At 64.2% G+C, this 56,496-nt stretch carries 53 protein-coding genes and 1 pseudogene (1 of these 54 only partly in view); 35 read left to right on the top strand and 19 right to left on the bottom strand.

Annotation, left to right across the window (positions count from 1 at the left end; all coding sequences use genetic code 11):
- Positions 1–1,551 carry the start of an efflux RND transporter permease subunit gene (locus B5V03_RS04930; protein WP_129268156.1) on the bottom strand. 1,599 nt of this gene lie to the left of the window's left edge, so only the first 1,551 of its 3,150 coding nucleotides appear in the window; it begins with the start codon at positions 1,549–1,551; its stop codon lies off the left edge, out of view.
- 11 nt (positions 1,552–1,562) lie between these two features.
- Entirely contained in the window at positions 1,563–2,756 is a 1,194-nt protein-coding gene (locus B5V03_RS04925; protein WP_164987786.1) for an efflux RND transporter periplasmic adaptor subunit, read from the bottom strand.
- A gap of 245 nt (positions 2,757–3,001) precedes the next feature.
- On the opposite strand from B5V03_RS04925, the gene B5V03_RS04920 reads away from it, so the two are divergent.
- Positions 3,002–3,793 carry an ABC transporter substrate-binding protein gene (locus B5V03_RS04920; RefSeq protein ID WP_129268155.1) on the top strand — a complete coding sequence of 264 codons (792 nt, stop codon included), beginning with the start codon at positions 3,002–3,004 and terminating at the stop codon, positions 3,791–3,793.
- 37 nt (positions 3,794–3,830) lie between these two features.
- On the opposite strand, the gene B5V03_RS04915 is transcribed toward B5V03_RS04920, so the two are convergent.
- Positions 3,831–5,006, bottom strand: coding sequence for a YncE family protein (locus tag B5V03_RS04915; RefSeq protein WP_129268154.1), 1,176 nt, complete (start codon positions 5,004–5,006; stop codon positions 3,831–3,833).
- A 258-nt stretch (positions 5,007–5,264) separates the two neighbouring features.
- Between B5V03_RS04915 and B5V03_RS04910 the strand changes: the two genes are divergently transcribed.
- Together B5V03_RS04910 and B5V03_RS04905 are read left to right on the top strand one after the other, a co-directional pair.
- A complete protein-coding gene (locus B5V03_RS04910) occupies positions 5,265–6,983 on the top strand; it encodes a phospholipase C (RefSeq protein WP_129268153.1) in 1,719 nt (572 codons plus the stop codon).
- 13 nt (positions 6,984–6,996) lie between these two features.
- Entirely contained in the window at positions 6,997–8,340 is a 1,344-nt protein-coding gene (locus tag B5V03_RS04905; protein ID WP_129268152.1) for a cytochrome-c peroxidase, read from the top strand.
- A gap of 155 nt (positions 8,341–8,495) precedes the next feature.
- Here B5V03_RS04905 and B5V03_RS04900 read toward each other — a convergent pair whose 3' ends face one another.
- From B5V03_RS04900 to B5V03_RS04885, 4 genes are all read right to left on the bottom strand, one after another.
- Entirely contained in the window at positions 8,496–9,566 is a 1,071-nt protein-coding gene (locus tag B5V03_RS04900; RefSeq protein ID WP_129268151.1) for a hypothetical protein, read from the bottom strand.
- A 40-nt stretch (positions 9,567–9,606) separates the two neighbouring features.
- Complete coding sequence (locus B5V03_RS04895) at positions 9,607–10,071, bottom strand: cupin domain-containing protein (RefSeq protein WP_129268150.1); 465 nt, start codon at positions 10,069–10,071, stop codon at positions 9,607–9,609.
- A gap of 77 nt (positions 10,072–10,148) precedes the next feature.
- Positions 10,149–11,984 carry an ATP-binding protein gene (locus tag B5V03_RS04890; protein ID WP_129268149.1) on the bottom strand — a complete coding sequence of 612 codons (1,836 nt, stop codon included), beginning with the start codon at positions 11,982–11,984 and terminating at the stop codon, positions 10,149–10,151.
- Between the two features lie 131 nt (positions 11,985–12,115).
- Positions 12,116–12,748: a cupin domain-containing protein gene (locus B5V03_RS04885; protein ID WP_129268148.1), complete on the bottom strand. Its 633-nt coding sequence runs from the start codon at positions 12,746–12,748 to the stop codon at positions 12,116–12,118.
- 215 nt (positions 12,749–12,963) lie between these two features.
- On the opposite strand from B5V03_RS04885, the gene B5V03_RS04880 reads away from it, so the two are divergent.
- Genes B5V03_RS04880 through B5V03_RS04855 form a run of 6 tightly spaced genes read left to right on the top strand, consistent with a single transcriptional unit; the run spans position 12,964 to position 20,723 of the window.
- The gene (locus B5V03_RS04880) at positions 12,964–14,658 is read left to right on the top strand and encodes a peptide ABC transporter substrate-binding protein (RefSeq protein ID WP_129268147.1); all 1,695 of its coding nucleotides are present in this window, start codon (positions 12,964–12,966) and stop codon (positions 14,656–14,658) included.
- 27 nt (positions 14,659–14,685) lie between these two features.
- Complete coding sequence (locus B5V03_RS04875; RefSeq protein ID WP_129268146.1) at positions 14,686–15,636, top strand: ABC transporter permease; 951 nt, start codon at positions 14,686–14,688, stop codon at positions 15,634–15,636.
- A gap of 2 nt (positions 15,637–15,638) precedes the next feature.
- A complete protein-coding gene (locus B5V03_RS04870) occupies positions 15,639–16,514 on the top strand; it encodes an ABC transporter permease (RefSeq protein ID WP_129268145.1) in 876 nt (291 codons plus the stop codon).
- A 40-nt stretch (positions 16,515–16,554) separates the two neighbouring features.
- Complete coding sequence (locus B5V03_RS04865) at positions 16,555–17,883, top strand: NAD(P)/FAD-dependent oxidoreductase (RefSeq protein ID WP_129268144.1); 1,329 nt, start codon at positions 16,555–16,557, stop codon at positions 17,881–17,883.
- 14 nt (positions 17,884–17,897) lie between these two features.
- Positions 17,898–18,824, top strand: a complete 927-nt coding sequence (locus B5V03_RS04860) for a 2-hydroxyacid dehydrogenase (RefSeq protein WP_129268143.1) — start codon at positions 17,898–17,900, stop codon at positions 18,822–18,824.
- A 9-nt stretch (positions 18,825–18,833) separates the two neighbouring features.
- Positions 18,834–20,723: an ABC transporter ATP-binding protein gene (locus B5V03_RS04855; protein ID WP_129268142.1), complete on the top strand. Its 1,890-nt coding sequence runs from the start codon at positions 18,834–18,836 to the stop codon at positions 20,721–20,723.
- A 267-nt stretch (positions 20,724–20,990) separates the two neighbouring features.
- On the opposite strand, the gene B5V03_RS04850 is transcribed toward B5V03_RS04855, so the two are convergent.
- Positions 20,991–21,905, bottom strand: a complete 915-nt coding sequence (locus tag B5V03_RS04850; protein WP_129268141.1) for a LysR family transcriptional regulator — start codon at positions 21,903–21,905, stop codon at positions 20,991–20,993.
- A 159-nt stretch (positions 21,906–22,064) separates the two neighbouring features.
- Here B5V03_RS04850 and B5V03_RS04845 point away from each other — a divergent pair, with 159 nt between their 5' ends.
- From B5V03_RS04845 to B5V03_RS04795, 11 genes are all read left to right on the top strand, one after another.
- A complete protein-coding gene (locus tag B5V03_RS04845) occupies positions 22,065–23,030 on the top strand; it encodes an agmatinase (RefSeq protein WP_129268140.1) in 966 nt (321 codons plus the stop codon).
- Positions 23,031–23,073: 43 nt separating this feature from the next.
- Positions 23,074–23,931, top strand: a complete 858-nt coding sequence (locus B5V03_RS04840) for a transporter substrate-binding domain-containing protein (protein WP_129268139.1) — start codon at positions 23,074–23,076, stop codon at positions 23,929–23,931.
- A 66-nt stretch (positions 23,932–23,997) separates the two neighbouring features.
- Complete coding sequence (locus B5V03_RS04835) at positions 23,998–24,657, top strand: amino acid ABC transporter permease (protein WP_129268138.1); 660 nt, start codon at positions 23,998–24,000, stop codon at positions 24,655–24,657.
- Between the two features lie 4 nt (positions 24,658–24,661).
- The gene (locus B5V03_RS04830) at positions 24,662–25,381 is read left to right on the top strand and encodes an amino acid ABC transporter permease (protein ID WP_129268137.1); all 720 of its coding nucleotides are present in this window, start codon (positions 24,662–24,664) and stop codon (positions 25,379–25,381) included.
- Positions 25,381–26,193, top strand: coding sequence for an amino acid ABC transporter ATP-binding protein (locus B5V03_RS04825; protein WP_129268136.1), 813 nt, complete (start codon positions 25,381–25,383; stop codon positions 26,191–26,193). Before B5V03_RS04830 ends, B5V03_RS04825 begins: the two co-directional genes overlap by 1 nt.
- 4 nt (positions 26,194–26,197) lie before the next feature.
- On the top strand, positions 26,198–27,166 hold the full coding sequence (locus B5V03_RS04820; protein WP_129268135.1) for an arginase family protein: 969 nt from the start codon (positions 26,198–26,200) through the stop codon (positions 27,164–27,166).
- 15 nt (positions 27,167–27,181) lie between these two features.
- Positions 27,182–27,412, top strand: a complete 231-nt coding sequence (locus tag B5V03_RS04815; protein ID WP_129268134.1) for a hypothetical protein — start codon at positions 27,182–27,184, stop codon at positions 27,410–27,412.
- A 451-nt stretch (positions 27,413–27,863) separates the two neighbouring features.
- Positions 27,864–28,364, top strand: a complete 501-nt coding sequence (locus B5V03_RS04810; RefSeq protein WP_129268133.1) for a hypothetical protein — start codon at positions 27,864–27,866, stop codon at positions 28,362–28,364.
- Positions 28,365–28,687: 323 nt separating this feature from the next.
- On the top strand, positions 28,688–30,622 hold the full coding sequence (locus tag B5V03_RS04805; protein ID WP_129268132.1) for an autotransporter domain-containing protein: 1,935 nt from the start codon (positions 28,688–28,690) through the stop codon (positions 30,620–30,622).
- A 44-nt stretch (positions 30,623–30,666) separates the two neighbouring features.
- Complete coding sequence (locus B5V03_RS04800) at positions 30,667–31,869, top strand: ABC transporter substrate-binding protein (protein ID WP_129268131.1); 1,203 nt, start codon at positions 30,667–30,669, stop codon at positions 31,867–31,869.
- A gap of 69 nt (positions 31,870–31,938) precedes the next feature.
- Positions 31,939–33,441 (top strand): aldehyde dehydrogenase, encoded by a 1,503-nt coding sequence (locus B5V03_RS04795; protein WP_129268250.1) that lies wholly within the window; start codon positions 31,939–31,941, stop codon positions 33,439–33,441.
- A 6-nt stretch (positions 33,442–33,447) separates the two neighbouring features.
- Here B5V03_RS04795 and B5V03_RS04790 read toward each other — a convergent pair whose 3' ends face one another.
- Together B5V03_RS04790 and B5V03_RS04785 are read right to left on the bottom strand one after the other, a co-directional pair.
- Positions 33,448–34,134, bottom strand: coding sequence for a helix-turn-helix domain-containing protein (locus B5V03_RS04790; RefSeq protein WP_129268130.1), 687 nt, complete (start codon positions 34,132–34,134; stop codon positions 33,448–33,450).
- 131 nt (positions 34,135–34,265) lie between these two features.
- Positions 34,266–35,489 carry a polyhydroxyalkanoate depolymerase gene (locus tag B5V03_RS04785; protein ID WP_129268129.1) on the bottom strand — a complete coding sequence of 408 codons (1,224 nt, stop codon included), beginning with the start codon at positions 35,487–35,489 and terminating at the stop codon, positions 34,266–34,268.
- A 169-nt stretch (positions 35,490–35,658) separates the two neighbouring features.
- On the opposite strand from B5V03_RS04785, the gene B5V03_RS04780 reads away from it, so the two are divergent.
- The gene (locus tag B5V03_RS04780; protein WP_129268128.1) at positions 35,659–36,315 is read left to right on the top strand and encodes a glutathione S-transferase family protein; all 657 of its coding nucleotides are present in this window, start codon (positions 35,659–35,661) and stop codon (positions 36,313–36,315) included.
- Between the two features lie 315 nt (positions 36,316–36,630).
- Here B5V03_RS04780 and B5V03_RS04775 read toward each other — a convergent pair whose 3' ends face one another.
- Complete coding sequence (locus tag B5V03_RS04775; RefSeq protein ID WP_129268127.1) at positions 36,631–36,855, bottom strand: hypothetical protein; 225 nt, start codon at positions 36,853–36,855, stop codon at positions 36,631–36,633.
- A gap of 183 nt (positions 36,856–37,038) precedes the next feature.
- On the opposite strand from B5V03_RS04775, the gene B5V03_RS04770 reads away from it, so the two are divergent.
- The 5 genes from B5V03_RS04770 (at position 37,039) to B5V03_RS04750 (ending at position 41,904) form a co-directional block, all read left to right on the top strand.
- Positions 37,039–37,386, top strand: a complete 348-nt coding sequence (locus B5V03_RS04770; RefSeq protein WP_129268126.1) for a hypothetical protein — start codon at positions 37,039–37,041, stop codon at positions 37,384–37,386.
- 160 nt (positions 37,387–37,546) lie between these two features.
- Positions 37,547–38,380, top strand: a complete 834-nt coding sequence (locus B5V03_RS04765; RefSeq protein ID WP_129268125.1) for an AraC family transcriptional regulator — start codon at positions 37,547–37,549, stop codon at positions 38,378–38,380.
- Positions 38,381–38,603: 223 nt separating this feature from the next.
- Positions 38,604–39,530, top strand: coding sequence for an SMP-30/gluconolactonase/LRE family protein (locus tag B5V03_RS04760; protein WP_129268124.1), 927 nt, complete (start codon positions 38,604–38,606; stop codon positions 39,528–39,530).
- Positions 39,531–39,647: 117 nt separating this feature from the next.
- Complete coding sequence (locus B5V03_RS04755) at positions 39,648–40,241, top strand: GNAT family N-acetyltransferase (protein ID WP_129268123.1); 594 nt, start codon at positions 39,648–39,650, stop codon at positions 40,239–40,241.
- 16 nt (positions 40,242–40,257) lie between these two features.
- Entirely contained in the window at positions 40,258–41,904 is a 1,647-nt protein-coding gene (locus B5V03_RS04750) for a GMC family oxidoreductase (RefSeq protein ID WP_129268122.1), read from the top strand.
- Between the two features lie 1,048 nt (positions 41,905–42,952).
- On the opposite strand, the gene B5V03_RS04735 is transcribed toward B5V03_RS04750, so the two are convergent.
- Positions 42,953–43,795 (bottom strand): AAA family ATPase, encoded by an 843-nt coding sequence (locus B5V03_RS04735; RefSeq protein ID WP_129268121.1) that lies wholly within the window; start codon positions 43,793–43,795, stop codon positions 42,953–42,955.
- Between the two features lie 92 nt (positions 43,796–43,887).
- Positions 43,888–44,133: a GlsB/YeaQ/YmgE family stress response membrane protein gene (locus tag B5V03_RS04730; RefSeq protein ID WP_129268120.1), complete on the bottom strand. Its 246-nt coding sequence runs from the start codon at positions 44,131–44,133 to the stop codon at positions 43,888–43,890.
- 121 nt (positions 44,134–44,254) lie between these two features.
- Between B5V03_RS04730 and B5V03_RS04725 the strand changes: the two genes are divergently transcribed.
- The 3 genes from B5V03_RS04725 (at position 44,255) to sseA (ending at position 47,127) form a co-directional block, all read left to right on the top strand.
- Complete coding sequence (locus B5V03_RS04725; protein WP_129268119.1) at positions 44,255–45,430, top strand: vWA domain-containing protein; 1,176 nt, start codon at positions 44,255–44,257, stop codon at positions 45,428–45,430.
- A gap of 226 nt (positions 45,431–45,656) precedes the next feature.
- Entirely contained in the window at positions 45,657–46,070 is a 414-nt protein-coding gene (locus tag B5V03_RS04720; protein WP_129268118.1) for a rhodanese-like domain-containing protein, read from the top strand.
- A 205-nt stretch (positions 46,071–46,275) separates the two neighbouring features.
- Entirely contained in the window at positions 46,276–47,127 is an 852-nt protein-coding gene (sseA, locus tag B5V03_RS04710; RefSeq protein WP_129268117.1) for a 3-mercaptopyruvate sulfurtransferase, read from the top strand.
- A 2-nt stretch (positions 47,128–47,129) separates the two neighbouring features.
- Here the strand turns inward: sseA and B5V03_RS04705 are convergent, their stop codons facing one another.
- A complete protein-coding gene (locus B5V03_RS04705; protein WP_129268116.1) occupies positions 47,130–47,861 on the bottom strand; it encodes a hypothetical protein in 732 nt (243 codons plus the stop codon).
- A gap of 368 nt (positions 47,862–48,229) precedes the next feature.
- Between B5V03_RS04705 and B5V03_RS04700 the strand changes: the two genes are divergently transcribed.
- On the top strand, positions 48,230–49,411 hold the full coding sequence (locus B5V03_RS04700) for a L,D-transpeptidase (RefSeq protein WP_164987784.1): 1,182 nt from the start codon (positions 48,230–48,232) through the stop codon (positions 49,409–49,411).
- Positions 49,412–49,467: 56 nt separating this feature from the next.
- Here the strand turns inward: B5V03_RS04700 and B5V03_RS04695 are convergent, their stop codons facing one another.
- On the bottom strand, positions 49,468–50,430 hold the full coding sequence (locus B5V03_RS04695) for a D-2-hydroxyacid dehydrogenase family protein (protein ID WP_129268114.1): 963 nt from the start codon (positions 50,428–50,430) through the stop codon (positions 49,468–49,470).
- Between the two features lie 145 nt (positions 50,431–50,575).
- Entirely contained in the window at positions 50,576–50,791 is a 216-nt protein-coding gene (locus tag B5V03_RS04690; RefSeq protein WP_129268113.1) for a hypothetical protein, read from the bottom strand.
- Positions 50,792–51,023: 232 nt separating this feature from the next.
- Here B5V03_RS04690 and ettA point away from each other — a divergent pair, with 232 nt between their 5' ends.
- Together ettA and B5V03_RS04680 are read left to right on the top strand one after the other, a co-directional pair.
- Positions 51,024–52,673, top strand: a complete 1,650-nt coding sequence (ettA, locus tag B5V03_RS04685; RefSeq protein ID WP_129268112.1) for an energy-dependent translational throttle protein EttA — start codon at positions 51,024–51,026, stop codon at positions 52,671–52,673.
- 7 nt (positions 52,674–52,680) lie between these two features.
- Positions 52,681–53,907 (top strand): lytic murein transglycosylase, encoded by a 1,227-nt coding sequence (locus tag B5V03_RS04680; RefSeq protein WP_129268111.1) that lies wholly within the window; start codon positions 52,681–52,683, stop codon positions 53,905–53,907.
- Positions 53,908–53,982: 75 nt separating this feature from the next.
- Here the strand turns inward: B5V03_RS04680 and B5V03_RS04675 are convergent, their stop codons facing one another.
- Positions 53,983–54,267 carry a hypothetical protein gene (locus B5V03_RS04675; RefSeq protein WP_129268110.1) on the bottom strand — a complete coding sequence of 95 codons (285 nt, stop codon included), beginning with the start codon at positions 54,265–54,267 and terminating at the stop codon, positions 53,983–53,985.
- A 238-nt stretch (positions 54,268–54,505) separates the two neighbouring features.
- On the bottom strand, positions 54,506–54,826 hold the full coding sequence (locus B5V03_RS04670; protein ID WP_164987783.1) for a hypothetical protein: 321 nt from the start codon (positions 54,824–54,826) through the stop codon (positions 54,506–54,508).
- A 134-nt stretch (positions 54,827–54,960) separates the two neighbouring features.
- Here B5V03_RS04670 and B5V03_RS04665 point away from each other — a divergent pair, with 134 nt between their 5' ends.
- From B5V03_RS04665 to bfr, 3 genes are all read left to right on the top strand, one after another.
- Positions 54,961–55,254, top strand: coding sequence for a hypothetical protein (locus tag B5V03_RS04665; RefSeq protein ID WP_129268249.1), 294 nt, complete (start codon positions 54,961–54,963; stop codon positions 55,252–55,254).
- A gap of 161 nt (positions 55,255–55,415) precedes the next feature.
- The gene (locus B5V03_RS04660; protein ID WP_129268108.1) at positions 55,416–55,688 is read left to right on the top strand and encodes a (2Fe-2S)-binding protein; all 273 of its coding nucleotides are present in this window, start codon (positions 55,416–55,418) and stop codon (positions 55,686–55,688) included.
- A 131-nt stretch (positions 55,689–55,819) separates the two neighbouring features.
- Positions 55,820–56,308 (top strand): bacterioferritin, encoded by a 489-nt coding sequence (gene bfr / locus B5V03_RS04655; RefSeq protein WP_092021671.1) that lies wholly within the window; start codon positions 55,820–55,822, stop codon positions 56,306–56,308.
- Positions 56,309–56,352: 44 nt separating this feature from the next.
- On the opposite strand, the pseudogene B5V03_RS42195 reads toward bfr, so the two are convergent.
- Positions 56,353–56,496 (bottom strand): annotated as a pseudogene (locus tag B5V03_RS42195) (IS481 family transposase); the annotation flags it as partial.

Below are 56,496 nucleotides of genomic sequence, written 5' to 3'. Positions count from 1 at the left end.
GACGTTGTTGAAGCCGCGATAGAAGAAGTTGCGCTGCTCCGGCGGCACCGTCGGCCGCAGCCACAATGCGCACTGCGTCGGCTTCAAGGTCGCCGCGTTGATGGCCGACAACAGCGCGGTCGCCGCGATCACCAGCGCGAATTGCGAATAGATGCGCCCGGTGAGGCCGGCGAGGAACGACGCCGGCAGGAACACCGAGATCAGCACCAAGGTGATGCCGACGATCGGCGCGAACAACTGGTCCATCGCCTTGATCGCGGCGTCGTGGCCGTTCATGCCCTGCTCGATATTGTGCGCCGCGCCTTCGACCACGACGATCGCGTCGTCGACGACGATGCCGATCGCGAGCACGATCGCAAACAGCGTCGACATGTTGATGGTGAAGCCGAGCGCCGCCATCGCCGCGAAGGCGCCGATGATGGTGACGGGCACGGTCGTCGCCGGCACCAGCATCGCGCGCCAGTCCTGCAGGAACACCAGGATCACGACCAGCACCAACAGGCCGGCCTCGATCAGCGTCATGTAGACCTCGTGCACCGAGGCCTCGACGAATTTGGTGGTGTCGAACGGCGTGTCGTATTTGATGCCCTCGGGGAAGCGCTTGGCGAGCTCCACCATCTTCTTCTCGACGGCCCGCTCGACCTCGAGCGCATTGGCGCCTGGCGACTGGAACACGCCGATGCCGGTGGCGGGCTGCTTGTTCAGCGAGAAGATCTGGCTGTAGGTCTGCGCGCCCAGTTCGACCGAGCCGACGTCGCGCACGCGCGTGACGTCGCCGCTGGTGCCTGATTTGACGATGATGTTGTCGAACTGGCTGGTGTCGTCGAGCCGGCCATTGACGTTGAGCGTGTACTGGAACGCCTGGCCCGGCGGCGTCGGCGGCGCGCCGACCTGGCCGGCGGAGACCTGCTGGCTCTGCTGCTGGATCGCCTGGATGACGTCCTGCGGCACCAACCCGCGGGCCTGGAGCTTGTTCGGATCGAGCCAGATGCGCATCGAATACTGGCCGGCGCCGAACACGGTGACGTTGCCGACGCCGGGCAAACGTGAAAGCTCGTCGCGGATGTTGATGGTGGCGTAGTTGCTCAAATAGAGGCTGTCGAACCGGGAGTCCGGCGAGGTCAGCGTCACGAACAAGAGGATCGAGGTCGATTTCTTCTGAACGGTGACGCCCTGGTTCTGCACCGACTGCGGCAATTGCGACAGCGCGCTGGAGACGCGGTTCTGCACCAGCACCTGCGCGAAATTGAGGTCGGTGCCGATCTTGAAGGTCACGGTCAGCGTATAAGTGCCGTCGGAGGCGCTGTAGGACTGCATGTAGAGCATGTCCTCGACGCCGTTGACCTGTTGCTCGATCGGCAAGGCGACCGTGTCGATCACGGTCTTGGCGCTGGCGCCGGGATAGCGCGTGGTGACCTGCACCGTCGGCGGCACCACGTCGGGATATTGCGCAACCGCGAGGTTGAACAGCGCGACGCCGCCGATCAGGATCATCAGCAGCGCGATGACGTTCGAGAGGACCGGCCGCTCGATAAAGAATTTCGAGATCATGGCGCCGCTCCCTACTTCGCAGACGCCTGGGGCTGCTCGATCTTCGTCACCTGCGGGTCGATCTTCTGGCCCGGGATCACGCGCAGCAGCCCCGCGGTCACGACGCGGTCATCAGGCTTCAGGCCGCTTTCAATCACACGCAGGCCGTTGTCGACGGGACCGATCTGCACCTTGCGCTGCTCGACGATGTCGTCTTTACCAACGACCAGGAGATAACGGCCGCCCTGGTCGCTGCCGAGCGCGGTGTCGGGGACGAGGAGGGCGTTCTTGTCCTGATCGAAGGGCACCCTTACCCGGACGAAATAGCCGGGCAGCAGCACCCGCTTGTCATTGGGCACAAGGCCGCGCACCGCGAGCGTGCCGGTCGACTGGTTGATGGTGGGCGCGACATAGTCGAGATGGCCTTCATGCGGATAGCCGGTCTCGGTCTGGAGGCCGACCTGAATCGGGAATTGCTTGAGGTCGGCGGCGGTGAGTCCACGGCGCGCAGCTTCGGCGCGGATGCGCAGCACGTCCTGCTCGTTGACGGTGAAGTTCACCCAGATCGGATCCATCGCGACGATGGTTGCGAGCTGGGTTGGCGAGGCGACGCCGACGAGCTCGCCGATCGAGACCATATGCGCGCTGACGATGCCGTCGAACGGCGCGCTCACTTTGGTATAGCTGTAATTGAGTTCGGCGAGCCTTGTGTTGGCCTGCGCCTGCTGAAGATTGGCCTGGGCGTTGTCGCGTGTCGATGTCGAGGTATCGAGGGTGGCCTGCGACACCGCCTGGCGCTGCACCAGCTCGACCTGTCGCTTGAAGTCGGCTTCCGCCTGCTTGAGCGAGGCCTGCGCGCCGACCTCGGCTGCCTGCGCCTGCTCGAGCTTCAGCTTGTAGGTCTCGGGCTCGATCGTGAACAGCTGGGTGCCCTGCTTGACGAAGGTGCCATCCTGATAGTCGATCGATTGCAGAAAACCCTGCACGCGCGCGACCAGGTCGACATTCTTGATCGGCGCGGTGTTGCCGGTGGCCTCGACATAGCGCGTCACCGGCCGCTGCACCGGCGTCGCGACGTCCACCTTGGGCGGCGGCGGGGCCACGAAGGTGTTCTTGTCCTCGCAGCCCGCGAGGACGGCCACGGCCGCCAAGGCGGTCAGCGCTCGCCCGATCTGTCTCCACTCTCCATTGCGATGTGCGAGAGATGCGGGATTCGCGCAGGTCATTCGATGGCCCCCGATTGCGGTCTGTCGGTGCGGCAGGCTAGCAACAAATGCCCGGCCGTGGAACACCATAGCCATGGCAGTCGCGTGGCAGTCACCGGTCCTTGCACTGCAAACAGCGGCGTGGCCTCTGGGAGGTTGGTCATGACAAACCGCTTTTCATCGGTCGCACGATCGACCAGAATTGTGTCAAAGACGCGTGACGGAAGCGAAGCGGTCTGAAGAAGAAAAGGTGAGGAGAACATGACATGCCAACGTCCCTCCACTCGGCTCTTGCCGGCCTCGTTCTCGCAGCGGCCCTCGCCATGCCCGCGCTAGCCGATGGCTTGAAGGACGAGATCGCACCGACCGGCAAGCTGCGGGTCGCGATTGCAATCAGCCCGGCGGGCGGGGCGTTCTGGTCGACGAAGACGGAGGCCGGCTATGCCGGCGTGCCGGTCGATCTCGGCAGCGAGATGGCCGCGCAGCTCCGCGTGCCCGTCGAGTATATCGTGCACCAGAATTCCGGGCAGATCACCGACGCAGCCGGCAAAGGCACCTGGGATGTCACCTGGCTCCCGAAGGATCCCGAGCGCGAGGCCAAAATGATGTTCGGCCCGATCTACGAGGTCGCCGACGCCACCTACATCGTCAAGGCTGGTTCGAACGTCACCAATTTCGCCACGCTCGACCAGCCCGGTATCAAGGTCGCGGCCGTCAACGCCACCACCACCATGCGCGGCGCCGTTGCGCATCTGAAGAATGCTGACGTCACGGGCTATCAGACCTATGACGAGATCTTCGGCCTCCTGAAGAGCGGCGAGGTCGATGCCTTCGCACTGTCGCGCGATCAGCTCAACAAGATGACGCAGAAGATTCCGGGCACCAAGGTGCTGGACGAGACGTTCAAGAAGACGGTGACTGCGGTTGCCGTGCCGCTCGGCCATCAGCAGTCGCTTGCCTTTGTCACAAAATTCATGACCGAGGCGGTGACGAACGGCACCTTGCGCAAGGCCTATGACAACAACGGCCTGAAGGACACGCCGATCCGCACCGAGTAGGGCAGGCGGCGCAGGTTCGCTGCGCCGCGCTCCGATCTCATGGCTCCGCGGTGCGAATGCCGGCGGGGCTCACCTGCATCTTGAGCGTGGACGTCTTGGTCAGCGCTTTGCCATCGAACGAGAACGCGGTCAGCTCGTTCTCGACCATGCACTGCGCCACGACATGTTTGGAGTCCTTCGACCACACCATGCCCTGGCACCAATGGCCGATCTTCGCTTCCGCCACCGGCGTGAGGTCGGTGCCGGAAATCCTGTAGACCTTCAGCAGGCCGAAATCGTTGAAGAAGGGTGAGGCCTGTGGCTTGTTCGAGCCGTTCATGACGGTGACCGCCACATGGTTGCCGTCCGGCGACATCTTCACAGCCTCCGGCGTCTGTCCGACGGTAACAGTCGTGACGACGCGGATCGGCTTTGCGGTCATGTCGATCAGGCTGATCGTGTCGCTGTCGCCGCTGCTGGCGCCGACATTGCCGACGACCGCCGCGGCGCTGCCGGTGAGGTCGATGTCGTAGGGGCGGATGCCCGCAGAGAGATCGCGCTTGGCGTATTCGACCTTGCTCCCGTCCACGGTGAGAAGCGAGATCTTGCTGTCGCCGTCGCGGGTGACCAGCGCGGTCGCGCCGTCGCGCGAGAACACGGCGTGGCTCGGGCCCGACTTGGCGTCACCGAGCGGGATCTTGCCGGCCGGCGTCAGCGTGCTCCCGTTGATCGTGAAGACCGAAACCGTGCCTTCGCTGCGATTCGCAACCAGTGCCAGCGTGCCCGCGCGGTTGATCGAGACGCCGGCCGCGCCTGCGCCGGCCTGAAGCGTCGCGAGCACCTTTGGCGGGTTGGCTTTGATGTCGATGACCGAGAGCTTGTCGTCGGGCACAGCCTTGGTCGGATCCGCCGGATCGATCTTCATGGCGCCCGTGACCAGCGCAAACGCGCCATCCGGCGCGACCGCCACGCTCGGCGGCGGCCCGACGACGCTGGCAGGCGCCGGCACCTCGCCGAGAAGTTTTAGCGCACCGTCGGTGAGATCGATGACGCTGACCGTGTCCGGCAGCGGCTGCTTGCGCACCACCGCGTTGCCGTTCTCCAGCACCATCTTGCCGTCATTGGCGGTGACGACGATCTCAGCCTGCGCGGCGAAATTTGCAAGGCCAGCCAAGGAGGTTGCGACCAGGACTGAGGCTGCGCGCCATGAGCGCGTGCGACGAAAGGCTGTCATGTTTCCCCCGCAGGTTGTCTTTTGTTCCGGCTAGCTAAATGCAACCCTGCGGATTTCGCAACAATGCAGCGGGGATCATATTTGCGCCGGCCGGGGGAATAAAGCCGGGAACGCGAATCTCGGCGGCGCGCTGCCATGAAGAAATTCGTCCGGGCAACTGCGCAAAGTGTCTCTTGCGTCAAACTGACACAGCTCTGTCACCGGCGGTGTTTAGAATATTTCTGATCGTAACATCCTTACTTTCCGGGGCGTCAAAAAATGAAATCCAGGCTATTGACGACGGTGGCGATTTTCGCCGCCGCGAGCGCACTCGCGTGCACGCTTCCCGTCCTCGCGGACGATTTCGGCCGCGACCGCGATCACGGGCATGATCAGGACGATCATCACCGTCATCCGCACAACATCCACACCGAGACGCCGATCAAGCATCTCGTGATCATCTTCAATGAGAACCGTTCGTTCGACCATTACTTCGCGACCTATCCGAACGCGGCCAATCCGTCCGGCTCGATCCCGTTCGTGCCGAAGCCGCATACGCCGAGGGTCAACAACCTCGCCAATGCCAATCTGCTGGTGAATAATCCGAACACCAATCCGGCCAACGGCACCGGCGCGACCGACCCGTTCCGCCTCGACCGCACCCAGGCCAACACGCGTTCGCAGAATCACGCCTACACGCCCGAGCAGCAGGCCGTGGACAACGGCAAGGAAGACCTGTTCCCGAAATTCACCGGCCGCGGCACTGCCGGCGGCGCCGGCGCGTTCGGCACCAACGGGCAGGTGATGGGTTATTTCGACGGCAACACCACCACCGCCTTCTGGAATTACGCCCAGCACTTCGCCATGAGCGACAATGCCTGGACCGACACCTTTGGTCCGTCGACGCCGGGCATGCTTGAAGTGATCTCCGGCCAGACCAACGGCGCGCAGAACATCGTCGGCACCTCGACCCAGACTGTTCCCGATGGTCAGGGCGGCCTGACGCTGATCGGCGACACCGATCCGGGTGTCGACGCCTGCTCGAGCACCACCAGCACGATCCTGATGGACGGCAAGAACATCGGCGACCTGCTCAGTGCCGAGCACATCAGCTGGGGCGGCTTCATGGGTGGCTTCGACCTGACGCTCAAGAACGCCAACGGCACGACCGGTTGCGCGCGCAGCACCTTCTCCAGTGTCGTGGGCGCCTCCACCGCGGACTACATTCCGCATCACGCCTGGTTCCAGTACTACAAGTCGACCGCCAACCCGACCCATGCGCGGCCGAGCTCGGTCCGCGCGATCGGCCATACCCATGACTTCAACGGCAAGGTCGATCCGGCCAACCACAATTACGATATCGAGGACTTCTACGCCGCGGTGAAGGCCGGCAATTTCCCGGCTGTCTCCTATATCAAGATGCCCGCTTATCAGGACGGTCACGCCGGCTACTCCGATCCGCTCGACGAGCAGGCCGGCAATGTCGAGCTGATCAATTTCCTCCAGAAGCAGCCGGAATGGCGCGAGACCGCGGTCATCATCACCTATGACGACTCCGACGGCTGGTACGACCATCAGTACGTCGCGCCGAAGAGCGCCTCGTATGATCCGGCGGCCGACCAGGTCAACGGTCCGGGCCTGTGCGGCCTCGGCGCCAACAAGCAGCCTGCGCCGAAGGGTCTGGTCGGCAAGCCGGTGAACGGCCGCTGCGGTCCGGGCACCCGCGTGCCCTTCATCGTGGTCTCACCCTACGCCAGGACCAACCACGTGAGCAGCACCTACATCTCGCAGGCTTCCGTGGTGCGGTTCATCGAGGACAATTGGCTGCGCGGCCAGCGCCTCGGCGGCGGCTCGTTCGATGCGAGCTCCGGCTCGATCATGGATCTGTTCGACTTCGACCAGGATCATCGCCACGATCTCCGGACCGATGCGCTGTTCCTCGACCCGACCACCGGCACTGTCATGACCAGCCCGCCGGACGAGCACCATCACCACTAGGACGTCCAGTCATATGAACAGCCGCACCACGTGGCTCTTCGGCGCCGGCCTGCTTTGTCTGGCCGGCGCCGTCTTTGCTGCCGGGACGCAAGGATTTGCGGAGACGAACCAGACGGGTTTGAACCCCAACCCGGTTCGTCTCATGCGACCGCCGGTCGCGCAATTGTCCGCGATGGCGCAGCTCGGCAAGGAGATTTTCTACGACGCCTCGTTGTCGTCGTCAGGCACGCTCTCATGTGGGTCCTGCCACAGCCCGGATCATGCTTACGGTCCGCCCAATGACGGGCCGGTCATGCTTGGCGGCGCCAACCTGTCGCGCCAAGGCGCGCGCGCGGTGCCGTCGCTGACCTATCTCGACCGCCACCCTAATTTCAGCATCGGCCCTGACAAGGGCGACGACGACAACGTCATCGATCTCGCGCAGATGGCCGCGCTCGGCCAGCAGGCGGCGCGCACGACCAAGACCGCGGGCGGCACCGGCGCATCGGCGAACATCGTGCCGCAGGGCGGCCTGTTCTGGGACGGCCGCGCCGACACGTTGCAGGATCAGGCGCTGTTTCCGCTACTCGATCCCAACGAGATGGACGGCGGCAGCGCCGAGATCGTCGCGGACAAGCTGCGCCGCGCGCCTTATGTCAACCGCTTCGTCGAACTGTTCGGCGCCGGTGTGCTGAGGAATCAGCGGCTGCTGATCGCGGAGGCGATGTTCGCGGTGGCGCGCTATCAGGTCGAGGAAGTCAGCTTCCATCCCTATACCAGCAAGTACGATTACTGGCTTGAGGGCAAGGCGCGGCTCACCGGGAGCGAGCTGCGCGGCTTGCAAGCGTTCAACGATTCTGACAAGGCCAATTGCGCGGGATGCCACACCTCGGCACCGACCCGCGACGGCCTGCCGCCGCTGTTCACCGATCATCAATACGAGGCGCTCGGCGCGCCGCGCAATGCTGCGCTAGCGGGTAATCGCGACGCCGGTTATTTCGACCTCGGCGTCTGCGGTCCGCATCGCACCGACATCTCCGAGCAGACGCAATATTGCGGCATGTTCCTGACGCCGACGCTGCGCAACACCGCCACGCGCCACGCCTTCTTCCACAACGGCGTCTTCAGTACGCTCGAACAGGTGATGGATTTCTACAATTTCCGCGACACCAATCCGGAAAGGGTGTTTCCGCGCGCCGCCGACGGCACCGTGCGGAAGTACGACGACCTGCCGCAAAAATATCACGCCAATGTCGACGTCATCGATCCGCCGTTCGATCGTCACCCCGGTGACAAGCCGGCGATGACGGAGCAGGACGAAGCCGACATCATCGCCTTCCTGAAGACGCTGACGGACGGCTACAAGCCGGAGAACTAAGGCGAGACGGCGCCCCCTCCTCCGTCATTGCGAGCGAAGCGAAGCAATCCAGAATCGTTCCGCGGTCCTGGAATGCTTCGTCGCAAGGGCTCCTCGCAATGACGGCGGAGCAAGTTGGGCGAGCCGGTGCCACGTGCTCCGCGCCGACAGGTCCCTCAGCGCGGCTTGATCTCGGCGTATTTGGTCATTGCCTTATCGAACTTGCGCTTGAACAGCCACATCGCGCCCAAAATTTCGCGAAAGCTGGCCGAGCTTCGCGCCCGGTCGACCTTGCCGAAGGCGAAGATGCTGTTGTTGCGCAGGTGCTTCATGATGGTGGGATTGGACACCCTGTAGTTCAGGAGATCGCCCGACTTGAGTGCTGAGCGCGTCGGTGTTGGGATGATCTGGATCAGTTCGAACAGCTTCATCTGCTCGATCGGATCGGGCAGCGTCTTCGCGATCGCCGGGATCTCGGCAAACAGCTCCGCATGCGCGTTCATGAGGCCATCGCGCACATTGGTCCAGTGATTGAAGCGGCGATCGGTGCCGCGGGACCGCGCCTCTTCCTTGTCGTCGCGGGCGTTCAATGCGGGATCGGTGGCCGCGATCGTGCCCTTGATCGCCTCCCATTTGCGCTGGCCGTTGCGGTCCTCGGACGGGCCGGTCTGGAAGCTGCCCATATAGGTGTTCGAGCGCGCATTGCGGACGTTCTGCTTGCCGTTCGTCTCGGCATAGAACAGCCCCAGGCTGATGCGGCCCGCGGCGTCGGCGTCAGCAGGCGCAAGCCCCTTGGCGCGCGCAATCGCAGTGCCGAGATCGACCACGTCCTTGAACGGCGTCGCCGAATTCTGCGCGTTCGCGGGCGGTGCCTCCATGATCTCGAAGATGTCTGCATATTCGTCGACCAGCGGCTCGATCGCGGCATCGAAATAGGTCGGCGGAATCCCGAACTTGTTCGGCTTGCCGATACGCGACGGCACGGCGTCGGTGAGATCCTTGTAGGCGCTGATCATGGCGACGCGCGCGAGATAGAGCGCCTGGCCCGGCAGGTTCGGCAACGGCTGCTTCGTCTCGATCTGGCGGCGCCGTTCGGCCAGGATTGATTTGAAATCGCCGAGCGCGCGATCGTAGGCGGCTTGCGCATCCGATTGCTTCGCCGTGAGCGGTTGCGCCTGGCTCACGGCGAATGTCGTAAGGATCAGCCCAAGTCCCGCAATGGTCGCGATGATATGATGTCCACGCATGGCCGGTTCCCCAACGATTCGTCGATCGGGGGATCGTAGCCTAGTCGTTGGCTTCCGGCGGCAGGAAGTCGACCTCGTGCAGGGCCGAGATGCGCACGACCTCGGCGGGGTCGGTCAGATTGTGGAGCTGGTTGAACAACGCCTCCAGCTTCTGCATCGGCGAGACCCAGAACAGCGCGCGGGCCGGCTTGTCGGATTTGTTGAAATAGCCGTGCGGGATGCCGCGCGGCAGGCGCACGAGGTCGCCGGCATGGGCCTTGACCCATTGGCCGTCGAGCTTGAGGTCGAGTGTGCCCTCCTGCACCAGGATGAACTCGTCCTGGGTCGGATGGATGTGCACCGGCACGAACTGGCCGGGATCGCTGTTGGTCTCGAATGCGAAGGTGGAATCAGTGACAGCCTTGGGGAAATAGACTTGGCCGAGGATATTCCAGCTCTTGCCGCCATAGCCGGTGCCAGCAGCGGTAATGCCCTTTTCCAGTGCAGTCTTTTCGAGTGACGTCATGGCTCGCCTCCAATGAATTCCGGTTGCGCCGGAGTTTTGCCCAACCCCGCACGTGCTGTCCATCGGTCAGACTTGCACTAACGGCCGTCGCGCTCGGATTTGCGCAAAAAGCCTTCGACGTCGGCCTGCACCGAGTAGGGCGTCGGGATCGGATCGCCCGCGGCATCGACGGCGGTGTCGAGAGAGCGGCGCAGCATGCGCGCGAGCTCGGCTTTGCGGTAGGGCTTAGTCAGAAGCGGCGCGCCCATGGTGGCGTGTCCCGGCCCATGCGGGGCGTCGTGGGCATAGCCCGACGTGAACAGCACCCGCAGCGAGGGACGCGCGGCCACCATCTCGTCGGCGAGCTCCCGCCCATTCAAGGCTCCGGCCATCACGATATCGGTGAAGAGCAGATCGAACGGCGTGCCCGCGGCCGCGATGGCGAGCGCCTCGGTCGCGTTGGCGGCGGGGATGACCTTGTAGCCGAGGCTTTCGAGCTGCACCGTGACGTATTGGCGGACGTCGCGGTCGTCCTCGACGCAGAGGATGGTTTCCGTTCCGCCGACGACCTTACGCTGGTCATAACCGGTCGGGCGAAGCGTGCTGGTCTCGGCCTTCGGCAAATAGATCGTGAATGTCGTGCCGCGGCCTTCGACGGAAGAGACCTTGATGCCGCCGCCGGACTGCTTGACGAAACCGAACACCATGCTGAGCCCGAGCCCGGTGCCCTTGCCGACGTCCTTGGTCGAGAAGAAGGGATCGAAGATGCGCTCGAGGATGGTCTGCGGAATGCCGGTGCCACTGTCGGCGATCTCGATCTCGACATAGTCGCCGGCATAGCCGGCGCCGACCGCGACCGCCTCGCGCACGCCGAATACGACGTTGCGCGTCGACAGTGTCAGCCTGCCGCCGTCCAGCATCGCATCGCGGGCGTTGATCGCGAGGTTGAGCAGCGCCGAGCTCAATTGGCCACGGTCGGCGAAGGCGAGCCAGGCGTTGCCGTCGAGCCTGGTCACGATCTCGATCTTCTTGTCGAAGGTCGCCAGCAGCAGCTTTGCTAGCTCTTCGAGCAATTCGTTGACGTCGATCTCGGCCGGCTGCAGCGCCTGCTTGCGGGCAAAGGACAACAGGCTCGACGTCAGCGCGGCGCCGCGATCGGCCGCCTCGCTGATCAGCTTGGTGATGGTCGCGAGCGGCGGGTTGTCCTTCACCGCGTCGGCGAGGATCTCGATCGTGCCCGTGATCACGGTGAGCATGTTGTTGAATTCGTGCGCGATGCCGCCGGTGAGCTGCCCGATCGCCTCCATCTTCTGGGCCTGGATCAGCTGCTCCTCGGCGGCACGCTTCTGGGTGACGTCCTTGACGAAATTGTTGATGATGGTGCGGCCTCCGAGGTGGAGCGCCGTGCTCGACGCCTCGATCAGGATCGCCTCGCCGTTCCGGTGCAACAGGGACGCTTCGAAGCGGATGCCGATCGGCGTATCGGTCAGTTCCGGCAGCAGTCGCATCATGCGTTGCCTGAAGCCGTCGCGGAGCGGCTGGGCGATCAGAAGGTCGACGACGTCGACGCCCAGCGCTTCCTTACGCGTCCATCCGGTCAGCGCCTCCGCCTGAACGCTCCACTCGAGGACGATACCCCTTTCGTCGGTCTGAACGAAGGCATCGAGCGCGGTCTTGATGACGGCTTGCGTGATCTGTGCGCTGGCCTGCGCCTGCTCGGCGAGTTGCGCGGCGGCGCGCTTGTCTTGTGCCGTCTCAATCTCGCGCGTGCAGAACCGTGCGAGCAGCACCGCGACAGCGCCGCTCGCAAGCAGCGCGACGATCTGGGCCATGCCGAACCCGGCTCGGGTGACGGCATAGGAGGCGAGGAGGGCCGCCGCGGTCACGACGACCTGCGCGGCCATCGCGAGTGTCAGAAGCCCCCTGGGTTTCATGCGCTCATACCAAACAATTCGGCCGCGGATTGGCCCCGGCCGCTCTGTCGAGGAGTCAGGCAATCATGTGAGCTACCGATTCCGCGCCCCTCCGTCGAGGGGCAATTTCCGGAGCGGACGGGCGGGCGGCCTCAACCTGCCGGCGAATCGGTCTGGCGCAGCGTCGTCACCCAGATCGCACGCGCCACCTGCTGGGTCGGGTTGTCGAACATGTGCGGCACGATGCTCGGGAAGCGGAAGCTATCGCCGGCTTCCAGCACATGGGCCTGGTTGTCGAGCCATAGCCGCAAGCTGCCGGACAGGATGTAGCCGGCCTTCTCGCCGGTGTGCTGCAGGAAATCGGTGCCCGAGGAGGCGCCTGGATTGAGCGTGAGCTCGTAGAGCTCGAGCTGACCTTTGCCGTCCGGCGTCAGCGCCTCCTTGACGACGCCGCTGGCGGTCAGGCGCAGCAGGCGCCTGGAGTTCTTGCGCACGATGTAGCGCTGCAGGTCGGCGGAATCGGTGGTCTCGAAGAAATAGGAAATGGGAACGTCGAGCGCGATGCTGAGCAGGCGCAGGGTGCGGATCGACGGCATCGCGCGGGCGCGCTCGAGCTGGCTGATCATGCCGTTGGAGAGACCGGTCTTCGTGGCGACGTCCTGGATCGAGAGGCCGGCGCGCTGCCGCAGCAGCCGCACGGTCTCGCCGAGGCGCTGGTCGACTGCATCGTCGGTCCCGATCTGCGGGGCGTCCTTGGTGCCGTTGGTATCGCCGCGACCATCCATGTCGCTCTCCCATGCATCGTCTCAGCCCGGACCACATCGGTTCGAGGCCCACTCAGAGTGAAAACGTCGCGCATCCTAGCAATGTGATTGACAGCTGTATTTAGTCATGATGAACTTTTGATCGAAAAATATAGAAGCACTAAAGCCCACTCCTGTCCCTTTGCCGGGGTCTCGGGGCGCGGGAGAGGTGCCGCGTGCGGGAACGGAGACTGGTCATGGCAGACAGCACCGGCAAGTTCGGCACTGGCGGACTGCATCACCTCGGCATTCCTACTCGCCGACAATTCTTCCAGCTCGGCGCGGGCGCCGCGGCGGGATGGAGCCTTGCAGGCGACGCGTTCGCGCAGACGGAACGACCCTCCAATCCGCCGGACAAGCCGCGCGGGCAGGTGATCGCAGCGCTGTCGCAGGAGCCGACGGTGTTTCATCCGCTGATGCCCGGCATCGAGGTCGATCAGGGCATCTGGTGGCAGGTGTTCTCGCTGCTCTGGTACATCGATCCCGAGGGCAATTTCGTTCCCGACCTCGCGCGCGAAGTCCCGACCATCGAGAATGGCGGCCTGTCGGCCGACGGCCTGACCTGGAAGATCAAGCTGCGCAGCGACGTGAAGTGGCACGACGGCACGCCGTTCACGGCGGACGACGTCAAGTTCTCGCTCGATCTGATCAACGATTCCAATTTCCGCGCGCGCAGCCGCGTCGGCCACAGCCTCGTCAAGGACATCAAGGTCGTCGCGGCGGACGAGATCCACTGGCGCATGGAAGCGCCCTATTCGCCCTACATGTCGATCCTGGGCTCGCTGACCTTCATCGTGCCAAAACATATCCTGGAGAAGGTGTCCGATCCGAACGCCTCGCCGTTCCACAACGCGCCTGTTGGCACCGGACCGTTCCGCTGGGGCGAGCGCGTGCCCGGCGACCACATCCTGCTCAATGCCCACACCGGCTATCACGGCAAGGGGCCGTACGTCGAACGCGTGGTCTTCAAATACATCCCCGACCTCACGGTGCTCTACACCCAGTTCCGCACCGGCCAGGTCGACTACACCGGCCTGCAGGGCATTTTGCCGAACTTCGTGCAGGAGGCGAAGACGCTGAAGGGCCGCAGGATATTCGTGTCGTCGACGTCATCGGTCGAGCACATCGCGCCCAATCTGGACTTCGGCCCCTTCGCCGACCGGGCGGTGCGCCAGGCGCTCTACCTCGCCATCAACAAGCAGGCGATCATCGACGCGCTCTATTACGGCCTGCCGACGCAGACCGAAAGCTTCGTGCCGCAGCAGGCGTGGTCGTTCCAGAAGAGCCTGCCGCAGCACAAATACGATCCTTCCAAGGCCAACGCGCTGCTCGATGGGGCCGGCTGGGTGCGCGGCTCCGGCGGCGTGCGCGAGAAGGGCGGCGTCAAGCTCGAATTCACCAACTCGACGACCTCGGGCAGTGCGGTGCGCGAGCAGACCCAGCAATTGCTGATCCAGGACTGGCGCGCGATCGGCGCGGCGATGCGCGTCAATAACATGCCGGCCGCGGTGATCTGGGGCGACTTCTGGCAGCAGTCGAAGTTCAACTCGGTGATCGTGGGGGTGAACTTCATGCTGGGCAGCGACCCCGATGTGACGCCGCGCTTCGGCTCCGGCGCCATTCCCGCCAAGGGCGGCCGCGGCTACAACACCTATCAATACCAGAGCGCGGAAGCCGACCGGCTGCTTGCCGAAGGCGCCAGGCAGTTCGATCTCGCGCAACGCAAGACGACCTATGGCGATCTGCAAAAGCTGATCCGCAACGATCTCGCGATCCTGCCGCTGTTCCAGGGCTTCATCGCCGAAGGCGTGAAGGAAGGACTGCAAGGTTTCCGGCCCAACATCAATGCCTCCATCAATTGCTGGAACATCCGCGAATGGTACTGGGCCTGATGCCTCAGGCGCGCTGGATCGGCTGAGATGGCCCGTTACGTCGCCAATCGCCTTGCACAGGCGGTCATGCTGCTTGTGATCGTCTCGGCGATCGGCTTCGCCATCCTGCACATGGCGCCGGGCGGGCCGCTCTCGCAGTTTGCCGTCTCCGGGCAAATGACGCAGGAGGATCTCGAGCGCGTCACCAAACAGCTCGGGCTCGATCGCCCGCTGCCGATCCAGTATCTCGACTGGTTCGGCCGCATGCTGAAAGGCGACTGGGGCAAATCCTATCGCGACGGCGATGCGGTGCTGTCGGTGATCTCCTCGCATCTCGGCGCCACCCTGGAACTGATGGCGACGGCGACCATCATCGCGGTGCTGCTCGGCGGCTGGATCGGCGTGCTCGGTGCGCTGCGCCGCTATTCGCTGTTCGATTCGCTGGCGACCGTCGGCGCCATGATCGCGCTGTCGATCCCGACCTTCTGGTTCGGCCTCGTCACCATCTACGTGTTCTCCGTGAAGCTCGGCTGGCTGCCTGCCGGCAACCGGCAGACGATCGGCGACGGTTCCTTCCTCGACCTCCTGCATCATTTGATTGCGCCGTCGCTGGTGTTGGCGCTGGTCGAGACCGCGATGTGGGGCCGCTTCATGCGCTCCTCCATGCTCGAAGTCATCAATCAGGACTACATCCGCACCGCGCGCGCCAAGGGCATGCCGGAATGGCGCATTCTCACCGTGCACGCGCTGCGCAACGCGCTGCTGCCGATGATCACGGTCGCCGGCCTCCAGTTGCCGACGCTGCTCGGCGGCGCGCTGGTCGCCGAGACCGTGTTCACCTGGCCCGGCATGGGCCGGCTGTTCCTCGATTCCATCGGCTACCGCGACTATCCCGTGGTGATGGGCATTTTGATGTTCTCGGCGACCATGGTGCTGATCGGCTCGCTGCTTGCCGACATCTTCTATGCCGTCGTCGATCCGCGTATCCGGGTGGGCTAGGGATGGCGACTGCGGCTCTCTCCAATGCTCAGCTCGCGCCCGGCCAGGCTGCGTGGCGGCGTTTCCGCCGGCATCGCCTCGCGCTCGCAGGCGCCGTGATCATCCTCGTTCTCGTCCTCGGTTCGGTGTTCGGTCCCTTTCTGCTGCCGTTCGATGACACCTATATCGACATCATGAAGCGGTTCGCGCCGCCGCTGTCGGGCGCGCATATCCTCGGCACCGACGAACTCGGCCGCGACGTGCTGGCGCGCCTGATGATGGGCGGGCGTGTCTCGCTCTCGATCGGCATCGTCGCGATGGTGATCGCGACGGTGGTCGGCATCGTCGTCGGCGCCTTTGCCGGCTTCTATGGCGGCGTGGTCGGGGCTGTCCTGATGCGACTTGTCGACGCCGTGCTGTGCTTTCCGACGATCTTTCTGCTGCTCACGCTGGCGGCGCTCACCGAGCCCGGTCTGGTCACCACCACCGTGCTGATCGCGGCGACCGCCTGGATGTGGGTGGCCCGCGTCGTCGAGGCCCAGGTGCGTTCGCTGCGTGAACGCGAGTTTGCGGTCGCGGCACTCGCCTTCGGCTCGTCGAACCTGCGGATCATGTTCCGCGAGCTCGTGCCCAATGCGGTTGCGCCGATCGTGGTGGCGGCGACGCTGAACGTCGCCAAGGCGATCCTGCTGGAATCCTATCTCAGCTATCTCGGCTACGGCATCCAGCCGCCGGCGGCGAGCCTGGGTAACATGCTCAACAACGCGCAGATCTATCTGACCAGCGCGCCGTGGCTCGCGATCGCGCCGGGCGTTGCGATTACGCTGGCGGTGACGAGCTTCAACTTTCTCGGCGACGGCCTGCGCGACGCGCTCGATCCGCGAATGAACATCCCATGACGAGCAAGATCTCGATCGGACTGATTACCAGGAGTGTCCCATGTCCCCGCCGCTCACCCGTATAAACAGCGACGAACGCCTGCCGGCGCAGGTGGACGTCGTCGTCATCGGCGGCGGCGTGATCGGCGTCTCCGCGGCCTATCACCTCGCCAAGAAGGGTCTTTCCGTCGCCTTGGTCGAGAAGGGCCATGTCGGCGGCGAGCAGTCGAGCCGCAATTGGGGCTGGTGCCGCCAGCAGGGCCGCGCGCGTGAAGAGATTCCGCTCGCCCGTGAAGCGCTGCGGCTGTGGGAAGACATGCAGAACGATGCCGGCGTCGATGCCGGCTTCCGCCGCACCGGCGTCTTGTTTCTGACCAAGAGCAAGGACGAGCTCGCGAGCTGGGAGCGCTGGGCAGCGGTCGCGCGCGAAATGCAGGTCCACTCGACCGTGCTGACGCCGGCAGAAGTCGCCGAGCGCCTGCCCGGCAATGCCGACAAATGGGTCGGCGGCCTGCACACGCCGAGCGACGGACGCGCCGAGCCCTCGATGGCCGTGCCCGCGCTCGCCACCGCCGCGCGAAAACACGGCGTCACCATCCATCAGGGCTGCGCCGCGCGCGGGCTGGAGACGCAGGGCGGAAAGGTCAGCGCCGTCGTCACCGAGAAGGGCACCATTCGCACGCAAGCCGTGCTGCTGTCGGGCGGCGCGTGGTCGTCGCTGTTCTGCCGCCGCCACGGCATCGAGCTGCCGATCGGTCTCGTCAACGCCACGGCGTGCCGGACCACGCCGGGGCCGGAGATCACCTCGGGCGCGCTCGGTACTGATTTCTACTGCATCCGTCGCCGGCTCGACGGCGGCTTCACGCTGGCGCTGCGCAACCGCGGCACGGTCGAGCTGTCACCCGACCTGTTCCGCTACGCGCGGACCTTCTGGCCGACCTATCTGCATCGCCGCAACGGTCTGAAGATGTCGTTCGGCAAGTCGTTCTTCGATCAGCTCACGCGCGGCACCAGCTGGAGTTTCGACAAGCCGTCGCCGTTCGAGGCCGAGCGCGTGCGCGATCCCGCGCCCGACATGTCGCTGGTCAGTGCGGCGCTGGCCGCGCTGATCAAGTCGAACCCTGAATTGAAGGACATCGAGGTCGCGGAGGCCTGGGGCGGCACGATCGACTGCACGCCGGACACGATCCCGGTGATCTCGCCGGTCGACGCCTTGCCGGGCTTCTTCCTCGCCACCGGTTTCTCCGGCCACGGTTTCGGCATCGGCCCCGCCGCCGGAAAGCTTGCGGCCGACCTCGTGACTGGGGCGACGCCGCTGGTCGATCCCGCCGCCTACAGCCACAAGCGCATGATCGACGGCCGCAGGCTCGCGCCGGTCAGCCCGTTCTAACCGCGGTGGCCGAGATGACATTCCTCTACAAGGCCAATCTGGTCCGCGGCGCCGAATGGGCGCGCCTGTTCGCCGAGCGTGCGCCGGATCTTCCGTTCCGGCTCTGGCCCGATATCGGAGATCCCCACGCGGTGCGCTATCTGGTGGCCTGGCAGCCGCCGGACGACATCGCAACGACCTTTCCCAATCTCGAGCTGGTGTTCTCGGTCGGCGCCGGCGTCGATCAGTTCGACATCACCAAGCTGCCGCCGCATGTGCCGCTGATCCGCATGCTGGAGCCGGGCATCACCGACCGCATGGTCGAATATGCCTGCATGTCCGTGCTCGCGCTGCATCGCGATCTCGTGCAGTTCATCGGCCAGCAGCGCGCGCAGGTCTGGCGCGAGCTCCCCGCCACGTACACCGCGGAGCGGCGTGTCGGGGTGATGGGGCTCGGTCTGCTCGGGCAGGCCCTGCTCGAGCGACTCAAATCATTCGGCTTTCCGCTGCTCGGCTGGAATCGTTCGCCGCGCAGCATCGCGGGCGTCACCTGCCATGCGGGTGCGGACGCCTTGCCGGATTTCCTCGGGCAGACCGACATTCTTGTCTGCCTGTTGCCCCTGACATCGGAGACGCGCGGCATCCTCGATGCGAAGCTGTTCGCGCGTCTGCCGCGCGGTGCGCGGCTGCTCAATGTCGGGCGGGGCGGGCATCTGGTCGAGGCCGACCTGATTGCGGCGCTCGACAGCGGTGTGCTCTCGTCGGCCGTGCTTGACGTCGCCGAGCCCGAGCCGGTGCCTGCGGGCCATCCGTTCTGGAGCCATCCGCGCATTCTCCTGACGCCGCACATCGCCAGCACGACGAAGCCGGAGACCGCGGTTGACTACGTGCTCGACACCATCGCGCGCCACCGCCGCGGCGAGCCCTTGCCGGGGCGTGTCGACCGTGATCGCGGTTATTAAGGTCCTCGCATGAGCATCGGCGCAAACGCATCCGACCAGGTCTTCGCCGAGACGCAGGCGCCGGTGCTGTCGGTCGCGGGACTCACCACGTCCTTCTTGCGCGAGCGGCAATGGCTTCCCGTCGTTCGCAACGTCTCGTTCGATATCGCGTCACGCGAAACCGTGGCGATCGTCGGCGAGTCCGGATCCGGCAAAAGTGTCACCGCGCTCTCGATCATGCGGCTCGTTCCGAAGGAGAGTGGCCGCATCGAGGGGCGCGTCACGCTCGCCGGCCGCGATCTGCTGGCGCTGCCCGAAGCCAGCATGACGGATATCCGTGGCAACGATGTCGCGATGATCTTCCAGGAGCCGATGACGAGCCTCAATCCGGTGCTCACCATCGGCTTCCAGATTGCGGAAGCGCTGATCCAGCACCGCGGTCTGTCGCGCGCGGCAGCCGAAGCCGAAACGATCCGCCTGCTCGATCGTGTCCGCATTCCCGCGGCGAAGTCGCGTTTCCACGAGCATCCGCATCGCTTCTCCGGCGGCATGCGCCAGCGCGTCATGATCGCGATGGCGCTGGCCTGCAAGCCGAAGCTGCTGATCGCGGATGAGCCGACCACCGCGCTCGACGTCACCATCCAGGCCCAGATCCTGGAGCTGCTGAAGGAGCTTCAGCAGGAAGAGGGGATGTCGATCCTCTTCATCACTCACGACATGGGCGTGGTCGCCGAGATCGCGGACCGTACCGTGGTGATGTATGGCGGGCAGGCAGTGGAGACGGATGCGACGTCGCGCATCTTTGCTTCACCCTCGCATCCCTATACCCGCTCGCTGCTCGCAGCCGTGCCACGTCTCGGCTCGATGGACGGTCGCCCAAGGCCGATGCGGTTTCCCATTGTCGACAAGGTGACTGGCACCTCGGACGAGCCGACCGAGACGCCGGATACGGTCTCGCCCGCCGAGCGTCCGCTGCTCGAAGTTGCCAATCTCACCACGCGCTTTCCGATCCGCTCCGGCCTGTTCGGCAAAGTCTCGGGCCGCGTCCACGCCGTCGAGAACATCTCCTTCACCTTGCGCGCCGGCGAGACGCTGGCGCTGGTCGGCGAATCCGGCTGCGGCAAGTCGACCACGGGCCGGTCCATCCTCAAGCTGACGGAGCCGGACAGCGGCACCGTCCTGATCGATGGCCAGGATGTGCTGGCCATGAACGCCCGCACCTTGCGCGATTTCCGCAAGCACATGCAGATCGTGTTTCAGGATCCGTTTGCGAGCCTCAATCCGCGCATGTCGGTGGGAACGGCGATCGCAGCCCCCTTGCTCGCCAACGGCCTCGCCACGGCGTCGCAGGCGCGCGATGAGGTCGCCGACCTGCTCGTCCGCGTTGGTCTCACCGCCGACATGGCCGCGCGCTTCCCGCACGAATTCTCCGGCGGCCAGCGCCAGCGCATCTGCATCGCTCGCGCGCTCGCGCTCGGACCGAAACTGATCGTCGCGGATGAGGCGGTCTCGGCGCTCGACGTCTCGGTCAAGGCGCAGGTCGTCAATCTCATGCTCGACCTTCAGGCCAGTATGGGCCTCGCCTATCTCTTCATTTCCCACGACATCGCGGTGGTCGAGCGCATGAGCCACCGCGTCGCGGTGATGTATCTCGGCGAGATCGTCGAGACCGGCCCGCGCGCTTCCGTGTTCGGCAATCCGCAGCATCCCTATACGAAGAAGCTGATGGCCGCCGTGCCGGTGCCGGATCCATCACGCCGCGGCGTGAAACGCGAGACCTCGAACGACGAGATCAGAAGCCCGGTCCGCGCGCCGGACTACCAGCCGCCGGTGCGGCAATATCGTGAAGTGTCGCCGGGCCACGTCGTCCAGGTCTGGGGCGAGGAGTGGTCGGCGGAAAGCGGAGTGGCTTTAGGTTGAATCGATCACCGCGAGGTCGGTGCACCTCTCCCGCTTGCGGGAGAGCATAGGCCGCCTTCGGCGGCCGTTCCTTTTAAGAGACGCCGAGGCATAGCCTCGGCTATCGCGTCCAGGGCGATGCGAAGCATCGTCCCGCGCGCCGGGTGAGGGTTCTCTCCTCTGGGGGAGTCTCCCTGGAGGAGACACCCTCTCCCCAACCCTCTCCCGCAAGCGGGAGAGGGAGCACACCTCCGTCGTCGCCTCGATCAAACCTCATTTCGTCAGGCTCTAGCTCGCGCTCTGCGGATCGGTCAGCAATCTCGTCAGCAGCCGGCCGCTCGGCGGCAGCGGTCGATTGATCGCCGAGATCAGAGAGAACTGGGTCGTGTAGCGAAATGCCTCGGCGCCCGAGACTTCCTCCAATTGATGGATCGGTCGCAGCATCTCGACATAATGCATCGGCAGGAAGCCGACAAACCCGCCGCCGACCAGCATCGTCGCGACCGCCTCCAGCCCGAAAGCGACAGCGTGTTGCTTCATGTGAAGCCGCCGGGCGAGGTTTTGCGTGCGTCGATCGTTTGTCCGCGTCACCAGAACCACACCGCCATCGCGCAGGGCATCGAGCGCAAGCGGCGTTGCGGCCGCCGTGTAAAGTCGGAACTCCTCGGTGAAGAGTGAGACGTATTCGAGCTTGCTGTTGACGGCGGGCTGCCCGCTGATCGCGAGATGCAGTCGTCGCTCCAGCACGTCCTCGACGAGTGTGTTTGGCAGGCCGATCGCCACGTTCAGGGTGACATTGGGAGCAGCGGCGCGAAACCGGGCCAGCGTGTCCGCCAGCCGGCAATGCGGGTTGGACAGGCAGTTGTCGGCGATACCAACCTTCAGTTCGCCCGACAGGATGTTCCTGGCCAGATTGAGCTCGTGATGCACCATTTCGAGCGCGTCGCAGGCCGCGATGCTGGCGAGCAGGGCCTTGTGGCCGAAATCAGTCAACTCGAAGCCGGAAGGGCCGCGAAAGCAGAGCCTGCTGCCGAGGCGCGTTTCCAGCGCGAGCAGATGCCGGCTGATGGTCGATCGCTCCATCCCGAGCTGGGCTTCCGCCGCAGTTAGTCCGCCGGCCTCGGCGACCGCGCGAAAGATGCGCATCAGCCTGAGATCACTCTCGGTGAGCTGCGGAACGGGTGCCGGCGGGACGTGCTTCATGTTGCGGTTCCTACAAGCATGGTTTCGGGAAAAATCATTCCGGACGCTGTCGGCTGCGCGTTACCGTCGCTGAACGTCCGAGCGATGCGCAGACCGGCCGCTTGGCGGCCAGATGCCGATTTGTTCGGCAAGACCAACCTGCTGTGACCTGGAGGACCTATGGTTCTGCCCCTGACGGTGCCGCCTTCGCTCAAGCACCAGAGCCTGCTCTGGTCGCCAATTTGCACCGATCTCGACGCTCTCGACGCGCACATTGCCATCCTCGGCATTCCCTACGGCAGCGCATACGATGCCGCCGCGATCACAAACGATCAATCGAAGGCACCCGATGCCGTCCGTTCGGTCACCGATCGCATCTGTCGCGGCCTGGAGCGCTACGATTTCGACGTCGGTGGTCCGATCTACGGCGGACGTGCCTTGAAAGTGGTCGATGTCGGCAACGTGCCTGCCGACATGACCGATCTCCGCAGCCACTCCGTCCGCGCCGAGCAAGCGGTAAGCAAGATCCTTGCCGCCGGTGCCATGCCCATCACCATCGGTGGCGACCATGGCATCCCGATCCCGATCCTGCGCGCCTTCAAGGGCCATGGTCCGATCACGCTGATCCAGGTCGATGCCCATATCGACTGGCGCGACGAGGTGAACGGCGTTCGCGATGGCCTCTCGAGTCCGATCCGGCGGGCCTCCGAGATGCCCCACATCGGCGAGATATTTCAGATCGGCATCCGCTCGTCGGGGAGCGCGCGGCCCGAAGAAGTCGAGGCGGCGGCGGCCTACGGCTCCAACATCATTCCGGCCTTCGAGGTGCACGACAAGGGCATGGATTCCGTGCTCGATCGAATTCCGGAGGGCGGTCAGTATTACATCACGATCGACGCCGACGGCCTCGATCCGACCGTCATGCCTGCTGTCGAGGGCCCGGCGCCGGGGGGCCTCACCTTCCATCAGGTCCGCAAGCTCATCCACGGTCTCGTGCGCAAGGGACGGGTGGTCGGCATGGACATCGTGGAGATCACGCCGGCCATCGACGTCAACATGATCACCTGCATCACGGCCGGACGCCTGATCGTGAATCTGATCGGCGCTGCGGTGAGGGCGAATTATTTCGACGCGCCGCCCGCCTGAGGCGACGGCAATCTTTGCGAACATGAAAATAGAGGGATCAGCCATGCGGAAGACCAATCGCAAATTGTTCGGCATCCTGGCCGGCAGCGCCTGCCTCGCGCTGGTCGCGAGCCAGCCTGCCTTCGCGGAGACGACGCTGGACAAGATCAAGCGGACCGGCGAACTGACGGTCGGCACCGAGGCGGCCTTTCCTCCCTTCGAATTCGTCAAGGACGGCAAGATCATCGGCTACGGCTCCGACATCCTGGCCGAAGTGGTCAAGGAGTTCGGCGTCAAGAAGCTGAACCAGCTCGATCTGCCCTGGCAGGGCATCCTGCCGGGCGTGCTGGCCGGCAAGTTCGATTTTGTCGCCACCACGGTCGGCATCAACGCGGAGCGCGCCAAGCGCTACGCCTATACGATGCCGATTGCCGACGGTTTGCCCTATGCCATGAAGCGCAAGGGCGACAAGCTCACCAAGCTGGAAGACCTCAACGGCAAGGTGGTCGCAACCCAGCTGGCCTCGTCGACCGAACCGGTCGCCCGTGCGCTCGATGCCAAGCTGAAGGCCGCCGGTGGAACGGGCTTCAAGGAGCTGAAGCTCTTCACCGCTTACCCCGAGAGCTACGTCGCGCTCGCGAATGGTGAGGCCGACGCCGTGCTCCAGCCACTGCCGAGCCTTGCTGCGCTGGTCAAGGACAAGTCCGATGTCTTCGAACTGATGGCGCCGATACCCCAGGACAGCGGACACCCCTATCTCGCCTGGGTAACGCGGCCTGACGACAAGGATTTGCGTGATGCCATCTCCGCGGTGATCCGCAAGATGCGCGACGATGGACGCCTCGCGACACTCCAGAAGAAATGGTTCGGCTTCGAGATGACGATCCCGGATCAAGACTATCTGCCGCCCGGAGCCATGTAGCCGTTCGACGTGGCGACCAGGGGTAATGGCAAGACCAGGCACCTTCCGACATGAAAGGCCCGTGTCATGGGCTTCAAGCTCGACTATCTGCTGTCGATCCTGCCTCGTCTGATCGGTGCGGCGGCCGTGAACATCCGTTTGGCGATCATCATCATGCTGCTCGCCCTCTTGCTCGGCACCGCGTTGACCATCGTCCGCGCGCAGAAGATCGCGTCGGTCAATGCGCTCATCGCTGTCATCATCAGCTTCGTGCGCGGCACGCCGCTCCTGATCCAGATCTTCATCGCCTATTACGTGCTTCCGGCGGTTGGCCTCGACCTCTCGCCGGAAGTGGCTGGTATCTCGGCCATCGCCTTCAACAGCATGGTCTTCGTCAGCGAGAGCATGCGCGGTGGTCTCGCCACCATCGAGGCCGGCCAGATCGAGGCTTCGACAGTGCTCGGGCTCCCGCCGCATGCCATCTGGCTCAAGGTGGTGCTGCCCCAACTGTTCCGGCGCATCGTGCCGGTGCTGATCAACGAGGCGACGATCGTGGTGAAAGGCACGGCGCTTCTGTCGGTCATCACCGTCGTCGACGTGCTGCGTACCGCGCAGCAGATGGCCAGCGCCAGCTATCGGCCGTTCGAGACCATGATCGGCTCGGCGCTCGTCTTTCTCGTCATCAATCTCGTCATTAGCCTGTCCGGCAGGGTGGCTGAGGCCCGCTTCGCTGCGGCGCGGGTCTGAAGCGATGCATTTCGATCCCGCCGTCCTGGTCGACTACTGGCCGCTGCTGTTGCAAGGCGCGTGGTTGACCCTGCAGGTTTCGGCTGCGGCGTTCGTGATGGGCTATGTCGCGGGGATTGCGGTTGCCTTGATCGCGCTCGTGCCGGGCTGGCTGCCGCGACTCGTGACCGGTCTCTATGTCGAAACCCTGCGCAACATTCCCTTCATCATCATTCTCTTCGTCGTCTACTACGGATTGCCGTTTTCGGGCATCCGGCTGCCGGCGGTCCTGGTCGGGACCGTAGCCCTGGCGCTGTTCGCCAGCGCCTATTACGCCGAGATCGTGCGCGCTGCGATTCTCGCATTGCCGCGCGGCCAGTTCGAAAGTGCGCGCGCCATCGGCATGTCGCCGATGAGCGCGATGCGGCACGTGGTGGCGCCGCAGATCCTGCGCACGCTGGTACCGCCGTCCACCAACATGACGCTGACCATGATGAAGGAGTCGGCCGTCCTGTCCTCCATCACGGTGCCGGAGCTCACCTATCAGAGCCTCGTGGTGCAGGGAAACACCTTCGCCACCTTTGAGGTGTTCGCGGCCGTCGCTTCGATCTACTGGCTGATCGCGGTCGTCATCGCGGAAGCGTCCAGGCGGCTTGAACGCAGTGTCGGCGCGGTTCAGGCCGAGGCGACCAGCCGCAACCGGATCGCGGACCGCTATCTCTCGCTCGTCGCGAGGAAGGCGTGATGAGCGCGACGCCCGTCCTCCGCGTCTCCAACTTGACCAAGCGCTTTCACGGCGTCACCGCGCTCGACCAGGTCTATCTCGACGTGCACGCGGGTCAGATCGTCGCGCTGATCGGTCCGAGCGGGTGCGGCAAGAGCACCCTGCTGCGCTGCCTGACCTGGCTCGATCAGCCCGACGACGGCTTCATCGAAGTGGCGGGCAAGCCATTGGGCCGCGAATTGATGCCGGGCGGCGTCGTGCGCCGCCACAGCCGCCGGCAGATCGACGCCCTGCGTCCGCGGATCGGCATCGTCTTTCAGCAATTCCATCTCTGGCCGCACATGACCGCGCTCGAAAACGTGGTGCGGGCGCAGACCGTGGTGCTCGGCCGGTCGCGGGCCGAGGCGACGCGGCGCGGCGTAGAGTTGCTGACGCGGCTTGGGCTTGTCGACCGGATGGACCGCCATCCGCACGCGCTCTCCGGAGGACAGAAGCAGCGGGTCGCCATCGCCCGCGCGCTGGCGATGGATCCGGCCCTGATGTTGTTCGACGAGCCGACCTCGGCGCTCGATCCGGAGCTGGTCGGCGAGGTGCTCGCCGTGCTGCGTTCGCTCGCGAGCATCGGCATGACCATGCTGGTCGTCACGCACGAGATCGGCTTCGCGGCGAGCCTCGCCGACCGCATCGCGTTCATGGATCATGGTCGCATCCTCGAGGAAGGGCCGGCGCGCGACATCATGACCGCGCCGAAGGAGCCGCGCCTGCAAAGCTTTCTCGATCTGGTGCGTACGGACCATCGCATCACCAGGACAACAGCCAACCCCACGGAGTAGAGCCATGCCGCGCGTCAACCGTCCCTATGTCGGGATCCCCTCTTTCCTGCGCTCGCGGATCTGCGAGGATTTGTCCATGCTGGACGCCGCCATCGCCGTGCTCGGCGTGCCCTTCGACGAGGGCTCGCCGTTCATGCCGGGCAGCCGCCTTGCGCCGCGCGCGCTGCGCGAGCACTCGCTGCGCTTCTACGGCAGCGGCCAGGGCTATTACGATCCGGAGACCCGGCGCGAATATCTGGTCGAGGAAATGTCACAGGGCCTGATCGCCGACGTCGGCGACGTCGATATTCATCCCGCCAACGCGCCCCGCACCTTCGAAAACATCACCGCCATGGTGCGCGGCATTCTCGATCGTGGTGCGCTTCCCGTGGTGCTCGGCGGCGATCACTCGATCACCTATCCGGTGTTTCGCGCTTTCGACGAGAAGCTGCACGTCATCCATTTCGACGCGCACACCGACTATGCGCCGTTCGAGAACGATCTGACCATCACCAACAGCCATGCCTTCCGCCATATCGCCGGCATGGACAACACGCTCAGCCTGACCCAGGTCGGCATCCGCAGCCTGCGTCATTCGCCGGAGCAGGTCGAGGACGTCATCGCCGGCGGCAACCGGATCATCCCGATGGGCGAATTCCGGCGGATCGGTCCGGAGGGGATTGCTGCTCTGCTGCCCGCCAATTCCCGCGTCTATGTCAGCATCGACGTGGACGCCATGGACATGTCGCTGGTCCCGGGCTGCGTCTCGGCCGAGCCGAACGGGATGAGCTATGTCGAGTTGCGCGACAGCCTGAAGGCGATCGCCGAGAGACACGACATCGCGGGCTTCGACTTCGTCGAGGTCAATCCGCCGCTCGATGTCGGTACCGGCGTCACCGCCTATCTCGGCGCGCTGACCGTCATCGAATTCCTCGGCCACATCTGCGCCCAGCCGCGCTGGGCAGCACGTCGCAGCGCCCGCCGCGCCGCTTGAGCCTCACGAATTGACGTGCACGAAATCCCGCAGCAGCGGATAGATCTCGTTGTTCCAGCGCTTGCCGGAGAAGCTGCACGAAGCCGGGATAGACTTTGCAGGCGCCGCGGCACGAAGCGCGAGGTCGCCAACGACGAGATCAGAAGCCCGGTGCGCGCGCTGGATTACCAGCCGCCGGTCCGGGAGTATCGCGAAGTCTCGCCGGACCACGTCGTGCAGATCTGGGGCGAGGAGCGGTCGGCGTGAAGTGCGAAGTCGCGGAGCGTCTTCCGGTGACGCGGCCGAACCTCATGAGTTGACGTGCACGAAACAAGCACGCGTGGATAGATTCTGATGCCGGCGAAATGCGGGACGGCTTGCTGCTCCTGCTCCGGAAATTGTGACCGGATGGAGCGACAGGGAGCCACGGAATGTGAACCGCCTCATATTCCATCACTTTCTTTTCGAGCTATCAGTCCTCGCAAGAAATTGCCGCACCCGGACCTAACTGACAGACACGGGTGAGATGCAATGCCTGCGTAGCCGCGTGCTCGCAGCTTTGGATTGGCTCTCGTCATTGCTCACGAGCAAGCCAGCCCCATCACTCAGCACAGATCTTTCAGAAATTGGAATCAAGGGAATCGCAAGACCCGTCCACGAAGCTGCCTCTATTCGGGGGTGGCCGGTGGGCCGCTACTTATCCGAGAAGGAGCCCCCAATGAAGATAAGCAATGCAGTTTCCGCATTTTCGCTCACACGGCACGCCGGCAATCTTCGAATCGCTCGTTCCAGTCTGATCAGGTCGGCCCATCTCCTTGAAAGAATTGGGCTCGCAGCCGTTGGGGCCTCTTGCGGCCTCTATGTGGGCGCGACCCTGTTGCGTCAGAAAGATGGACTGTTTGAAAGCGGCTGGATCGTGCTGATAACGACGCTCTACGGAGCTCTTAGCTATTATGTCGGAGTTGATCTGTCTGGCAGTGTCGCACGGAAGTCGATTTCGAGCGCCTCGGAAGAATGGGACGGTTCCGAGCCGGCTGAGATCATGAGTGCGGCCGGAACTTTCGGCGCCGCGATTGCTGCGACCCTGTCCGTCATCATCCTTGTCCTTGATCAGAACCTGCCCAGTGGCCTGATAGCCTTTGTTGCCGGCTGTTGGGTGGCTGGTTCTTCGCTTCAAGTTGCGGCGGGCACGATGGCTCGCAACTACGAAGCGCCATAGGCAAGGAATGAAGGAGCGGTGCTCACGGAACGACGTCTGCCTGGCGTCGTGACGTGAGCGCAAGCCGCAGTGCTGGAATCGGTTTCAGGTCTGGAGCGCCCAATTCGGCGAACAGCCGTGCTCCAAAGGTGCTGCGATCAGCGTGCCGAGCTCGCGCACGCGAATGCCGCTGAGTGGACCCTCCATGTCGTCTCTTCCAAACGATCTGCCAATTCTCCTATAGAAGATTTCTCTTTTATAATAGAAGATTTCTGCTAGGCTTCGTTTTGTAAGGCGCGATCAAGACGCCACTCGGGGACGACAACGCAAAACGGGGGATCGCCGTGAGACTGAAGTCAGCGGTACCGGCCGCAGCATTGCTGCTGGCCGCGGGAATGCCTTTTGCCTGCGCGCAGGCGCAGCAGCTCGGAACGATCTACGGATTCGGCGACAGTCTGCTCGACGTGTCGCGCAATTGCCCGATCGCGTTTCCGCAATCTGCGCCCTACGGCGCCTGCGGCAACGGACGGGGCACGCTGCAATGGCTGTCGCAGCTCACGAACTACAGCTTCATCAAGACCAACGACTACGCCTATAACGGCGTGGGCAACGGCGTCTTTCCGGCATTCAACGGCGGGCCGACCGTGGCGCAACAGATCGTCGAGTTCACCGGGTCCGGCCGAAGCTTCCAGCCAAACGACCTGATCGTCGTCGGCGGCATGCCCAACAACTCGGCAGCACCGTTGCTGGGAATCCTCGATTCGAACGGAGTTCCCTACACGCCGCAAACGCTGTCCGCAGCAACCTTGTCCCAGCAGTACAGCAACATCGCGCAACTGATCAAAGCAGGTGGACACAATTTCGTCGTCGAGAACATGTTCTCGTCGTCCGCCTACAATTTCTATGTGATCGGCGGCTTCTATCCGCTTGGTGCGCCGTATGCATTTCCGAACATCCCGGGGGCCACGACGTTCTTCGGCCTGGCGAACAGCAATCTCGCGGCCACACTCGCGCCGCTTGCCGCTCCGGGCGTGCGCCTGCACGTCATCGATCTCGCCGCGATCTATACCAAGGCCTACACTGATCCGACCAGCCTTGGGTTCAAGACAGGTACGGCCTGCATTTTCGACGGAAGCTGCTTGACGGCGTCGAAGGACGTGCAGAACCAGCACTTCATGTTCGATCTGCATCCGACCGATGCCGGCTATGCGGTGATTGCGCGCTACGAAGCCAATCTGCTTGCGGCGCAGGACGGAGTCGCCGCGCAGGGCGACATTGCACAACTCACCGCCCAGAATTTCTCCAACTCGATCTTCTCGCGGCTGGATGCCTATCGCGCCAACGATCCGCGTGTAACAGGGATGGCGTCACCGTCTCAAGCCTTTGCGTCCATGGACCGGCCTGGCATGAGCACGAAGGCGCCGCCGCGTCTTGCGCCCGAATTGCCGTTCTCGGTCTATCTGGACGCAGCCTATGGCAGCGGCAGCCGCGGCGACCGCTTCGGCGCCGACGGCAACGCCGTCGGTTTCGACTACACGCTGGCGGGTGGCACCTTCGGCGCCGACTATAAGGTCGATCCCAACATCCGCGTCGGCGCCGCGCTCAACTACACCAATCCTGTCGCCAATCTGCATGGCGGCACCGGTCACCTCAATCTCGACAGCTATCAGATCGGCGGCTTCGCATCCTTCACCTATTCGCATCTGTTGACGGACATCGTCGCGACCTACGGCTACAACAACTACCGCATCGATCGTCCCGGCGTCGTCGATACGATCCGCGGCAGCACGACCGGCGACACCTTCACCGTCGGCGCCAAGTCCGCTTATCTGTTCGATGTCGGCGCCGTCCGGATCGGTCCGCTGGCCGGGCTCGTCTACGACTACTCCAACGTCAATCCGTACACCGAGACCGGCGATCCCATCATCACCCAGTTCGTCGCGCGGCAAAAGCTAGAAGGCCTGACCGGCAGCGCGGGCGTGCAGGTCCGTGCGCCTTTCATGGTCGGGACGCGTCCGGTCAATTCCTTCGTCAATCTGACCGCCGAGCACGATTTCCTTGGGGGCGCCCGGACCCTGCTCGCGGCGGAGACGGTGGCGCTCGCCTTGCCGATCTACACTGTCGTGGCGGGCAATCCTGATCGCACTTACGGCAAGGTGGTGGGCGGCCTCAGCACGGCGCTATCAGGCAATGTCAACGCCATGCTGACCGCGGCCGGAACGTTCGGCACCAGCAATCCGCAATTCGCCCTGCAAGGCGCGGTCAAAGTAGCTTTCTAGCGACAATGAGAACGAGCAATCAGCGATACATCAGGGAGGGAAACATGACCTTGTCACTGCTTCGCGCGATGGTGCTGGCAATGCTGCTGGGCGCTCCTGCGGCGGCTTTCGCGGAGGACGCCCCGTTCCGGATCGGCGTGATCGACGACATGTCCGGGGTCTATTCGGGCAATGGCGGACCCGGCACGGTGCTCGCGACCAAGATGGCCGTTGAGGATTTCGGCGGCAAGGTGCTGGGACGTCCGATCGAAGTCATCTCGGCCGACCATCAAAGCAAGCCGGACATCGGCGCGGCTCTGGCGCGTCAGTACATCGAGCAGCAGGGCGTCAGCGCGATCATTCCGGGCGGCGCGAGTTCGGTCGGGCTCGCGGTACAGGCGATTGCGCGCTCGCTGAAGAAGACCACGCTGATAAGCGGCGGCTATGCTTCCAACTTCAGCGGCGACGGCTGCTCGCCCTACGGCACGCAATGGGCGCCATCGACCAGCGAGCTCTCCAGGACCATTGCCAAGGGCATTGTCGATGGCGGCGGCAAGAAATGGTTCTTCATTGTCGCCGACTACGTGTTCGGCAAGAATCTCGCGGCTGACGCCGGCGAGACCGTGAAGGCTTCCGGCGGCCAGGTCGTCGGCCAGGTGCTGCATCCCCTCAATGTGACCGATCTCGCGTCCCAGCTGCTGGCGGCGCAGGGCTCCGGCGCCGACGTGATCGGGCTGGCCAATGCCGGGCCCGATCTCGTGCTCGCGATCAAGCAGGCCAGGGAATTCGGCGTCAGCGCCAAGCTCGCGACCATGCTGGTGTTCGAGAACAACGTCACCGCGCTGGGGCTTTCGACCGCGCAGGGCCTGCGGCTCGCGGCGTCGTTTTACTGGGATCTGAACGACGAGACCCGCGGCTGGTCGAAGCGCTTCATGGCCCGCAACGGCAACGCAGTGCCGACCATGGGGCACGTGCTCGCCTATCTCGCGACCACACACTACCTGAAGGCCGTCGCCGCGGTGGGCTCCGACGATGCAGCGCAGGTGCAGGTCAAGATGCTGCAGCAGCCGATCGAGGGCAACCTGATCCAGCACGCGCATATCCAGCCCAACGGCCGCGTCGTTTCCGACATGCACATTTTCGAGGTGAAGAGCCCGCAGGAATCCAAGAGCCCGGCGGATCTGTACAAGCTGGTCGCGACGCTACCGGGCGATGGCCTGTTCGTCCCGGCCGAGAAGAGCGGATGTCCTTACCTTGCCGTGAGGTAGGGCCGAAGTTGGGAATGAGGTGCTGCCATGAATGCAGAGGGTACTGTGCGCACGACGTCGCAGGATGAGATGCGGGGCGATGCCCCGCATCAGCTCCGGGCGTTCAAGATGTTCATCGACGGCGAATGGTGCGAGTCAGCCTCCGGGCGTTGGCTGGAGACCAAGAATCCATATACGGGAAAGGCATGGGCCGTCATCCCCAGGGGAAATGCTGAGGACATCGACAGGGCCGTGCAGGCGGCGAACCGCGCCTTCGTCGCCGGTCCCTGGGCAACCATGCATCCGAGCGACCGGGGCGTCCTGCTGAACCGGGTTGCCGACCTCATCGCCGCGAATGCGGAGCGGTTGGCCGAGTTAGAAGTGCGCGACAATGGCAAGCTCAGGGTCGAGATGCTCGGCCAGATGAGATATCTGCCGCGCTGGTTTCAGTATTACGGCGGGCTTGCCGACAAGATCGAAGGCCGCATGCCGCCGACCGACAAGAAAGGCATGCTGCACTACGTCTCCTACGAGCCGGTCGGCGTCGTCGGCGCGATCACGCCGTGGAATTCGCCGCTGCTGCTGACGGTCTGGAAACTCGCACCCGCGCTTGCCGCCGGCAACACCGTGGTCATCAAGCCGTCCGAGTTCGCGTCCACGTCTCTGCTCGCATTGGTCGAGCTGTTCGAACAGGCCGGCTTCCCGAAAGGCGTGGTCAACGTCGTCACCGGCCTGGGCGCCGAAACTGGGGAGCCTCTGGTAGAGCATCCCTTCATCGACCGTATCGCCTTCACCGGCGGCAATCTTGCCGGCCGCAAGATCTATGAAGCGGCGGCCCTGCAGTTCAAGCGCGTCTCGCTCGAGCTCGGCGGCAAGTCGCCGAACATCGTCTTCGGCGACGCCAGCATCGAGGACGCGGTCAAGGGCGTCATCTCCGGCATCTTCGCCGCGAGCGGCCAGACCTGCATGGCCGGATCGCGACTGCTGTTGCATTCCTCGATACACGACGCGTTCCTTTCGCGTCTCGTCGAGGTGATGAAGGCGGCACGTCTCGGCGATCCCGACAGTCCCGATACCGACGTCGGACCGGTTGCGACGGAGCAGCAATTGCAGAAGGTGCTTCACTACATCGAGCTCGCCAAACAGGAGGGTGCTCGCTGTGTTCTCGGCGGCCGGCGGGCTTCCCGGCCGGAATGCGGCGACGGCTGGTTCGTGGAGCCAACCATCTTCGCCGACGTCACCAACGACATGCGGATCGCGCGTGAGGAGGTGTTCGGTCCGGTTCTCAGCGTGATCAAATTCCATTCCGACGACGAGGCGATCGCGCTCGCCAATGATACGCCGTTCGGCCTTGCGGCAGGCCTCTGGACCACCGATCTTGGCCGCGCGATCGCGCTGCCGAAGCGGCTGCGGGCGGGAACGGTCTGGGTCAATGCCTATCGCGTTGTCAGCTATCTCTCGCCATTCGGCGGCTTCAAGGAGTCCGGCCTCGGCCGGGAGAACGGGCTCGAGGCGATCTACGAATATCTGGAGGCCAAGAGCGTCTTCATCAATCCGACGCCATCGATCTCTAATCCGTTTACGTTGCAGTAATTCGGGTCAGGCTCGGCGGCGCCGGATGACGAGATAGTACGCGCATGGAGTCCTGCCCGCATTGATGAAGCGGTAGGGCTCGCGCACATCGAAGTAGAAGGAGTCGCCGGTATCGAGGACGTAATTCGCGTCGCCCGTCTGCACCGTCAGCTGGCCCTCATGCACGACCAGATATTTTTCCGTCGCCACCTTGTAGGGCGGCAGCTCACCGGAGGATTCGCCCGGCGGAATTCGGTGCAGCAGGAATTCGAGATCGTTGTCCAGATGGGACGGCGATAAATTGTGACGTTCAAAGCCCGTCTCGGGATCCTTGAAGGCCAGTCGGTTGGCTCTGCGGATCACCGCGACCTGCGCTGGATCGGGCTCCGCGCCCATCAGCGTGGACATCGAGACATTGAGCCCCTTGGCGATCCGCACGATGATCGCGAGAGTCGGGCTCTTCTCGCCTCGTTCGACCTTGGACAGCATGGCCCGGCTAACGCCGGATTGCGCCGCAAATTCCTCCAGCGTCAGGGCCGCCTGCGTCCGCAGCTGCTTCACCCGGCTGCCGAGTTCGACGATGATGGCATCGTCACCCGCGCGGCCTGTTCGCGGCTGCCGTCTCGATTTCGTCGGAGTCTTGCGGGAAATTGCCGCCTCGTCTCCGGGGGCTTCCGAAGTCTTTTGTCGTCGTGCGGGCAATCTGTCGTGCATGCGGCGCATAATTTCAGAAGTTGAGGCGCGTCACAAGGTTGCATGTGCCCCGACTCTCGCCGAAGCGCCGTTCCGCCGCAGCAGATCATCCCTGGCTGCCGTCGTGGGGCCCCGCCGTGACGAATGCGCCTCTACGAATTGACGTGCACGAAATCCCGCAGCAGGGGATAGATCTCGTTGTTCCAGCGCTTGCCGGAGAACACGCCGTAATGGCCGACTCCGGCCTGCATGTGGTGGACGCGGCGATAGGCGCGCACGCCGGTGCAGAGGTCCTGGGCGGCGAGCGTCTGGCCGATCGAGCAGATGTCGTCCTTCTCGCCTTCGACCGTCATCAGCCCCATGCGGCTGACCGCCTTGGTGTTCACGGGACGTCCGCGGTGCATCAGCTTGCCCTGCGGCAGCAAATGCTCCTGGAACACGTCGCGCACGGTCTCGATGTAGAACTCGGCCGGCAAATCCATCACGGCGAAATATTCGTCGTAGAAGGTCTTGATGCTCGCCGCCTTCTCCTTCTCGCCCTTGGCGATGTGGTTGGCGAGATCCATGTGCTGCTTGATGTGGCGCTCGAGATTCATCGAGACGAAGGCGGTGAGCTGCACGAAGCCGGGATAGACTTTGCGCAGGGCGCCGCGGCACTGCATCGGCACGTAGTTGATCAAATTGCTCTCGAACCAGTCGATCGGCCTGCTCTTGGCGAACTCGTTGACCCTGGTCGGCAGGATGCGCGTGTCGATCGGGCCCGCCATCAGCGTCAGCGTCGCCGGCCGCGACGGATGATTGCCCTCGCACATGATGGCGGCGGCCGCGAGCGCCGACACCGACGGCTGGCAGATCGCCACCATGTGCGGGCGCGGGCCGAGCTGTCCGAGGAAGTCGATCAGATGCTCGGTGTAGTCGTCGAGCCCGAAGCGGCCCTCGCTGCGCGGAATGTCGCGCGGATTGTGCCAGTCGGTGATATAGACGTCGTGATCCTGGAGCAGCGTCTTCACGGTGCCGCGCAACAGCGTGGCGAAGTGTCCGGACATCGGCGCCACCAGCAGCATGCGCGGCTGCTCCGGCGCGCCATCCTTCTTGAAGTGCAGCAGCGAGCCGAACGGCGTCGCGTAGGCGATCTCCTCGGTGATGCCGACCTCGCGGTTGCCCACCATGACGCTGTCGATGCCATAGGCGGGGCGGTGGTAGGTGAGCGTGGACCGGGAAATCAGCTCCAGCGCGGCCGAGAGCCGGCCGACGACCTGATCTGATAGGCCCTGCGGCACCAGATGGAGGAATCTGAGCGCGGACGAGGCGCCAGCCCGAAACGGCGCCGTCAAATCCATGTGGTTCTGAAAGGCCTGATAATACATCGACATCATTCTGAAGCGCCCACCTGTCCCGTACTGCTATGCAATATCGAAGCCAGACGGGAGTCAAACCGCCCTCAAAACTGGCACGTCGCTTGCTGTTCATTTCCCGGGAAGCACAGGTAATGGGCACGCCGGCGGACCGGGCGGAGTGCCGGTATCAGCGTGAGGGAAGGGCCATATGGCGAAAGCAACACTGACCATCAGCAGCAAGAACTACTCGTCGTGGTCGCTGCGTGGCTGGCTGCTGACGAAATTTTCCGGGCTCGATTTCGAGGAGATCGTGACCGCGCCGGACGACGCGTCCGCACGCGCGGAAATCCTGCTGCTGTCGTCGTCGATCCTGGTGCCGTGCCTGCGGCACGACGGCGCCACCGTCTGGGATACGCTGGCGATCGCGGAATATCTCAACGAGGCGATGCCAGACGCCGGGCTGTTGCCGGCCGACCGCGTCCAGCGCGCCCATTGCCGCTCGATTTGCGGCGAGATCCATTCCGGCTTCACCACGCTGCGCGCCTCGCTGCCGGTCAATCTGAAGGGACACTTCCCCGGCTTCAAGATCTGGTCGCGGGCGCAGGCCGACATCGACCGCGTCTGGGCGATCTGGCGCGACTGCCTGGAGAAGTCGGGCGGACCCTTCCTGTTCGGCGAGAAGCGCACCATGGCGGACGCGATGTACGCGCCCGTGGTGACGCGCTTCGTGACCTACAACGTCAAGCTCGAGCCGCGGCTGCAGGCCTATGCCGATACCATCATGGCCATGCCCGAGATGATGGAATGGGTCGCGGCGGCCAAGGACGAGCCGGCCGAGATCGAGGAGCTCGAGGTCGAATATTAGGCAGGCCTGCCTCTGCCCTGCCTGTTTCGGGGGCGGCGATCGCCCGGGGCGGCGGTGAGAGCCATGCCTTTGAGAGCCAAGTCTCTGAAAGCCAAGCCTTTTCCGCCGTTAACTTTTGGCGCCGGCTCCAGGCCCGAACCGGCCCGCCCGTCTCGTAGATATTGTGCGGGCCTGAGGAGGCGCCCCGACATCTAGCCGTGAACAGCTGCGTACAAGGCCGCTCCGCTGATTCGGACGTGATTCGTTCAGGCCGCGTTCCCCAGGTTAAGGCGGAGCGCGGCCCCGTTGCATTTTGAGACAAAAATCGCCGTCAGCTCAGGCGACGCTGGTGTGCTTCAGGCGCGGCAGGCGCCAGCCGATCACGGTCGCTTCGACCGCGACGCCGGCCGCATCGTTCTGCCAGCGCCCCTCGACATAGCGGCAGGCGAACGGCAGTTGATACGTACCGCTGTGGTCCTCGCACAAAACTTCGACCGGCAGGCCAGGTGGCGGCTCTCCGGCGCCATCGAATTCCGCCAGACGTCTATCGCGCGTTGCCATTCCAAAAATCTCCCCTAAACAAAGCCGCGGAAAGAGTGCCCATTTCTTCCGCGTGCGGATCATCGTTCCCCGTCCGAGGGAACGCGCCAAGCTCAACGCGAGAATGCGGTGCGAGTGTGGTAGCCGTTGGCAGCTGCGCGCAAACAGCGCACATTGCCGTGATTGATTTGGTGAGGAACCTGCATGCAACTTCGAAGCGCCGGCGTTTGTTTCGTGATGTTGCTGCTCGCCGCGCTGGCGCCGGTCCGTGCCCAGGACGTCCCCGGCATCGAGATCTGCACCGTCGAGAAGACCATGGAGCGGCGCACGAGCTGCCTGCAGAGCAATGTCGACTTCCTCCAAAAGACGATCACCAAGCTGAACCTCGACCACCAGCAGAAGCTGGATGCCGCGGCTCGCCAGATCGACGCATTGAAGATGACGGTCGCCGGCTTGCAGAAGACGCTCGGCGATCTCCAGACCGCGCAGACGAAGATCGCGGAGGATCTGAAGAAGAAGCAGGACGCGCCGCCGCCGAAGGATGCGAAGTAGGTGCCGTAGGGTGGGTTAGCCCCGCGGCTGCGCGAAGCGCAGTCCGCTGGGCTAACCCACCCTACGATTGCTGCGCCTGCGGCACGAGAGCAATGCCGATCAAGCAAGGCGCGCGGCGACGACGCACCATCACCTCGCTTCGAACGAGAGCGTTAAACCCATGAACCCAGCCCAGCGCGCGCTCTGGTATATCGAGAGCCATCTGGCCGAGCCGATGACGCTCGACGAGATCGCTGCGATCTCGGGCGTGTCGCGGTTCCACATCGTGCGCGCGTTTGCCGCAGCTACCGGCTTGCCGGTGATCCGTTACGTGCGCGCAAGGCGGCTGAGCGAGGCGGCGCGCAGTCTTGCGAACGGCGCGCCGGACATCCTGTCGCTGGCGCTGGAGGCGGATTACGGCTCGCACGAAGCGTTCACCCGCGCGTTCCGCGACCAGTTCGGCACCACGCCGGAAGCGGTCCGGGCCGCGACATGCACCGGCCACCTCAAGCTACAGGAGCCGATCCTCATGGACTCCACCATGATCGACAACCTCAAAGCCCCGCGCTTCGAAACCGCGAAAGCCTTCCTCGTCGCCGGCATCATTGAGCGCATCTCCTGCGACAACGGCGCAGCCATTCCCGGGCTGTGGCAGCGTTTCCATCAGGAGGTCGCGGGCATTCCCGCACGCATTGGTAACGTCGCCTATGGCGTCTGCTGCAACGGCGACGATGCCGGCAATTTCGACTACATCGCCGGCGTCGAGGTCGCCGATTTCTCGGACCTCGCTCGCCGCTTCGGTCGCATCCGCATTCCCGAACAGCGCTATGCGGTGTTCACGCATTCGGACCACGTCGCCTCGATCCGCCGCACCGTCAACACGATCTGGAATCAATGGCTGCCGGCCTCCGGCCTGAAGGCCGCGGACGCGCCGAACTTCGAGCGCTATGACGAGACATTCGATCCGGTGACTGGCAATGGCGGCTTCGAGATCTGGGTGCCGGTGAAGGAGTAAGCATGATCCGGAAAAGTGCGAAGCGGTTTTCCGACAAGATCATGCTCAAACAATAACGCAAGGCGCGACGACCCTCATCGCGCTTTGCAGCGCAACGCTGGCATACCATCCCGCTTGCTTGGCAAGCCCCGGTGACTTTGTCATAACCACAGGCAAATCTTGCGTGTGGGGCCCGTGCCGGACATCCCGTGCAAGCCATAACAAGCAGCCGGGAGGGTCTCACATGTCCAACGTCCGCATTCTTGCCACCGACCTCGAGTTTCCCGAAGGGCCGGTCGTGATGCCGGACGGCTCGGTCGTGCTGGTGGAGATCCGCGGCCAGCGATTGACCCGCGTTTATCCCGACGGGCGGAAGGAGATCGTCGCCAAGGTGCCGGGAGGCCCGAACGGTGCGGCGCTGGGCCCCGACGGCAAGATCTACATCTGCAACAATGGCGGCTTCTCCTGGATCCCGACCGGCCAGATGATCATGCCGGGCCCGCAGCCTGACGATTATCTCGGCGGCTCGATCCAGCGCATCGACCTGCAATCGGGCAAGGTCGAGACCGTCGTGACCACATGCGGCGGGCATGACCTGCGCGGGCCGAACGATCTAGTCTTCGACAAGCATGGCGGCCTGTGGTTCTCCGATCTCGGCAAGCGCCGCCCCCGCGAGATGGATGTCGGCGGCATGTACTATCTCAAGCCCGGTATGACCGAGATCGTCGAGGTCGTGCATGGCGTGCTGCCGGCGAACGGCATTGGCCTGTCGCCGGACGAAAACACCGTCTACATCGCGGAGACGCCGACCGGCCGGCTCTGGGCCTATGAGCTCTCCGCGCCGGGCACGCTGAAGCCGCGCGAGGTGATCTATCGCGGCGAGCGGGGCAAGCCGATCTGCGGCCTTGGCGGCTACCAGATGTTCGACTCGCTCGCGGTCGAAGCCAACGGCAATGTCTGCGTCGCCACCCTCGTGTCCGGCTGCATCTCGGTGATCGCGCCCGACGGCACCCTGGTCGAGCAGGTCCCGACCGGCGACCGCGTCACCACCAACATCGCCTTCGGCGGCCCCGAGCTGAAGACCGCCTACATCACGCTGTCGGGCAAGGGCGAGCTGATCGCGATGGACTGGCCGCGCAGCGGTTTGCCGCTCAATTTCCTAAACAAGTAAACGGTGCTAGTGACCGTCATTGCGAGCGAAGCGAAGCAATCCAGGAATGCCTCCGCGGTGACAGTCTGGATTGCTTCGTCGCTTCGCGCCTCGCAATGACAAAAGAGAGAGTCTCAAATGCCCTGGCCTGATCCCATCACCCTGCGTGGACAGCACGCCCGTCTCGAGCCGCTGTCGCATCAGCATCGCGAGGGGCTGACGGAGGCCGTGAAGGACGGCGAGCTGTCAAAGCTCTGGTACACGGCGATCCCGCTGCCGGAAAACATGGGCAAGGAGATCGACCGCCGCCTTGGCTTGCAGGCTGCCGGCTCGATGCTGCCGTTCACGGTGTTCGATGCCGGCGGCACGATCGTCGGCATGACCACCTACATGAACATCGATGCCACCAACCGCCGCGTCGAGATCGGTTCGACCTGGTACGGCAAGGGTGCGCAGCGCGGGCCGCTCAACACCCAGTGCAAGCTGTTGCTGCTCCGGCACGCCTTCGAAACGCTGAACTGCATCGCGGTCGAATTCCGCACGCATTTCTTCAATCACCAGAGCCGCCGCGCCATCGAGCGCCTCGGCGCCAAGCAGGACGGCATCCTGCGCAGCCACCAGGTCACGCCGAACGGCACGTTGCGCGACACCGTGGTTTACAGCATCACCGCTGCCGAATGGCCGACGGTGCAGACGCATCTCGAATATCAACTCAACGACAAGCCGCGTTAAAGGCGGCCGAGGCACCATGGACAGATTTGATTATGTGATCATCGGCGCAGGCTCCGCCGGTTGCATCCTCACCAGCCGGCTGAGCGAAGATCCCAACACCAGCGTCTGCGTGCTCGAGGCGGGGCCCAGCGACTGGCATCCCTACATCCATCTGCCGGCGGGTTTCATCAAGACCTTCCACATGAAGAGCATCAACTGGGCCTACCAGCAGGAGGTGGGACCTTACACCGGCGGGCGCAGCATCTACGCGCCGCGCGGCAAGACGCTCGGCGGCTCGTCCTCGATCAACGGCCACATCTACAACCGCGGCCAGCGGATGGATTTCGACACCTGGGCGCAGATGGGCAATCGCGGCTGGGGTTATGCCGACGTGCTGCCCTATTTCAAGCGGCTGGAGAAGCGGGTCGGGGAGGGCGACAATACGTTTCGCGGGCGCGACGGCAAGCTCACGGTCACGACGATGGAGTGGCGCGATCCGCTGTGCGAAGCCTTTATGGAAGGCGCGGTGTCACTCGGCATTCCGCGTAATCCCGATTACAACGGCGCCAAGCAAGAGGGCGTCTCTTACTGCCAGCGCACCATCGACAAGGGCCTGCGCGTCTCCGGCTCGACCGCGTTCCTCAAGCCCGCGATGAAGCGGCCCAACGTGCATGTGCACACCCATGCGCACGCGACCGAGATCATCTTCGAGGGCAAGCGCGCCGTCGGCGTGCGCTACATGAAGGGCGGCCGTGGCGGCACGCCTGTGGAAGTGCGCGCCAACAAGGAAGTCATCCTGTCCGGCGGCACCTATAACTCGCCGCAGCTGCTTCAGCTCTCCGGCATCGGCTCGCCCGATCTGCTCAACGCCCACGGCATCCGGGTGCGTCATGCGCTGCCGGTCGGCGAGGGGCTTCAGGACCACTACGCCCCCCGCACGGTGGCGCGCGTAAAAGACATCAAGACCATCAACGAGCTTCGTCGCGGTTTCTCGCTGTGGATCGAGGCGCTGAAATGGGCGACCGCGCGCAAAGGCCTGCTGTCGCTGTCGCCGACCATGGTCTATTGCTTCTGGCACTCCGGCGAGAGCGCCGACTCGTCCGACTTGCAACTCACCTTCACGCCGGCGTCCTACAAGGAGGGCGTGCAGGGCCAGCTTGAGGACGAGCCCGGCATGACGGTGGCCTCCTGGCAGCAGCGTCCCGAGAGCCGCGGCTATGTCCGCATCCGCTCGTCTGATCCGTTCGCCCCGCCGATCATCCAGACCAATTATCTCGACGCCGAGCTCGACCGCCGCGTCATCGTCGGCGGCATGAAGCTCGCGCGGCGCCTTTTGAAGTCCGCGCCGCTCTCGCCCTATTACGCCTACGAGGATTTCCCGGGCCCCAACATCAACACCGACGACGAATTCCTGGCGGCAGCCACCGAACGCGGCACCACCACCTTCCACCCCGGCTGCACCTGCCGCATGGGCCCGGCGGACTCTACGTGGGCGGTGGTCGACGACCAACTCCGGGTCCATGGGCTGGAGGGTCTGCGCGTCATCGACGCCTCGGTGATGCCGCGCATGATCTCGGCGAATTTGAATGCGTCGACGATGATGATCGCCGACCGCGCCTCCGACCTGATCCGTGGCAAGGCGCCAATGGAAGCCGCAAGGATTCCGGACGCCGCGGTGACGTAAAGATACGGTCTCGTGCCCCGGACGCAGCGCAGCGCCCTTGCGGTGCGCTGCAGAGCCGGGGCCCATCTCGCCGCGATTTCCGCGCGACTTCTGGGTCCCGGTTCTGCGCAGCAGCGTTGCACGCTGCAGCGCGTCCGGGACACGAGAGTGTGCCGGCACATTGTCCCGTCGGGCAACACACCCGCCACCCCGTCAATCCCTCCGCGCAAAAATATTCCACTTTACCGAAATTCGGAATTGCGGCATAAGTCGAGACAGCCCGGCCCGACGAAGAGGGCGGTTCGCGAGTCGTTCGAAGCGCGGGCCGGGTTGCGGTGGATGCGGCAGCGTCGGCACGACAGGTGCGGGCAGGGCGGGTAGTCCCTGTGAGTCCGCGGCCACGTGTGGACGAACGGCGCTGAGCGCGTACGGCAAAACCGTGTGGTCCTGGCCGTCGTTGCTACGGTCAAGCCCCTCGGAGGTGCGAGCGAGCCGAACCGGGCAGACTGCATCATCCAATTCGCGGGGTGAGGGAGGCCAGAGCGAACTCGGCTCCCGGGAGAGCACGGCATAAGCCGTCCGACCACTGCGCAGGGAAGGCCGTGTGTTTGGCCCACCTGTATGCCGCTGTGCAGTCTTTTTGCGCTATTTGCGCACAGCGGACCGTGGGTGCCAGCCGGCACCCGGCCTTCCCTGCGCCCTCTTTCCTTGAGGGCGATAGAGAGAGCAAAGCTCGGGCGAAATGCGCCGCGAGGATGCGAAGGTGCGTCTGCGATTGAGATGCTGGTTGGAGAAGGCGATGCCGCACCTTGCTCCGCCATTGCGAGCGCAGCGAAGCAATCCAGAGTCTTTCCGCGGAGGGATTCTGGATTGCTTCGCTGCGCTCGCAATGACGATGTTGAAGCAGCGCGCGTCAACCCATCACCGTCACCCTGAGGTGGCCGCTTCTTCAGCGGCCCTCGAAGGGCGACGGCCCGGCTGCATCTCGGCCGTTCATCCTTCGAGGCTCCCGGCGCGATGCTGTGCATCGCGCCACTCGCACCTCAGGATGACGGGACTGGCAGCGAACCTACACTTCCCGTCTGCTCAAAAACGCCAGCCGCTCGAACAGATGCACGTCCTGTTCGTTCTTAAGCAGCGCGCCGTGCAGCGGCGGGATCAGTTTGCGCGGGTCGCGTTCGCGCAATTGCTCGACGCTCATGTCTTCGTTGAGCAGCAGCTTGAGCCAGTCCAGAAGCTCCGACGTCGACGGCTTCTTCTTCAACCCCGGCACCTCGCGCACCTCGAAGAAGATGCGCAGCGCTTCCTCGACCAGGCGCTTCTTGATGTCAGGGAAGTGCACGTCGACGATGCGGCCCATCGTGTCGGCATCGGGGAACTTGATGTAGTGGAAGAAGCAGCGGCGGAGAAAAGCGTCCGGCAGCTCCTTCTCGTTGTTGGAGGTGATCATCATGATCGGGCGCTGCTTGGCCTTGATGGTCTCGCCGGTCTCGTAGACATGGAATTCCATGCGGTCGAGCTCGAGCAGCAGATCGTTCGGGAATTCGATGTCGGCCTTGTCGATCTCGTCGATCAGCAACACCGGGCGCTGCTCGGCGGTGAAGGCCTCCCACAGCTTGCCGCGTTTGATGTAATTCTTGATGTCGGACACGCGGGCATCGCCGAGCTGGCTGTCGCGCAGGCGCGACACCGCGTCGTATTCGTAGAGGCCCTGCTGCGCCTTGGTGGTGGACTTGATGTGCCAGGTCAGAAGCGGCGCGTTCAGCGCCTTCGCCACTTCCTCGGCCAGCACGGTCTTGCCGGTGCCGGGCTCGCCCTTGATGAGGAGCGGGCGCTCCAGCACGATCGAGGCATTGACGGCGACCTTGAGATCGTCGGTCGCAACATAGTCCTTGGTGCCGGTAAATTTCATTGCGCGTCCTTGTTGGTCGTCGTCCGAAGCGGTCCTCGGTCGCGACATGGGAACGGCCGCTCATGGCGGCCGTTCCTGGTTCGGTCAGGCTTTCAGACCCGTTTTATCAGCGAAAGGATGACGAGCACAATCACCGCGCCGATGGTGGCGTCCACGATGGCGCCGACCGTGCCGGTGGCGAGTTCAATGTGCAGCTGGGGTAACACCCAGCTCGCGACCAGCGCGCCGATGATGCCGACAACCATGTTGCCGATCAGCCCAAATCCCGCCCCGTGGACAATCTTGCCGGCAAGCCAGCCGGCGATCGCGCCGATGATGAGCGCCGCGAGTATTCCCATTGCAAACGTCCCCAAAACAACCTTGAGGCCGCCAATTCTAGAGCAAAAAGCCTCCCGGTCCAGCGCAGAGCAGCCGCCTCCGCCCCTTGACGTTCGTCCCCCGACGGGCAATCTGTCACCCATGTTCCTGCAATTCTTTACGTCTCTGCGCGATGCGCAGGTCCCCGTGACGCTGCGCGAATACCTCACGCTGGTGGAGGCGCTCGACGCTGATCTGGCGGACTACTCGGTCGAGAATTTCTACTATCTGTCGCGCACCGCACTGGTGAAGGACGAGCGCAACCTCGACAAGTTCGACCGCGTCTTCGGCACCGTGTTCAAGGGGCTGGAGAGCCTGCTCGACGCCCTGGAGGGGGCCGAGATCCCCGAGGAGTGGCTGAAGAAGCTCGCCGAAAAATATCTGACGGACGAAGAGAAGAAGCAGATCGAGGCCATGGGCTGGGACAAGCTCATGGAGACCTTGAAGAAGCGCCTCGAGGAGCAGAAGGGCCGGCACCAGGGCGGCTCGAAGTGGATCGGCACGGCAGGCACCTCGCCGTTCGGCGCCCACGGCTACAATCCCGAAGGCGTCCGCATCGGCCAGGAGAAGAACCGCAACAACCGCGCCGTGAAGGTGTGGGACAAGCGCGAGTTCAAGGATCTCGACGGCAATGTCGAACTCGGCATCCGCAACATCAAGGTGGCGCTGCGCCGCCTGCGCAAATTCGCGCGCACCGGCGCGCCGGACGAGCTCGATCTCGACACCACCATCCGCGAGACCGCCAATCACGGCTATCTCGACGTGCACATGCGCCCCGAGCGGCGAAATGCGGTGAAGCTTTTGGTGTTCTTCGACATCGGCGGCTCGATGGACGCGCATATCGAGCAGGTCGAGGAGTTGTTCTCGGCGGCGAAGAGCGAGTTCAAGCACATGGAGTATTTCTACTTCCACAATTGCCTCTATGAAGGCGTGTGGAAGCAGAACAAGCGCCGCTTCACCGACCGCACCCCGACCTGGGACGTGCTGCACAAATACCCGCACGACTACAAGATCGTGTTCGTCGGCGACGCCTCGATGTCGCCTTACGAGATCATGGTGCCGGGCGGCTCGGTCGAGCATGTCAACGAGGAGCCGGGCTCGGTCTGGCTCGATCGCATCATCCGCACCTATCCGCATTCGGTGTGGCTGAACCCGGTCGCCCAGAAGCACTGGGACTATTCGGAATCGACCACCATCATCAAACGCATTTTTGCGAACCGCATGTACCCGATCACGATTGAAGGTCTGGAAGGTGCGATGAAGGAATTGACGCACTGACCCATGATGAGGCCGGGTCGATCGGCAACGGAAGTGAGCTCCCTCTCCCGCTTGCGGGGGAGGGCCGGGGAGGGGATCTCGCCACGGGCGACGCTCCCCAAGAGGAGAGAGCCCCCACCCGCGTCGCTTCGCGCCGCGACCTCCCCCGCAAGCGGGAGAGGTTAGACCGAGTGTGCGGCCGGTAGATGCCGTAATAACGGATACGAGTTAATCGAGGGAGAACCACATGCCCCAAAACATCACCCGCGGCATCAAAGCGCTGATCGACGAGGCCAGCGCCGAGATCGAGACGCTCAACGCCAAGGACGCGATCGAGATATCCAAGAACGGCGACGTCGTCATCGTCGATATCCGCGATCCCCGCGAGATCGAACGCGACGGCCGCATCCCCGGCGCCTTCGCCTGCACCCGCGGCATGCTCGAATTCTGGATCGATCCGCAGAGCCCCTACGCAAAGCCGATCTTCCAGGAAGACAAGAAGTTCGTGTTCCACTGCGCCGGCGGCCTGCGCTCCGCGCTCGCGGCCAAGACCGCGAAGGACATGGGCCTGAAGCCCGTCGCCCACATCGCCGGCGGCTACGCCGCCTGGCGCGATGCCGGTGGTCCGACTGAGCAATGGGAGCCGAAGAAGAAGGGGTGAGGTGGACAACGCCTGTCGCTCCAACCCATGCTGTCATTCCCCGCGAAAGCGGGGAATCCAGTACGCCGCAGCCCATCGGCTGAATCACAGCCGTCTCGGAGTACTGGATCGCCCGGTCAAGCCGGGCGATGACAGCGGAGTTTGACGCGCGCTACTTCAATCTCGCTCGCTTCACGCGTTCGGAATGACTGCAAGGAAATAAGCAATGACCACCGATCCCCTCGTCTCCACCGAATGGCTCGCCGCTCACATCAACGATTCCAACGTCAAAGTGCTCGACGCCAGCTTCAAGCTGCCGGGCGTGCTGCCGTTGCCGAAGGATGACTATCTCGCCGCGCATCTGCCCGGCGCCGTGTTCTTCGACGTCGATGCGGTGTCGGATCATTCCAACCCGTTGCCCCACATGTATCCGAGCGCCGAGCAATTCGGTCGCGACATCGGCAATCTCGGCATCTCCAATGCCGACACCGTCGTGCTCTACGATGCCGGCGGCTGGGTCGCAGCACCGCGTGCGTGGTGGATGTTCCTGGCCTTCGGCCACGCCAATGTGCGCATCCTCAATGGCGGTCTGAAGAAGTGGCGCGCTGAAGGACGCCCGGTCGAGAGCGGCGAAGCGAAGCCGAAGCCTGCGAGCTTCAAGGCGAGCTACGATGCAAAGCGCGTGCGCAGCATGCAGCAGCTCATCGCCAACGTCGAAAGCCGTGCCGAGCAGGTGATCGACGCGCGTGCCGCCGAGCGTTTCGAAGGCCGCGCGCCCGAGCCGCGGGCGGGCATCCGCTCCGGTCACATCCCCGGCGCCCGCAACGTGCCGTATAACCAGCTGTTCGATGCCGCGACCGGCACGATGAAGCCGCTCGAAGATCTCCGCGCCGCCTTCACTGGCGCAGGCGTCAAGCTCGATGCGCCGATCGTGACGAGCTGCGGCTCCGGCGTCTCAGCCGGCGTGCTGACGCTCGCGCTCTATCGCCTGGGGATTACCGACACCGCGCTCTATGACGGCTCATGGTCGGAATGGGGCCAGGAAAAAGGCCCGCCGATCGCAACCGGGCCGGCGTGAGGTCAGCGCGTGCGCGTGGCTGTCGCGGCGAGTGTGGGCTGCGGCTGCCCGAACGCATCGAGTTGCTGAACCGGCGGCGGCGGGCGCCGGACGATGCGACGACGCTTCTTCTGCTTGTTTGCGCGCGGCTTGGCCGTCGCGCTGTCGGCTTTGGTTTTCGCCGGCGCAAGCTCGTTCAGCGCAGCCATCCTGGCCGCTGCAATGTCGGTCACGCGTGATGCTGGCGCCACTGTCGCGGTTCGCGGCACTTCGGGCGCGGGCGTCTTCGTGGTGATGGAAGCCGTCGTGTCGGCGAGGGTGAGTGTGTCCGCGGGCGCGGGAGGCGCAGCCTCGCTCTTGGCCGGCTCGGGGACTGGCGTTTCGGCGACGGGCGGAGCCGCCTCCAGAACCGGCGCGATGGCGGCGACCTGAGGCTGGGCTTTAGCCTCGAGCGTCACCGCAGCCATCTGCTCGGGGCTTGTTTCGACCGCGGGCAGCCCGATGCTCGGGACCTGGTCCTGCATCGCAGGCGTCGCCTCGTTGGCGACGGGCTCCACGCGGAGTGCCGCGAGCACCGGCTGGGCCGGCTCGGACGCCTGCGTGAACACCTGCTCCTGCGGGCCGTTCCGCCAGGACGGGTTGCTGACATACTGCTCGTGGCTCGCCCGCAGCAGCGAGGCGGCCCCTAAGCCGAACACCAGGATGGAGGTAGACAGCAGGATCGCGGCAAGCAGGAAGCGAAAGCCGGGAAGCATTGACGGGTTGCGAATTTCCGCCCCGGCGGCGTGTGGCCAGGGCCCATGAGCCATCTGAACGCGGTGACGGTACTGCTTGCCGCGTTCGCCACGCGGGGATTCGAGCTTAAAGCGGTGGCGAATCAGGCTGATTCGACCATATCGCAACGCCTCCGCGCCGTTCCGTAAAAAACGGGGCGGGTGACTCCGGCAATCTACGGCGTGATGCGATTTCCGCCCCGTGATGCAACGGAGCAACTGTGTGCGATTGCATCACAAATTGCACAATCAGGCACAAATCAGCCTGCAATGTCTTGAATGTGCCGCTATCTTCGGTCATCTGGCCGTTAACGGTCCGGACGGGGCCCGGGGACTATACAAGAGCGATGATGATCAAACATTTTCTGACGATATGCGCTGCCGCAACAGTCGCTGCGGCGGGAACCTCGCTCGCACAAGCCCAGAGCTATCCGGTCCAGCAGGCGCCGAGCTACGGCGCGCCGGCCGAATATCGCCCCGGCGACCGCACGCCGAATTTCGACTCGCTGGACGACGAGGACGACGCGATGCCGCAGGCCTCGCTGCCGCCGCCCGGCCCGGATCCGCGCTATGGCCGCCCCGTTGGCCCGCCGGTCTATTCCGCTGCCCCGCCGCAGGGCCCGGTGATGTCGCCGGATGATCCCCGTTATGGCCGTCCCGCCGGCGCTCCGCCCGTCTATTCGGCTGCGCCGCCGCAGGGTCCCGTGATGTCGCCCGACGATCCCCGCTACGGCCGCCCTGCCGGCCCGCCCCCGGTGATCTATGGCGATCGTTCGGGCCAGCCGCCCGCCAATGACGGCATGCGTCCGCCGGAAGCCGTCGGTGGCCCGGCCGCGACTGGAGCGGTCCAGGCCGGACAGCCCCCTGTCGGTGCCGATGGCCGGCCGATGTCGGTCGCCTTGCTGCCGCCCGAGGAGCAGCCCGACGCTGCGCCTGCGCAGCTGCCGCCGAATCTGCGCCGCCAGGAAGTGTCGCTGGCGACCAAGGAGCCGGCTGGCACGATCATCGTCGATACCCCGAACACCTATCTCTATTACGTCCTCGGCAATGGCCGTGCGATCCGCTACGGCGTCCGCGTTGGCCGCGACGGTTTCACCTGGACCGGCGTTCAGAAGATCACCCGCAAGGCCGAGTGGCCGGATTGGCATCCGCCGACCGAGATGATCGAGCGCCAGCCCTATCTGCCGCGTTTCATGGCCGGTGGCCCCGGCAATCCGCTTGGCGCCCGCGCGATGTATCTCGGCTCGACCGTGTACCGCATCCACGGCACCAACCAGCCCTCGACGATCGGCAAGTTCGTCTCCTCCGGCTGCATCGGCATGCTGAACGACGATGTCTCCGATCTGTTCGAGCGCACCAAGGTTGGCACCCGCGTGGTGGTGATGCCGGGCGGTCAGGCGCCGGGGACGGCGACGGCCTCGGCTGCGCCCGCGCCTGGTGGGCCGGCTCCAATGTCCGCTCAGGCCGGCCCCGTTCCGGGCACGCAGCCGACGGTGGTGCCGCCGCTGCCCGCGCCGGTGACCGTGCGCTAGGCACTACGAAACAGTTCAGATTGCGAAGGGCGTGCCAACGGCACGCCCTTTTCGTTTCAGGCCAGCTTCCGCGGCAGCTCATTGCCCTTGGTGAAGGCGTCGATCGCCTCGACCATCTGTCCGTAATGGATGCGAAGACCGTCCTCCGTGGCGTAGCCGAGATGCGGCGTCAGCACGAGATTGTCGAGCTTGCGGAAGGGATGATCGACCGGCAGCGGCTCGACCGAGAACACGTCGATGCCGGCGCCGGCGATCTTCCGCTGCTGCAAGGCCTCGAGCAGCGCCGCCTCATCGACAATTGGCCCGCGCGCGGTGTTGACGAGGAAGGCCGTCGGCTTCATTCGCGCGAGATCGTCGCGCCCGACCAGTCCGCGGGAACGCTCGCTCAACACCACATGGATGGTGACGATATCGGCCTTGGCAAACATCTCTTCCTTGGTGGCGTAGCCGACACCGGCCGCCGCGCACTTCTCCGGCGTCAGGTTCGGGCTCCAGGCGATCACGTTCATGCCGAACGCCTTCGCAATGCCCGCCATCTTGCTCCCGAGCTTGCCGAGCCCGACGACGCCGAGCGTCATCCCCTCGATCTCGACGCCGGCAAAGGTCTGCCAGGGCTCGCCCGCGTGCATGCGGGCATTCTCGCGGCCGATGCCGCGGGTCAGTTCCAGGATCAGGCCCATGGTGAGGGGGGCGGTCGGATCGCGCGAATATTGCGTGCCGCCGAGGACGACACCTTTCGCCTTCGCGGCCTCCATGTCGATCGAGGCGTTGCGCATGCCGGAGGTCAGCAGCAGCTTCAGCTTCGGCAAGCTCTCGAACAGGCTCTTCGGGAACGCAGTGCGCTCACGCATCGCGCAGATGATGTCGAAATCCGCCAGTGCGCTGGCCGCGGCGGCTTCCGAGGCGAAGGGATGGCTGAACACGGTGACGTCGACGCGGTCGGACAGTTTCGGCCAGTCGGCGACGTCTTGGGCGAGGTTGAAATAGTCGTCGAGAATTGCACAGCGCAGCCGCGTCATCAGCGTTCATCCAGGGCCAGAGTGTACGGCGAGAGGTGACGGCGCGAGGCGGGGGCGCCATCGTCGGAACCGGGCCATGGTTGCGCGCAATCACGCTAGCGCGCAAGCAGTCTGGGTCTTCAAAAATCCGATAGGTGCAAGGGGCTCAGAGGTCGCGGGGCTTCAGCCGGACCGGCGCATTCATGCCGTGCTTGGCGCGCCAGGCGGGGCCGGGGCCGCGCATGTAGTGCAGCTCGGGCCGGTAGGGGTTGAAGGCGGTGGCGAAGAAGCGCTTCCAGAAGCCTTTGACCTCGGACGCGAGTCCGGCCGCGTTCCCGGCCTCGGCCGGAACGGGAAAGGAGTGAGTCTCGATCAGAGCCATGACGGGCCTCGCTGTGCTCCCGTTCATTCTGAGCGGGGACGCTTTTGTCAGCGCGAGACCGAGCTTTCGCCTGATTTATTAAAAGATAGTTTCAATTGTCCGGATCGGGGGTCCGGATGGTGTCTATCCAGTATTCATCCGTGGTGAACGGAGGGAAAACATTGCCCTTTGGGGGCGGGATCGCTACATCGGCGGCAAGCAAATTTCCTCAAATCGAAGGTATTCGGGACCCATGGCGCGCCAGTTCGTCTATTTCATGCAGGGCCTGACCAAGAGCTACCCGACCCGCAAGGTGCTCGATAACGTCCATCTGTCGTTCTACCCGGACGCCAAGATCGGCGTGCTCGGCGTCAACGGCTCGGGCAAATCGACGCTGCTCAAGATCATGGCCGGCCTCGACAAGGAGTATAACGGCGAGGCGTGGGTCGCCCAGGGCGCCCGTGTCGGTTATCTCGAGCAGGAACCGCATCTCGATGCGACGCTCTCCGTGCGAGAGAACGTCATGCTGGGCGTCGCCAAGCAGAAGGCCATCCTCGATCGCTACAACGAATTGGCGATGAACTATTCCGAGGAGACCGCCGACGAGATGACCAAGCTGCAGGACGAGATCGAGGCCCAGGGCCTCTGGGATCTCGACAGCAAGGTCGACCAGGCCATGGACGCGCTGCGCTGCCCGCCCGACGATGCCGACGTGACGAAACTCTCCGGCGGTGAGCGCCGCCGCGTCGCGCTGTGCAAGCTGCTGCTCGACCAGCCTGACTTGTTACTGCTCGACGAACCGACCAACCATCTCGACGCCGAGTCGGTGTCATGGCTGGAAGGTCATCTGCGCAGCTACCCCGGCGCGATCCTGATCGTGACCCACGACCGCTACTTCCTCGACAACGTCACGAGCTGGATCCTCGAGCTCGACCGCGGCAAGGGCATTCCCTACGAGGGCAACTATTCGTCCTGGCTGGTGCAGAAGCAGAAGCGGCTGGAGCAGGAAGGCCGCGAGGACGCCGCGCACCAGAAGACGATTGCCCGCGAGCAGGAATGGGTCGCGTCCTCGCCGAAGGCACGCCAGGCCAAGTCCAAGGCGCGCTATCAGCGCTACGAGGATCTGCTCAAGCAGGCGAGCGACAAGCAGAGCCAGACCGCGCAGATCATCATCCCCGTCGCCGAGCGGCTCGGTGCCAACGTGGTCGATTTCGAGGGGCTCAGCAAAGGCTATGGCGACCGTCTCCTGATCGAGGATCTCACCTTCAAGCTGCCGCCCGGCGGCATCGTAGGCGTGATCGGCGCCAACGGCGCCGGCAAGACTACGCTGTTCAAGATGATCACGAAGCAGGAGCAGCCCGATAAAGGCACGATCACGGTCGGCGAGACCGTGCATCTCGGCTATGTCGACCAGTCGCGTGATGCGCTCGACGGCAACAAGAACGTGTGGGAGGAGATCTCCGGCGGCAACGAGCTGATCCTGCTCGGCAAGAAGGAAGTCAACTCGCGCGGCTATTGCTCGTCGTTCAACTTCAAGGGCGCCGACCAGCAGAAGAAGGTCGGTGCGCTCTCGGGCGGTGAACGCAACCGCGTGCATCTGGCAAAAATGCTGAAGTCCGGCGCCAATGTGCTGCTGCTCGACGAACCGACCAACGATCTCGACGTCGACACGCTGCGCGCGCTGGAAGAGGCTTTGGAAGACTTCGCCGGTTGCGCCGTCATCATCAGCCATGATCGCTGGTTCCTCGACCGCATCGCGACCCACATCCTGGCCTTCGAAGGCGACAGCCACGTCGAATGGTTCGAAGGCAACTTCCAGGACTATGAGAAGGACAAGATGCGCCGGCTCGGCCAGGACAGCATCATTCCGCATCGCGTGAAGTACAAGAAGCTGACGCGGTGATGTCGGCATGATGCGGCGGGCGCTCATCGCTGCGGTGATCGTCGTCACCTGCGGTTGGTCGCCCGCCCGCGCCGCCGACGCCGCTTTCACGCAGTTCATCGCCTCGCTCTGGCCGGAGGCGCAGGCCGCAGGCGTCTCCCGCGCGACGTTCGAGCAACAGACGCGCGGGCTCGAGCCCGACTACAGGCTGCCTGATTTGATCCTGCCGGGACGGCCCGCGACCGGCGCGCCGTCACAAGCCGAGTTCGTGCAGGTGCCGGCGGACTACGTCAGGGATGCCTCGATCGCGCGGCTTGCGAGTGAGGGGCAGCGGCTGCTGCAAAAATACAATTCCGCACTGACTGAGATCGAGAAGAAGTCCGGCGTGCCGGCGACCGTGATGCTCGCGATCTGGGGACGCGAGACCGACTATGGCCGCTACACGCTGCCCTACGATCTCGTGCGCGTGCTGGCGACGCAGGCCTATGTCGGACGCCGCAAGGACACCTATCGCAACGAGTTCATTCTCTCGCTGAAGATCCTCGACGAGGGCGTGGTGACGCGCAAGGACATGCGCTCCTCCTGGGCGGGCGCCACCGGGCTGACGCAGTTCCTGCCCTCGGAATATTACAAGCACGGCGTCGACTTCGACGGTGACGGCCGCATCGACATCTGGCACTCGGTGCCGGATGCCCTGGCGTCGGCCGCGCAGCAACTCGTCAACAAGGGGTGGCAGAGCGGTGTGCGCTGGGCCTACGAGGTGCAGGCGTCGGCGAAGGTCGATTGCACCACCGGCGTGCCCGAGGTGACGAAGCCGATCGGCCAATGGCTGCGCGAAGGCTTTGTGCCGGTGCGTGGGCAAAAGCTGAGCGCTGCCGAGCAGGCGCAGCCGGCATCGCTGCTACAGCCAGAGGGCACCTACGGTCCGTCATTCCTGACCACGAAGAATTACTTCGTCATCAAGGAATACAATTTCTCCGACCTCTATGTGCTGTTCGTCGGCCATCTCAGCGACCGCATGACGAGCCCGCTGCCGTTCGCGACACCGTGGTCGGCCTCCAAGCAAATGCGCACCAAGGACGTTGAGACGATGCAGCGCGGGCTGACGCGCGCCGGGCTCTACAAGGACAAGATCGACGGCAAGGCCGGCATGCAGACGCGCGCGGCACTCGGCGCCTATCAGAAGTCGGCAGGCCTCAAGGTCGATTGCTGGCCGAACGAAGAGGTGCTGCGCTCGATCCAGGCGGCGCGGTAGCGCGGCAAATAAAAAAGCCCGGCCGAGAGGCTCGGCCGGGCTTCGATCGCGGCGCGTATGCGCCGTGCGATCAGATCAGTAGCAAACGCGAACCGGGCGGACGACCCAGCCGTAACCGTCCCAATAGCGCTGACGCTGCCAGTAGCAGGGCGGGGGCGGCGGGCCGGGCTCGGCCACGTACACCGGGCCACCATAGGCCGGACGGCTCGACGCGATGGCACCACCGACGATGGCGCCGCCGAGGAGGCCGGCTGCAATGCCGACGCCGACGCCGTCATGGGCCTGGGCGGACGGCGTAGCGGTCACCAGCGAACCGGCGATCGTCGCAACCGTGAGGGCGGCAACAATAGTCTTCTTCATACTCTTGGCTCTCCTGAGAGATGGACGCACCTTGTTAGGAGCGTCCGGGGTTCAAAGGTTCCGCAGACTTTGATGGAATTGGCCTTGCAGCTAGGAAGCGCGCAAATGGTCAATCCGCGGTAAACGCACGCGGAGATGTGACGAGAAAAAGCGGTCTTTTTCAGGCCCCAAAATGAACAGCGCATCCGTAGTGAACCGGCCCAACTGAATCGCTTCAAGCGAACCGGTCTAACGCGCCTCAGCCACAGACTCTGACGCGGCGGACGCGCCAGGCGTAGCCGTCCCAAAAGCGCTGCTTCTGCCAGACGCAGCCATCGCCATAATAGTCGTCGGCGACGTAGCCCGGTCCCGGCGCGTAGTAGCGGGGCGGGTAGTAACCGGGGCCATAGCCCGGACCGGGTCCGTAATAATACGGAGAAGCCAGCGCGCCGCCGACAATGGCGCCGCCGATGATCCCGGCCGCAACGCCTGCGGCGACACCGCGCTGGGCATGAGCGGGTGTCCCGGCCGTCAGGGCCAGGATAGTGATGGCGGCAATTGCCAGGAGCGACTTCTTCATTGGCTGGACCTTTCGCACAAGCACGCGGGAACTCTTTGGGGAGCAGAGTTCCACACTTCGTTTGAATGATCAATGAACGGCACCTTTGCCCGGCTCGACCAATTGGTATGGACCGGAGCTCCGCCAGGGAGGCGATGATGGGCAATGCGCTGGTAAATGCACTGATCGCGGCCGGGATCGTCTTCGCGATCGGCTATGGCTGGATCACCCACCTCCAGAACCGCGGCCGGCGTTCGCGCGCAGGGGCCGGCAGTGACGGCGGCGACAGCTATTCAGGAGCGAATGACGGCTTCCTGGGAAGCTGGTTTTCCAGCGACAGCTCGGCAAGCTCGAGCGACGGCGGCAGTTGTTCCAGCAGCGATGGCGGCAGCAGCGGCGGGGATTGCGGGGGCGGCGCCGATGGCGGAGGAGGCGGTGGCGGTGACTAGATCCGGCCCATTCTTGATCCAGCGCAACGTCTTGATTTAGAGCCGTTCTAGGCTGTTTTCCGGCCAGTTTGGAATAGCTTCAAATACCGCTTTTTCCCTTTGCATCCGGACGGCCCGTTAAATATCGATGATGGCGCATCACCGAAGGGCCTACCGCTTCCATGATCGTTTGTTCCTGTAACGTGCTGAGCGATGACGACATCCGCGCCGCCGTCGCCGAGTCCGACGACGCCGTGCGCCACGCCAAGCAGGTCTATGGATGCCTCGGCTGTAGCGCCGAATGCGGCCGCTGCGCCCGCACCATCAAGACCATCATCGATGAAGCGCTTGGTCCGTGTGCCGCGTCTTGCTGCTCCGGTTGCCCGCACAGCCACACTGTGGCCGCCAATGATGAGACGGCCGAGCCCGCCCAGTTCGCCCTCGCCGCCTGCTGAAACTTTCCACATCGTAGGCTGAGCTTTTCCCCGGCTGCGCTCCCGTAGCCGGTTGCCCTCGTGTTTAAACTGACTTAGAAACATTCTAAAGTCGGTTAGGGCCGATTTGGACGCAAGATTTGGAGTGCATCATGCAGGGCGACGCAAAAGTCATCGACTATCTCAACAAGGCGCTGCGCCACGAGCTGACTGCAATCAACCAGTACTGGCTGCACTACCGCTTCCTCGACAATTGGGGCCTGCGCGACATGGCCAAGGTCTGGCGCAAGGAGTCCATCGAGGAGATGGAGCACGCCGACAAGCTCACCGAGCGGATCCTGTTCTTCGACGGCTTCCCGAACATGCAGGTGCTCGATCCATTGCGCATCGGCCAGAACGTCAAGGAGATCATCGAGTGCGATCTCGCTGCCGAGATGAGCGCGCGGGCGCTCTACCAGGAGGCGGCCGGCTATTGCAACAGCGCCAAGGACTACGTCACGCGTGATCTGTTCGAGAAGCTGATGAGTGACGAAGAGCACCACATCGACTTCCTCGAAACCCAGCTCGATTTGATCGGCCGCATCGGCCTCGAGCTCTACACCCAGAAGCACGTCGGCGGGCTCGAGGGCGAGGGGCACTAAGCTGCGGCTCCGCTCTCTCCCTTCGTCATGGCCGGGCTTGATGTTCAGACCGGGGACATAACTGACGGTTGTTCGGACACATCACTGACAGTTTGACCGCGGGTCAAGTCGATTGAGCCGACCTGCCAGCTGGCAAAGAAGACACCGTAACGGCCGTCGCGGTCGAGCGGCCTGACGGCCAGCTGCTC

The organism is Bradyrhizobium betae, assembly GCF_004123905.1.
Lineage (GTDB): Bacteria > Pseudomonadota > Alphaproteobacteria > Rhizobiales > Xanthobacteraceae > Bradyrhizobium > Bradyrhizobium betae_A.
Note: the sequence above shows the minus strand (reverse complement) of the source record. Positions and strands in the feature narration are given on the sequence as shown.

Coding starts and splice junctions, on each gene's coding strand:
- B5V03_RS04925 (WP_164987786.1), bottom strand. CDS start 2,756: ATGACCTGCGCGAATCCCGCATCTCTCGCACATCGCAATGGAGAGTGG.
- B5V03_RS04920 (WP_129268155.1), top strand. CDS start 3,002: ATGCCAACGTCCCTCCACTCGGCTCTTGCCGGCCTCGTTCTCGCAGCG.
- B5V03_RS04915 (WP_129268154.1), bottom strand. CDS start 5,006: ATGACAGCCTTTCGTCGCACGCGCTCATGGCGCGCAGCCTCAGTCCTG.
- B5V03_RS04910 (WP_129268153.1), top strand. CDS start 5,265: ATGAAATCCAGGCTATTGACGACGGTGGCGATTTTCGCCGCCGCGAGC.
- B5V03_RS04905 (WP_129268152.1), top strand. CDS start 6,997: ATGAACAGCCGCACCACGTGGCTCTTCGGCGCCGGCCTGCTTTGTCTG.
- B5V03_RS04900 (WP_129268151.1), bottom strand. CDS start 9,566: ATGCGTGGACATCATATCATCGCGACCATTGCGGGACTTGGGCTGATC.
- B5V03_RS04895 (WP_129268150.1), bottom strand. CDS start 10,071: ATGACGTCACTCGAAAAGACTGCACTGGAAAAGGGCATTACCGCTGCT.
- B5V03_RS04890 (WP_129268149.1), bottom strand. CDS start 11,984: ATGAAACCCAGGGGGCTTCTGACACTCGCGATGGCCGCGCAGGTCGTC.
- B5V03_RS04885 (WP_129268148.1), bottom strand. CDS start 12,748: ATGGATGGTCGCGGCGATACCAACGGCACCAAGGACGCCCCGCAGATC.
- B5V03_RS04880 (WP_129268147.1), top strand. CDS start 12,964: ATGGCAGACAGCACCGGCAAGTTCGGCACTGGCGGACTGCATCACCTC.
- B5V03_RS04875 (WP_129268146.1), top strand. CDS start 14,686: ATGGCCCGTTACGTCGCCAATCGCCTTGCACAGGCGGTCATGCTGCTT.
- B5V03_RS04870 (WP_129268145.1), top strand. CDS start 15,639: ATGGCGACTGCGGCTCTCTCCAATGCTCAGCTCGCGCCCGGCCAGGCT.
- B5V03_RS04865 (WP_129268144.1), top strand. CDS start 16,555: ATGTCCCCGCCGCTCACCCGTATAAACAGCGACGAACGCCTGCCGGCG.
- B5V03_RS04860 (WP_129268143.1), top strand. CDS start 17,898: ATGACATTCCTCTACAAGGCCAATCTGGTCCGCGGCGCCGAATGGGCG.
- B5V03_RS04855 (WP_129268142.1), top strand. CDS start 18,834: ATGAGCATCGGCGCAAACGCATCCGACCAGGTCTTCGCCGAGACGCAG.
- B5V03_RS04850 (WP_129268141.1), bottom strand. CDS start 21,905: ATGAAGCACGTCCCGCCGGCACCCGTTCCGCAGCTCACCGAGAGTGAT.
- B5V03_RS04845 (WP_129268140.1), top strand. CDS start 22,065: ATGGTTCTGCCCCTGACGGTGCCGCCTTCGCTCAAGCACCAGAGCCTG.
- B5V03_RS04840 (WP_129268139.1), top strand. CDS start 23,074: ATGCGGAAGACCAATCGCAAATTGTTCGGCATCCTGGCCGGCAGCGCC.
- B5V03_RS04835 (WP_129268138.1), top strand. CDS start 23,998: ATGGGCTTCAAGCTCGACTATCTGCTGTCGATCCTGCCTCGTCTGATC.
- B5V03_RS04830 (WP_129268137.1), top strand. CDS start 24,662: ATGCATTTCGATCCCGCCGTCCTGGTCGACTACTGGCCGCTGCTGTTG.
- B5V03_RS04825 (WP_129268136.1), top strand. CDS start 25,381: ATGAGCGCGACGCCCGTCCTCCGCGTCTCCAACTTGACCAAGCGCTTT.
- B5V03_RS04820 (WP_129268135.1), top strand. CDS start 26,198: ATGCCGCGCGTCAACCGTCCCTATGTCGGGATCCCCTCTTTCCTGCGC.
- B5V03_RS04810 (WP_129268133.1), top strand. CDS start 27,864: ATGAAGATAAGCAATGCAGTTTCCGCATTTTCGCTCACACGGCACGCC.
- B5V03_RS04800 (WP_129268131.1), top strand. CDS start 30,667: ATGACCTTGTCACTGCTTCGCGCGATGGTGCTGGCAATGCTGCTGGGC.
- B5V03_RS04795 (WP_129268250.1), top strand. CDS start 31,939: ATGCGGGGCGATGCCCCGCATCAGCTCCGGGCGTTCAAGATGTTCATC.
- B5V03_RS04790 (WP_129268130.1), bottom strand. CDS start 34,134: ATGCACGACAGATTGCCCGCACGACGACAAAAGACTTCGGAAGCCCCC.
- B5V03_RS04785 (WP_129268129.1), bottom strand. CDS start 35,489: ATGATGTCGATGTATTATCAGGCCTTTCAGAACCACATGGATTTGACG.
- B5V03_RS04780 (WP_129268128.1), top strand. CDS start 35,659: ATGGCGAAAGCAACACTGACCATCAGCAGCAAGAACTACTCGTCGTGG.
- B5V03_RS04775 (WP_129268127.1), bottom strand. CDS start 36,855: ATGGCAACGCGCGATAGACGTCTGGCGGAATTCGATGGCGCCGGAGAG.
- B5V03_RS04770 (WP_129268126.1), top strand. CDS start 37,039: ATGCAACTTCGAAGCGCCGGCGTTTGTTTCGTGATGTTGCTGCTCGCC.
- B5V03_RS04765 (WP_129268125.1), top strand. CDS start 37,547: ATGAACCCAGCCCAGCGCGCGCTCTGGTATATCGAGAGCCATCTGGCC.
- B5V03_RS04760 (WP_129268124.1), top strand. CDS start 38,604: ATGTCCAACGTCCGCATTCTTGCCACCGACCTCGAGTTTCCCGAAGGG.
- B5V03_RS04755 (WP_129268123.1), top strand. CDS start 39,648: ATGCCCTGGCCTGATCCCATCACCCTGCGTGGACAGCACGCCCGTCTC.
- B5V03_RS04750 (WP_129268122.1), top strand. CDS start 40,258: ATGGACAGATTTGATTATGTGATCATCGGCGCAGGCTCCGCCGGTTGC.
- B5V03_RS04735 (WP_129268121.1), bottom strand. CDS start 43,795: ATGAAATTTACCGGCACCAAGGACTATGTTGCGACCGACGATCTCAAG.
- B5V03_RS04730 (WP_129268120.1), bottom strand. CDS start 44,133: ATGGGAATACTCGCGGCGCTCATCATCGGCGCGATCGCCGGCTGGCTT.
- B5V03_RS04725 (WP_129268119.1), top strand. CDS start 44,255: ATGTTCCTGCAATTCTTTACGTCTCTGCGCGATGCGCAGGTCCCCGTG.
- B5V03_RS04720 (WP_129268118.1), top strand. CDS start 45,657: ATGCCCCAAAACATCACCCGCGGCATCAAAGCGCTGATCGACGAGGCC.
- sseA (WP_129268117.1), top strand. CDS start 46,276: ATGACCACCGATCCCCTCGTCTCCACCGAATGGCTCGCCGCTCACATC.
- B5V03_RS04705 (WP_129268116.1), bottom strand. CDS start 47,861: ATGCTTCCCGGCTTTCGCTTCCTGCTTGCCGCGATCCTGCTGTCTACC.
- B5V03_RS04700 (WP_164987784.1), top strand. CDS start 48,230: ATGATCAAACATTTTCTGACGATATGCGCTGCCGCAACAGTCGCTGCG.
- B5V03_RS04695 (WP_129268114.1), bottom strand. CDS start 50,430: ATGACGCGGCTGCGCTGTGCAATTCTCGACGACTATTTCAACCTCGCC.
- B5V03_RS04690 (WP_129268113.1), bottom strand. CDS start 50,791: ATGGCTCTGATCGAGACTCACTCCTTTCCCGTTCCGGCCGAGGCCGGG.
- ettA (WP_129268112.1), top strand. CDS start 51,024: ATGGCGCGCCAGTTCGTCTATTTCATGCAGGGCCTGACCAAGAGCTAC.
- B5V03_RS04680 (WP_129268111.1), top strand. CDS start 52,681: ATGATGCGGCGGGCGCTCATCGCTGCGGTGATCGTCGTCACCTGCGGT.
- B5V03_RS04675 (WP_129268110.1), bottom strand. CDS start 54,267: ATGAAGAAGACTATTGTTGCCGCCCTCACGGTTGCGACGATCGCCGGT.
- B5V03_RS04670 (WP_164987783.1), bottom strand. CDS start 54,826: ATGAAGAAGTCGCTCCTGGCAATTGCCGCCATCACTATCCTGGCCCTG.
- B5V03_RS04665 (WP_129268249.1), top strand. CDS start 54,961: ATGATGGGCAATGCGCTGGTAAATGCACTGATCGCGGCCGGGATCGTC.
- B5V03_RS04660 (WP_129268108.1), top strand. CDS start 55,416: ATGATCGTTTGTTCCTGTAACGTGCTGAGCGATGACGACATCCGCGCC.
- bfr (WP_092021671.1), top strand. CDS start 55,820: ATGCAGGGCGACGCAAAAGTCATCGACTATCTCAACAAGGCGCTGCGC.